The 56,449-nt window shown below is 60.5% G+C and carries 52 protein-coding genes and 1 pseudogene (2 of these 53 only partly in view); 28 read left to right on the forward strand and 25 right to left on the reverse strand.

Translation table 11 applies throughout. From position 1 onward, the window contains the following. Window positions 1-564 carry the 5' portion of a hypothetical protein gene (locus tag P3G59_RS17620; RefSeq protein ID WP_277758298.1) on the reverse strand. Its footprint begins 501 nt before the window's first position, so the window shows 564 of its 1,065 coding nt (coding positions 1-564); the start codon lies at window positions 562-564; its stop codon lies beyond the left edge, outside the window. Between the two features lie 113 nt (window positions 565-677). After that, complete coding sequence (locus tag P3G59_RS17625) at window positions 678-881, reverse strand: hypothetical protein (protein WP_064120858.1); 204 nt, start codon at window positions 879-881, stop codon at window positions 678-680. A 243-nt stretch (window positions 882-1,124) separates the two neighbouring features. On the opposite strand from P3G59_RS17625, the gene P3G59_RS17630 reads away from it, so the two are divergent. The 4 genes and pseudogenes from P3G59_RS17630 (at window position 1,125) to paoC (ending at window position 6,929) form a co-directional block, all read left to right on the forward strand. Next, the gene (locus P3G59_RS17630) at window positions 1,125-2,879 is read left to right on the forward strand and encodes an L-lactate permease (RefSeq protein WP_277758299.1); all 1,755 of its coding nucleotides are present in this window, start codon (window positions 1,125-1,127) and stop codon (window positions 2,877-2,879) included. 272 nt (window positions 2,880-3,151) lie between these two features. Continuing rightward, window positions 3,152-3,784 (forward strand): annotated as a pseudogene (gene paoA, locus P3G59_RS17635) (aldehyde dehydrogenase iron-sulfur subunit PaoA); the annotation flags it as partial. Next, window positions 3,781-4,737, forward strand: coding sequence for a xanthine dehydrogenase family protein subunit M (locus P3G59_RS17640; RefSeq protein ID WP_277758300.1), 957 nt, complete (start codon window positions 3,781-3,783; stop codon window positions 4,735-4,737). The pseudogene paoA and the gene P3G59_RS17640, both read left to right, overlap by 4 nt. Continuing rightward, window positions 4,734-6,929, forward strand: coding sequence for an aldehyde oxidoreductase molybdenum-binding subunit PaoC (gene paoC, locus P3G59_RS17645; protein WP_277758301.1), 2,196 nt, complete (start codon window positions 4,734-4,736; stop codon window positions 6,927-6,929). Before P3G59_RS17640 ends, paoC begins: the two co-directional genes overlap by 4 nt. A gap of 718 nt (window positions 6,930-7,647) precedes the next feature. Here the strand turns inward: paoC and P3G59_RS17650 are convergent. Next, window positions 7,648-8,124, reverse strand: coding sequence for a cupin domain-containing protein (locus tag P3G59_RS17650; RefSeq protein WP_277758302.1), 477 nt, complete (start codon window positions 8,122-8,124; stop codon window positions 7,648-7,650). A 177-nt stretch (window positions 8,125-8,301) separates the two neighbouring features. On the opposite strand from P3G59_RS17650, the gene P3G59_RS17655 reads away from it, so the two are divergent. Then, window positions 8,302-9,195 carry a LysR family transcriptional regulator gene (locus tag P3G59_RS17655; RefSeq protein ID WP_277758303.1) on the forward strand — a complete coding sequence of 298 codons (894 nt, stop codon included), beginning with the start codon at window positions 8,302-8,304 and terminating at the stop codon, window positions 9,193-9,195. 7 nt (window positions 9,196-9,202) lie between these two features. Here P3G59_RS17655 and P3G59_RS17660 read toward each other — a convergent pair whose 3' ends face one another. Both P3G59_RS17660 and P3G59_RS17665 read right to left on the reverse strand, forming a co-directional pair. Then, complete coding sequence (locus tag P3G59_RS17660; protein WP_277758304.1) at window positions 9,203-9,406, reverse strand: hypothetical protein; 204 nt, start codon at window positions 9,404-9,406, stop codon at window positions 9,203-9,205. 147 nt (window positions 9,407-9,553) lie between these two features. Then, window positions 9,554-10,498, reverse strand: coding sequence for an aldo/keto reductase (locus tag P3G59_RS17665; RefSeq protein WP_277758305.1), 945 nt, complete (start codon window positions 10,496-10,498; stop codon window positions 9,554-9,556). A 112-nt stretch (window positions 10,499-10,610) separates the two neighbouring features. On the opposite strand from P3G59_RS17665, the gene P3G59_RS17670 reads away from it, so the two are divergent. Both P3G59_RS17670 and P3G59_RS17675 read left to right on the forward strand, forming a co-directional pair. Continuing rightward, the gene (locus tag P3G59_RS17670) at window positions 10,611-11,381 is read left to right on the forward strand and encodes an alpha/beta fold hydrolase (RefSeq protein WP_277758306.1); all 771 of its coding nucleotides are present in this window, start codon (window positions 10,611-10,613) and stop codon (window positions 11,379-11,381) included. A 270-nt stretch (window positions 11,382-11,651) separates the two neighbouring features. Further along, on the forward strand, window positions 11,652-12,518 hold the full coding sequence (locus P3G59_RS17675) for a CAP domain-containing protein (RefSeq protein ID WP_277758307.1): 867 nt from the start codon (window positions 11,652-11,654) through the stop codon (window positions 12,516-12,518). Here the strand turns inward: P3G59_RS17675 and P3G59_RS17680 are convergent. The 3 genes from P3G59_RS17680 to P3G59_RS17690 form a co-directional block, all read right to left on the reverse strand. Next, on the reverse strand, window positions 12,488-13,429 hold the full coding sequence (locus tag P3G59_RS17680; protein ID WP_277758308.1) for a DHH family protein: 942 nt from the start codon (window positions 13,427-13,429) through the stop codon (window positions 12,488-12,490). The genes P3G59_RS17675 and P3G59_RS17680 overlap by 31 nt on opposite strands. A gap of 101 nt (window positions 13,430-13,530) precedes the next feature. Further along, window positions 13,531-14,814 (reverse strand): Zn-dependent hydrolase, encoded by a 1,284-nt coding sequence (locus tag P3G59_RS17685; RefSeq protein WP_277758309.1) that lies wholly within the window; start codon window positions 14,812-14,814, stop codon window positions 13,531-13,533. 135 nt (window positions 14,815-14,949) lie between these two features. Continuing rightward, window positions 14,950-16,434, reverse strand: coding sequence for an NCS1 family nucleobase:cation symporter-1 (locus P3G59_RS17690; RefSeq protein WP_277758310.1), 1,485 nt, complete (start codon window positions 16,432-16,434; stop codon window positions 14,950-14,952). A gap of 624 nt (window positions 16,435-17,058) precedes the next feature. Here P3G59_RS17690 and hydA point away from each other — a divergent pair. From hydA to preA, 3 genes are all read left to right on the forward strand, one after another. Further along, window positions 17,059-18,498 (forward strand): dihydropyrimidinase, encoded by a 1,440-nt coding sequence (gene hydA, locus P3G59_RS17695; protein ID WP_277758311.1) that lies wholly within the window; start codon window positions 17,059-17,061, stop codon window positions 18,496-18,498. A gap of 194 nt (window positions 18,499-18,692) precedes the next feature. Next, on the forward strand, window positions 18,693-20,060 hold the full coding sequence (locus P3G59_RS17700) for an NAD(P)-dependent oxidoreductase (protein ID WP_277762173.1): 1,368 nt from the start codon (window positions 18,693-18,695) through the stop codon (window positions 20,058-20,060). Beyond that, the gene (gene preA / locus P3G59_RS17705; RefSeq protein WP_277758312.1) at window positions 20,061-21,335 is read left to right on the forward strand and encodes an NAD-dependent dihydropyrimidine dehydrogenase subunit PreA; all 1,275 of its coding nucleotides are present in this window, start codon (window positions 20,061-20,063) and stop codon (window positions 21,333-21,335) included. It begins immediately after the preceding gene. A 310-nt stretch (window positions 21,336-21,645) separates the two neighbouring features. On the opposite strand, the gene P3G59_RS17710 is transcribed toward preA, so the two are convergent. Beyond that, window positions 21,646-22,266 (reverse strand): TetR/AcrR family transcriptional regulator, encoded by a 621-nt coding sequence (locus tag P3G59_RS17710; protein WP_007919317.1) that lies wholly within the window; start codon window positions 22,264-22,266, stop codon window positions 21,646-21,648. Between the two features lie 139 nt (window positions 22,267-22,405). On the opposite strand from P3G59_RS17710, the gene copC reads away from it, so the two are divergent. Continuing rightward, entirely contained in the window at window positions 22,406-22,768 is a 363-nt protein-coding gene (gene copC / locus P3G59_RS17715; protein ID WP_277758313.1) for a copper homeostasis periplasmic binding protein CopC, read from the forward strand. Window positions 22,769-22,771: 3 nt separating this feature from the next. Continuing rightward, window positions 22,772-23,629 (forward strand): copper homeostasis membrane protein CopD, encoded by an 858-nt coding sequence (gene copD / locus P3G59_RS17720; RefSeq protein WP_277758314.1) that lies wholly within the window; start codon window positions 22,772-22,774, stop codon window positions 23,627-23,629. A 78-nt stretch (window positions 23,630-23,707) separates the two neighbouring features. On the opposite strand, the gene P3G59_RS17725 is transcribed toward copD, so the two are convergent. Together P3G59_RS17725 and P3G59_RS17730 are read right to left on the reverse strand one after the other, a co-directional pair. Then, window positions 23,708-24,850 (reverse strand): HlyD family secretion protein, encoded by a 1,143-nt coding sequence (locus P3G59_RS17725; RefSeq protein WP_277758315.1) that lies wholly within the window; start codon window positions 24,848-24,850, stop codon window positions 23,708-23,710. Beyond that, window positions 24,847-26,502: an MFS transporter gene (locus P3G59_RS17730; protein WP_277758316.1), complete on the reverse strand. Its 1,656-nt coding sequence runs from the start codon at window positions 26,500-26,502 to the stop codon at window positions 24,847-24,849. The genes P3G59_RS17725 and P3G59_RS17730 overlap by 4 nt, the downstream gene beginning before the upstream one ends. Window positions 26,503-26,814: 312 nt before the next feature. Between P3G59_RS17730 and P3G59_RS17735 the strand changes: the two genes are divergently transcribed. From P3G59_RS17735 to P3G59_RS17760, 6 genes are all read left to right on the forward strand, one after another. After that, a complete protein-coding gene (locus tag P3G59_RS17735; RefSeq protein ID WP_277758317.1) occupies window positions 26,815-28,110 on the forward strand; it encodes an OprD family porin in 1,296 nt (431 codons plus the stop codon). Window positions 28,111-28,394: 284 nt separating this feature from the next. Beyond that, window positions 28,395-29,219 carry an NAD(P)-dependent oxidoreductase gene (locus tag P3G59_RS17740; protein WP_277758318.1) on the forward strand — a complete coding sequence of 275 codons (825 nt, stop codon included), beginning with the start codon at window positions 28,395-28,397 and terminating at the stop codon, window positions 29,217-29,219. Between the two features lie 30 nt (window positions 29,220-29,249). Further along, entirely contained in the window at window positions 29,250-30,143 is an 894-nt protein-coding gene (locus tag P3G59_RS17745) for an SMP-30/gluconolactonase/LRE family protein (RefSeq protein WP_277758319.1), read from the forward strand. A 65-nt stretch (window positions 30,144-30,208) separates the two neighbouring features. Further along, on the forward strand, window positions 30,209-31,180 hold the full coding sequence (locus P3G59_RS17750; protein ID WP_277758320.1) for a TRAP transporter substrate-binding protein: 972 nt from the start codon (window positions 30,209-30,211) through the stop codon (window positions 31,178-31,180). A gap of 80 nt (window positions 31,181-31,260) precedes the next feature. After that, window positions 31,261-31,788, forward strand: a complete 528-nt coding sequence (locus P3G59_RS17755; protein WP_277758321.1) for a TRAP transporter small permease — start codon at window positions 31,261-31,263, stop codon at window positions 31,786-31,788. Next, window positions 31,788-33,068: a TRAP transporter large permease gene (locus P3G59_RS17760; protein ID WP_277758322.1), complete on the forward strand. Its 1,281-nt coding sequence runs from the start codon at window positions 31,788-31,790 to the stop codon at window positions 33,066-33,068. The genes P3G59_RS17755 and P3G59_RS17760 overlap by 1 nt, the downstream gene beginning before the upstream one ends. A 102-nt stretch (window positions 33,069-33,170) precedes the next feature. Here P3G59_RS17760 and P3G59_RS17765 read toward each other — a convergent pair whose 3' ends face one another. The 3 genes from P3G59_RS17765 to P3G59_RS17775 form a co-directional block, all read right to left on the reverse strand. After that, the gene (locus tag P3G59_RS17765) at window positions 33,171-33,971 is read right to left on the reverse strand and encodes a sulfite exporter TauE/SafE family protein (protein WP_277758323.1); all 801 of its coding nucleotides are present in this window, start codon (window positions 33,969-33,971) and stop codon (window positions 33,171-33,173) included. Window positions 33,972-33,980: 9 nt separating this feature from the next. Next, complete coding sequence (locus P3G59_RS17770) at window positions 33,981-35,225, reverse strand: FAD/NAD(P)-binding oxidoreductase (protein ID WP_277758324.1); 1,245 nt, start codon at window positions 35,223-35,225, stop codon at window positions 33,981-33,983. A gap of 169 nt (window positions 35,226-35,394) precedes the next feature. Further along, complete coding sequence (locus P3G59_RS17775; protein ID WP_007965280.1) at window positions 35,395-35,736, reverse strand: metalloregulator ArsR/SmtB family transcription factor; 342 nt, start codon at window positions 35,734-35,736, stop codon at window positions 35,395-35,397. Between the two features lie 95 nt (window positions 35,737-35,831). Here P3G59_RS17775 and P3G59_RS17780 point away from each other — a divergent pair, with 95 nt between their 5' ends. Next, window positions 35,832-36,695: an MBL fold metallo-hydrolase gene (locus P3G59_RS17780; protein ID WP_277758325.1), complete on the forward strand. Its 864-nt coding sequence runs from the start codon at window positions 35,832-35,834 to the stop codon at window positions 36,693-36,695. Between the two features lie 103 nt (window positions 36,696-36,798). On the opposite strand, the gene bkdR is transcribed toward P3G59_RS17780, so the two are convergent. Then, window positions 36,799-37,287, reverse strand: coding sequence for a Bkd operon transcriptional regulator BkdR (bkdR, locus tag P3G59_RS17785; RefSeq protein ID WP_008059350.1), 489 nt, complete (start codon window positions 37,285-37,287; stop codon window positions 36,799-36,801). A gap of 185 nt (window positions 37,288-37,472) precedes the next feature. Here bkdR and P3G59_RS17790 point away from each other — a divergent pair, with 185 nt between their 5' ends. From P3G59_RS17790 to P3G59_RS17810, 5 genes are all read left to right on the forward strand, one after another. Further along, window positions 37,473-38,708, forward strand: a complete 1,236-nt coding sequence (locus tag P3G59_RS17790; RefSeq protein ID WP_003224001.1) for a 3-methyl-2-oxobutanoate dehydrogenase (2-methylpropanoyl-transferring) subunit alpha — start codon at window positions 37,473-37,475, stop codon at window positions 38,706-38,708. A 1-nt stretch (window position 38,709) separates the two neighbouring features. Further along, window positions 38,710-39,768 (forward strand): alpha-ketoacid dehydrogenase subunit beta, encoded by a 1,059-nt coding sequence (locus tag P3G59_RS17795; protein WP_277758326.1) that lies wholly within the window; start codon window positions 38,710-38,712, stop codon window positions 39,766-39,768. Then, window positions 39,769-41,037, forward strand: a complete 1,269-nt coding sequence (locus P3G59_RS17800) for a dihydrolipoamide acetyltransferase family protein (protein ID WP_277758327.1) — start codon at window positions 39,769-39,771, stop codon at window positions 41,035-41,037. A 7-nt stretch (window positions 41,038-41,044) separates the two neighbouring features. Next, window positions 41,045-42,418 (forward strand): dihydrolipoyl dehydrogenase, encoded by a 1,374-nt coding sequence (gene lpdA / locus P3G59_RS17805; RefSeq protein WP_277758328.1) that lies wholly within the window; start codon window positions 41,045-41,047, stop codon window positions 42,416-42,418. A gap of 232 nt (window positions 42,419-42,650) precedes the next feature. Continuing rightward, window positions 42,651-43,670: a branched-chain amino acid aminotransferase gene (locus P3G59_RS17810; RefSeq protein WP_277758329.1), complete on the forward strand. Its 1,020-nt coding sequence runs from the start codon at window positions 42,651-42,653 to the stop codon at window positions 43,668-43,670. A gap of 54 nt (window positions 43,671-43,724) precedes the next feature. On the opposite strand, the gene P3G59_RS17815 is transcribed toward P3G59_RS17810, so the two are convergent. After that, window positions 43,725-44,603 (reverse strand): LysR substrate-binding domain-containing protein, encoded by an 879-nt coding sequence (locus P3G59_RS17815; protein WP_277758330.1) that lies wholly within the window; start codon window positions 44,601-44,603, stop codon window positions 43,725-43,727. A gap of 105 nt (window positions 44,604-44,708) precedes the next feature. On the opposite strand from P3G59_RS17815, the gene P3G59_RS17820 reads away from it, so the two are divergent. Beyond that, window positions 44,709-45,317, forward strand: a complete 609-nt coding sequence (locus tag P3G59_RS17820; RefSeq protein WP_277758331.1) for a LysE family translocator — start codon at window positions 44,709-44,711, stop codon at window positions 45,315-45,317. Window positions 45,318-45,336: 19 nt separating this feature from the next. Here the strand turns inward: P3G59_RS17820 and P3G59_RS17825 are convergent, their stop codons facing one another. From P3G59_RS17825 to P3G59_RS17835, 3 genes are all read right to left on the reverse strand, one after another. Next, the gene (locus P3G59_RS17825; RefSeq protein WP_277758332.1) at window positions 45,337-46,158 is read right to left on the reverse strand and encodes a TIGR03915 family putative DNA repair protein; all 822 of its coding nucleotides are present in this window, start codon (window positions 46,156-46,158) and stop codon (window positions 45,337-45,339) included. Beyond that, a complete protein-coding gene (locus P3G59_RS17830) occupies window positions 46,155-47,375 on the reverse strand; it encodes a putative DNA modification/repair radical SAM protein (RefSeq protein WP_277758333.1) in 1,221 nt (406 codons plus the stop codon). The genes P3G59_RS17825 and P3G59_RS17830 overlap by 4 nt, the downstream gene beginning before the upstream one ends. 121 nt (window positions 47,376-47,496) lie before the next feature. Beyond that, complete coding sequence (locus P3G59_RS17835; RefSeq protein WP_277758334.1) at window positions 47,497-48,270, reverse strand: helix-turn-helix transcriptional regulator; 774 nt, start codon at window positions 48,268-48,270, stop codon at window positions 47,497-47,499. Window positions 48,271-48,349: 79 nt separating this feature from the next. Between P3G59_RS17835 and P3G59_RS17840 the strand changes: the two genes are divergently transcribed. Beyond that, entirely contained in the window at window positions 48,350-49,453 is a 1,104-nt protein-coding gene (locus P3G59_RS17840) for a cytochrome P450 (RefSeq protein ID WP_277758335.1), read from the forward strand. Between the two features lie 128 nt (window positions 49,454-49,581). Here P3G59_RS17840 and P3G59_RS17845 read toward each other — a convergent pair whose 3' ends face one another. Together P3G59_RS17845 and P3G59_RS17850 are read right to left on the reverse strand one after the other, a co-directional pair. Continuing rightward, window positions 49,582-50,901 (reverse strand): Nramp family divalent metal transporter, encoded by a 1,320-nt coding sequence (locus P3G59_RS17845; RefSeq protein ID WP_277758336.1) that lies wholly within the window; start codon window positions 50,899-50,901, stop codon window positions 49,582-49,584. 72 nt (window positions 50,902-50,973) lie between these two features. After that, window positions 50,974-51,510: a chalcone isomerase family protein gene (locus P3G59_RS17850; RefSeq protein WP_277758337.1), complete on the reverse strand. Its 537-nt coding sequence runs from the start codon at window positions 51,508-51,510 to the stop codon at window positions 50,974-50,976. A 147-nt stretch (window positions 51,511-51,657) separates the two neighbouring features. Between P3G59_RS17850 and P3G59_RS17855 the strand changes: the two genes are divergently transcribed. Further along, window positions 51,658-52,431, forward strand: coding sequence for a hypothetical protein (locus tag P3G59_RS17855; RefSeq protein ID WP_277762174.1), 774 nt, complete (start codon window positions 51,658-51,660; stop codon window positions 52,429-52,431). Between the two features lie 84 nt (window positions 52,432-52,515). Further along, window positions 52,516-53,073 (forward strand): hypothetical protein, encoded by a 558-nt coding sequence (locus P3G59_RS17860; protein WP_277758338.1) that lies wholly within the window; start codon window positions 52,516-52,518, stop codon window positions 53,071-53,073. Here the strand turns inward: P3G59_RS17860 and P3G59_RS17865 are convergent. The 4 genes from P3G59_RS17865 to P3G59_RS17880 all read right to left on the reverse strand — a co-directional run. Further along, window positions 53,063-53,779, reverse strand: coding sequence for a prolyl oligopeptidase family serine peptidase (locus tag P3G59_RS17865; protein ID WP_277758339.1), 717 nt, complete (start codon window positions 53,777-53,779; stop codon window positions 53,063-53,065). The genes P3G59_RS17860 and P3G59_RS17865 overlap by 11 nt on opposite strands. Window positions 53,780-53,961: 182 nt before the next feature. Then, window positions 53,962-55,074, reverse strand: coding sequence for a M14 family metallopeptidase (locus tag P3G59_RS17870; RefSeq protein WP_277758340.1), 1,113 nt, complete (start codon window positions 55,072-55,074; stop codon window positions 53,962-53,964). A 187-nt stretch (window positions 55,075-55,261) separates the two neighbouring features. After that, window positions 55,262-56,041, reverse strand: coding sequence for an ABC transporter substrate-binding protein (locus P3G59_RS17875; protein WP_016775210.1), 780 nt, complete (start codon window positions 56,039-56,041; stop codon window positions 55,262-55,264). A gap of 328 nt (window positions 56,042-56,369) precedes the next feature. After that, on the reverse strand, window positions 56,370-56,449 hold the 3' portion of the coding sequence (locus P3G59_RS17880) for a rhodanese-like domain-containing protein (protein WP_277758341.1). The gene runs 349 nt beyond the window's last position; only the last 80 of its 429 coding nucleotides appear in the window; its start codon lies beyond the right edge, outside the window — the gene reads right to left on this strand; it ends in the stop codon at window positions 56,370-56,372.

The raw sequence follows: 56,449 nt of genomic DNA on the forward strand, positions 1-56,449 counted from the left end.
CGGCAGCAGCGCTGGCGGCTTGGGAAAGATCGGGTTGCGCCCGGCACACGCCGCCAGCCCCTCGCGCTTCATCGGGATCGGCGTGCGCACGTCCTTGCCATCGATGCGCTGCACACGCTGCATCAGCGTCGAACACTGGCGGCCCTTGAGGTCGAAGGTCAGCTCGTATTCTGTATCGCGCTGAGGTTTGAAACTGAAACCCGCACCGCACACGGCATAACCGGTCTGGGTGTTGACCTTCAGGTACATTTCCTTGTCGGGCGGCAGTTTGATTTCCAGGTAGCTCTTGGCCTTTGCCGGGGGCGCCACACTCATGCCGACCCGGCGCGTGCTGTCGACGATGAACAGGTTGTTGAGCAAGCCGGTGGTCTGGCCATCGCAATGCTCTGCATCGTAGTAATCCACCGAAGCGTTATCGGTGCTGGCGACAAAACGCAGCTTGGCGGCATCAGGTTCGGCCGAATCCTGATAGGTGCCCAGTTGGGTGCATCCCGACAGCAGCAGGCCCGACAGAACGGCACTGATAACAACGGGTGTTCGGCGCAACAGCAAAGCCACAGACATGATCATCCTTGGGGAGAAGGGGCAAAAAAACGGCGATGCTACTGAATTGCCATCATTGCGTCCACTCCCCGCGTCTGCGCGACTGTTGTGCTAATCGGACGCGCAGAACTCAGTCAATCATCATCGCGATCACGGTAGTAGCGACGGCCATCGCGGCGATCATCGCGATCATCCCAGCGCCGGTCATGGTCGTAGTTGCGGCCATGATCGCGGTCGTAATGTCGACCATGGCGGTGGTCATCATCAAAATCCGCGACACAGCCACCGAGCATTACGGCGGCGGTCACGGTCAGCAACATCGTTGTAGCGCGCTTCATTCAATACTTCCCTAAAACCAAGGTCTTGACGACGGAATCGGCCACGCTGCCCGCACTTTCAGGACGCGGTGCGCGCAGCCGCAGATACGACCGGGCAAAACGCCGTTGATTCAGTGGCCACTATCGACCGTTTGTCGCCCTGCCCGCACAGCCCAAACGGCGGCGAAATGCCACCTATACTTCTTGCAACCAAGCCCCACGCAATGGATCTGCGCCCTCAATAACAACAAGCAGAGGTGCACCATGGTCTGGCAGCAAATCTACGACCCGTTCGGTAACCCGGTGATCTCCACGCTCATGGCCGCCGTGCCGGTGGTGGTGATGCTCGCGGCACTGGCGTTCTTCCACATCAAGGCGCACCTGGCGGCGCTGCTGGCGCTGGCGTCCGCCCTGCTGATTTCGATTTTCGCCTTCGGCATGCCAGCGAATATGGCCGGTTCGGCTGCATTATTCGGCGCGGCGAATGGCTTGCTGCCGATCGGCTGGATCGTCCTCAACATCATCTTTCTGCATCGCCTGACCACCGAGAACGGCTCGTTCAAAGTGCTGCAGGATTCCCTTGCGCGCATCACCGATGACCGTCGTTTGCAGTTGCTGCTGATCGCGTTCTGCTTCGGCGCGTTTTTCGAAGGCGCGGCGGGGTTCGGTACGCCGGTGGCGGTAACCGGGGCAATTCTGATCGGGCTGGGGTTTTCGCCGTTGGCCGCGTCGGGCCTGGCGTTGATCGCCAACACCGCGCCCGTGGCTTTCGGCGCATTGGGCACACCGATCATCACCCTGGCCAAAGTCACCGGGCTGGATGAAATGGAGCTGTCGATGATGGTCGGGCGGCAGTTACCGTTCTTCTCGGTGCTGGTGCCGTTCTGGCTGATCTGGGCGTTCGCCGGGTGGCGCAAGATGCTGGAGATCTGGCCGGCGATTCTGGTGGCCGGGGTGAGTTTCGCCGTGCCGCAGTTTCTGGTGTCTAACTACCACGGGCCGATGCTGGTGGATGTGATTGCCGCGCTGATTTCCATGGCTTGTCTGACGTTGTTTTTGAAGGTGTGGAAGCCGACGACCATTCACACTTCGGCGGCGCTTTCAGGGCGCGTCGACAACTCCCGGGTCGAAGAAGAAAAAGTCACTGCCAGCGCCGCGTTCAGTGATCAGGCGCGCCCGGCGGTGATGCGCGCGTGGATGCCGTGGATCATTCTCACGGTGTTCGTGTTTGCCTGGGGCACCCAAGGCTTCAAGAACATCTTCGATGTGCGCCCGGCGATCGATCCGGTCACGCACTCGGCCAAGCTCGACCCCACCGGCAAACCGCTGAATGAAGCCAATCCGATTTTTGCGCCTGCGGTGACCTTCACCACCCTGCACCTGCAAATCGAAAAAGTGCCGCCGGTGGTGGCTGCGCCGAAAGCCGAGGAAGCGGTGTACAAATTCACCTGGTTCACCGCCACCGGTAGCGGAATTCTGCTGGCGGCGATTGTCGGTGGCTTGCTGATGGGCTACTCGATTCCGCAACTGATCAAGCAATACCTGCGCACGTTGTGGGTCGTGCGGTTTTCGCTGATTACCATTGCGGCGATGCTCGCGCTGGGATTTCTCACGCGCTATTCAGGGCTCGACGCGACCATGGGTCTGGCGTTTGCGGCGACGGGGATTTTCTATCCGATGTTCGGCACGCTGCTCGGTTGGTTGGGTGTGGCATTGACCGGTTCCGATACTGCATCGAATGTGCTGTTTGGCGGTCTGCAGCGGGTCACATCGGAACAGCTCGGGATCAGCCCGATCCTGATGGCGGCGGCGAACAGTTCGGGCGGGGTGATGGGCAAAATGGTCGATGCGCAATCGATCGTGGTCGCCTCCACCGCGACCCGCTGGTATGGGCATGAGGGCGAGATTCTGCGCTACGTGTTCTTCCACTCGATTGTGCTGGCGATCCTGGTCGGCGGGCTGGTGACACTGCAGGCGTATGTGGCGCCGTTTACCTCAATGGTGGTGGGCGGGCATTGAGTGTCGCCCCCCTGTAGGAGCGAGCCTGCTCGCGATAGCGGTAGACCTGTGAACGAAGTGGCGACTGACACAGCGCTATCGCGAGCAGGCGAAGGCCTACAAGGGTTCAGCGCCTTATAGAAGATTGATGAGCTACCCTCATAACTCTATAGCGAAAATCCGCAAAAACCTTTTCCTCTTTCCGGCAGTCACTCCTTAACGAGACCGGCGATGACGCTGGCTGCCCGTTTGGGCCATTCGCAACCCTGCTGCCCTGATGAAGAAAGAAAAGGAATCGAACCATGACGATTTCCCGACGCGGATTTCTGATCCTAGGCGCCGTCACCGCGACGGCGTTCGCAATGCCGCCGTTTATCAGCCTCAAGGCCTACGCGGCCAACCTGGAGCAACCGGCCATGAGCAAAGTGACGATCAACGTCAACGGCAAGCCGCGTGAATTGGACGTCGACACCCGCACCACCCTGCTCGATGCCCTGCGCGAACACTTGCACCTGACCGGCAGTAAAAAAGGCTGCGACCACGGCCAGTGCGGCGCCTGCACGGTGATCGCCGATGGTCGACGCATCAACTCTTGCCTGACCCTCGCGGTAATGCACGAAGGCAGCGCGATCACCACCATCGAAGGCCTCGGCATGCCCGACAATCTGCATCCGATGCAAGCCGCGTTCATCAAGCACGACGGCTACCAGTGCGGCTATTGCACGCCCGGACAAATCTGTTCGGCAGTGGCGGTCATCAAAGAAATCCGCGACGGCATTCCCAGCCACGCCAGCGCCAGTTTGACCGAGCCACCGCAACTGATCGCCGCCGAGTTTAAGGAACGCATGAGCGGCAATATCTGCCGCTGCGGTGCCTACTCCAACATCATTGAAGCCATTACCGAAATCGCGGAGGTGCCGGCATGAGACCGTTCAATTACAGCCGCGCCGACTCCCCCGCCGCAGCCGCCGCACAAGCTGCGCAAGTTGAAGGCGCGCGGTTTATCGCTGGCGGTACCAACCTGCTCGATTTGATGAAACTCGACATCGAAACGCCGCGGCACTTGATCGACGTCAATCACCTCGGGCTGGATCAGATCGAGGCCACGCCTGAGGGCGGCTTGCGCATTGGCGCGCTGGTACGCAACACCGATCTGGCCGCCGACGCGCGCGTCAGAAAAGACTATGGCCTGCTCTCCCGCGCCCTGCTCGCCGGGGCGTCAGGCCAGTTGCGCAACATGGCGACCACCGCCGGCAACCTGCTGCAACGCACGCGCTGCCCGTACTTCTACGACACCAATCAAGCCTGCAACAAACGCCAACCCGGCAGCGGCTGCGCAGCGATTGCCGGGGTCAGTCGGCAACTGGGCATTATCGGTGTGAGCGACGCGTGCATTGCCACCCACCCCAGTGACATGGCGATTGCCATGCGTGCGCTCGATGCGCAGATTGAAACGGTGAAACCCGACGGCAGAACCCGCAGCATCGCCATGGCCGACTTTCATCAGTTGCCAGGCACCACGCCGAACATCGAAACCAGCCTGACGCCCGGCGAATTCATCACCGCCGTAACATTGCCCGCACCGCTCGGCGGCACCCACATTTATCACAAGGTGCGTGATCGCTCCTCCTATGCGTTCGCGCTGGTCTCGGTCGGTCTGATCCTGCAAAAGGACGGCAGTGCACGCATCGCCGTCGGCGGAATCGCGCCGAAACCATGGCGGGTCGAAGCCGCCGAAGCGCTGCTGCCCAAAGGCGTCAAAGCCGTCAGCGAACGCCTGCTCGACGGCGCCACGCCGACCCACGACAACCAATTCAAACTGACCCTGGTCGAGCGCACGCTCGGCTCGGTATTGGCGCAAGCGAGGGAAGAAGCATGAAATTCGACACGCCCGCCGCCACCAACCCGATCGACCAACTAAAAGTTATCGGCCAGCCCACCGACCGCGTCGAAGGCAAACTGAAAACCTGCGGCCAGGCGCCGTACGCCTACGAACAACATGAGGCGGTGGCCAATCAGGCTTATGGTTTTATGGTCGGTTCGGCCATTGCCAAGGGCCGCATTAGCAACATCGATCTGCAAGCAGCCAAAGCCGCGCCCGGCGTCCTGGCGATCGTTACCGCGGCCAACGCCGGCAAGCTCGGCAAGGGTAAATACAACGCCGCACATCTGCTGGCAGGGCCCGAGGTGCAGCACTATCACCAAGCCGTGGCATTGGTCGTTGCCGAGACCTTTGAACAGGCGCGCGCCGCTGCGCAAATGGTCAAGGTCGATTATGTCGCGGCCAAAGGCGAGTTCGATCTGGCCAGCGTGCGCGACAAAGGCGTCGAGCCGAAAGAGGAACTGCCCGACGTCAAACACGGCGATTTTGCTGCAGCGTTTACCGCCGCTCCGGTGCAGTTCGACCAGACCTACACCACCCCGGATCAGTCGCACGCGATGATGGAACCGCACACAACATTAGCCGCGTGGAAAGGCGATCAACTGACCTTGTGGACGTCCAACCAGATGATCGCCTGGAGCGTCGGCGACATCGCCACCACCCTCGGTCTTCCAAAAGAAAAAGTCCGGCTGATCTCGCCATACATTGGCGGTGGTTTTGGCGGCAAGTTGTTTATCCGCGCCGACGCAATCCTCGCCGCTCTCGGTGCGCGGATGGCTGGCAGACCGGTAAAAGTCGCCCTCGCCCGCCCGCAGATCGCCAACAACACCACCCATCGCCCGGCAACCATTCAGCGCATCCGCATGGGTGCGACGGCGGATGGCAAACTCACCGCCATCGCTCACGAAGGCTGGTCAGGCAACCTTGAGGACGGCAAGGTCGAGGTCGCGGCGCAACCGAGTCAGTTGCTCTACGCCGGCGAAAATCGTTTGGTCAGCATGCGTCTGGCGCCGCTGGATCTACCCGAAGGCAACGCCATGCGTGCTCCGGGTGAAACACCCGGGTTGATGGCGCTGGAAATCGCCATGGATGAAATGGCCGAGCAGCTCAAGCTTGATCCGATCCAGTTCCGCATCCTCAATGACACCCAGGTCGACCCGGTGAAAACCGAGCGGCCGTTCTCGCAGCGGCGTTTGATCGAATGCCTGCAAACCGGCGCCGATAAATTCGGCTGGGACCAGCGCAATGCCAAACCCGGTAGCCGCCGCGAGGGCCGCTGGCTGATCGGCATGGGCGTGGCGGCGGCGATTCGCAACAACCTGCTGGTCAAGTCGGGCGCACGGGTGCGGCTGGAGCGCGACGGCAAGGTCACGGTGGAAACCGACATGACCGACATCGGTACCGGCAGTTACACGATCATTGCGCAGACAGCGGCCGAGATGATGGGCGTCAGCATCGACGACGTAGTGGTGCGGCTGGGCGATTCCAGCTTCCCGGTATCAGCGGGCTCCGGTGGCCAGTTCGGCGCCAACTGCTCGACGGCCGGGGTGTATGCGGCCTGCATAAAGCTGCGCGAGGCAGTCACCACCAAACTGGGCATGGCCGGCGAAGCAGAGTTCGTCGACGGTCAAGTTCGAGCCGGCGGCAAAACCCTGCCCCTGCGCAATGCCGCGCATGACGGTGTCGTGCAAGCGGAGGACAGCATCGAGTTCGCCGACCTTGCCGAGCAGTATCAGCAATCGACATTTGGTGCGCACTTCGTTGAAGTCGCGGTGGATGCAGCGACTGGCGAAGTTCGCGTGCGGCGCATGCTCGCCGTGTGTGCAGCCGGACGAATTCTCAATCCGAAAACTGCACGCAGTCAGGTGATCGGAGCAATGACCATGGGGGTTGGCGCGGCGTTGATGGAGGAATTGGCGGTAGACAAAAAGCTTGGTTTCTTCGTCAACCATGATCTGGCGGGATACGAAGTGCCGGTGCATGCCGACATTCCGCATCAGGAGGTGATTTTCCTCGATGAGACCGACCCGATTTCTTCGCCGATGAAGGCCAAGGGTGTCGGTGAGCTGGGGATTTGCGGAGTCAGTGCGGCGCTGGCGAATGCGATTTACAACGCCACCGGGGCAAGGGTGCGCGAGTATCCGATTACGCTGGACAAGATCTTGTCGTCGTTGCCGGAGATGATCTGAAGTCGCCTGAAAAGCCCCTCACCCTAGCCCTCTCCCAAAGGGAGAGGGGACCGATTGGGGGATATTCAGGCGCTACACCGACTTGAACGTCCTGGTGTGAATCCATAATCGACAGAGCCATTTCAGGTCGATGTATGACGCAAGACACTTCGGTCGGCCCACTCTCCCTCCGGGAGAGGGCTGGGGTGAGGGAAATCAGGGAACTTCACCGACTTGAACGTCCTGGTGTGAATCCATAATCGACACAGCACCTTCAGGTCGATGTATGACGCAAGACACCTCGGTCGGCCCCCTCCCTCCGAGATGCTGGGGTGAGGGAAATCAGGGAATTTCACCGACCTGAAAGTGTTGCTGTGAATCCATAATCGACACAGCCATTACAGGTCGATGCATGACGCAAGACACCTCGGTCGGCCCCCTCTCCCTCCGGGAGATGGCTGGGGTGAGGGAAATCAGGGAATTTCACCGACCTGAAAGTGTTGCTGTGAATCCGTAATCGACACAGCCATTTCAGGTCGATGTATGACGCAAGACACTTCGGTCGGCCCACTCTCCCTCCGGGAGAGGGCTGGGGTGAGGGAAATCAGGGAACTTCACCGACTTGAACGTTCTGGTGTGAATCCATAATCGACACAGCCATTTCAGGTCGATGCATGACGCAAGACACCTCGGTCGGCCCCCTCTCCCCCCGGGAGAGGGCTGGGGTGAGGGAAAGGCTTCACTCGGTGGGCGAATACTGCTCGGCACTCACCTGCTCCATCCACTCCACCACCTTACCCTCCAGCACCTCAGCGATAGCGATATGCGTCATCGCCGTAGTCGGCGCCGCCCCATGCCAATGCTTGGCCCCCGGCGCAATCCACACCATATCGCCAGGGCGAATCTCACGAACCGGCTGCCCCCACTCCTGGACAAAACCGGAACCGGCCGTGACGATCAAGGTCTGTCCTAACGGATGCGTATGCCACGCGGTACGCGCACCCGGCTCAAACGTTACCGTCGCACCGCTGACCCGCGCCTCATCAGTGCCCTTGAACGGCGCATCGACACGGACCGTGCCAGTGAACCAGTCCGCCGGGCCCTTGGCTGAAGGTTGCGAGCCATTGGGCGTGACCATCACACTCGGGGTTTCATTGGCCTGCACCTCAGCTGCCAGCAGGGAAAGGGTCAACGCAGAAGCGGCAATCGGGTTCATGACTTTCTCCGAACAGATGAATGCAAGAGCTGCCGACGGCTGCGATCTTTTGATGTTTAAAGCAAGATCAAAAGATCGCAGCTTTCGGCAGCTCCTACGGGGTTGAGTCACTTTACCGGGGCGTACTCTTCAGATAATCGACTAGAATTCGAAAAAACTTATGCAGGAAACTCACCAATGCTGCGCGAAAATGCCACTGACCTGCTCGCCTTCCTCGCCGTGGCCCGCGAGCGCAGTTTCACCAAGGCCGCGGCCAAACTTGGCGTTTCGCAATCCGCGCTGAGCCATACCATCCGCGCCCTCGAAGCCCGTTTAGGCCTGCGCCTGCTGACCCGTACCACCCGCAGCGTTTCGCCCACCGAAGCCGGCGAACACCTGCTGCAAACCATCGGCCCGCGTTTCGAAGAAATCGAACTGGAACTGGCGGCACTGAGCAACCTGCGCGACACCCCGGCGGGCAAGATCCGCCTCAATGCCACCGATCATTCGCTGGATTGGCTGCTGCGCCCGGTGCTCAAAACCTTTCTGCCGCAGTACCCGGATATTGCCGTCGAGGTGAGCTGCGACTATGGTTTCGTCGACATTGCCGGTCAGGGTTTCGACGCTGGCGTACGTCTTGGCGAAGACGTCGCGCAAGGCATGATCGCCACCCGTATCGGCCCCGACATGCGCATGGCGGTGGTGGGTTCACCCGCCTATTTCGCCAAACGCCCCCCGCCGCAAACACCCCGCGACCTGACCGATCACGCCTGCAACAACCTGCGTCTGCCCACCAACGGCGGGTTGTACAGCTGGGAATTCGAGAAGGATGGCGAGAATCTGAAAGTGCGGGTCTCCGGGCAAGTCACCCTGAATGGCGTCTACCCGTTACTCGACGCGGCGCTGGACGGTTTCGGCCTCAGCTACATCCCGGAGAACATCGTCGCGCCGTATCTGGCCGACGGCCGTTTACTGCAAGTGCTGGAAGACTGGTGCCCGACGTTCGCCGGTTATCACCTCTACTATCCGAGCCGACGCCAGGCTGCACCGGCGTTTGCGTTGTTGCTGGAGGCGTTGCGTTATCGCGGTTGATGGCTTGTCATTTTTTATAACAACCCGCAGCGCCCCAAAACGCCTTGGCTAACGTCGCCGCCTCTTTCGTAGAATTCGCCGTCACGGTTGCAAATTGTCCACGCTGCGCTCCCATACACACATATTTTTCATTAAGCGCATAGGCCGCGCAGACAATGAGCACGAGGCAAACCCCGGTAAAACAGGCGAATCGACGGTTTTGCACATCCATGATGATTCTTCTTGGGCGGAGCAGGAGTCATCATGATTGCGTGCGAACAAAACCCTTCCAACTGTCAGATCTGACAGTCTTTAATACCCTTTTGAAATTAAAACGCTCAGTCCTCGACGCAAACAGAAGATCCCCGCGCCAACTCGCTCAACCTGCCAACGCAATCAACTGATGCCGCTGCGCATCGGTGAGCATCGGCCCGAACCCGGCCCTGGCGTTATCAGCCATGTAACGCGGATTACCCGTGCCCGGGATCACGCAAGTCACCGCCGAATGCGAGAGCAAAAACTTCAACGCCAGTTGCGGCCAGCTGTTGACCTGCACATCCGACACCCAGCCCGGCAGCGGTTTGCCTTTGAGTCGGGCAAGCAAACCGCCACCGCCAAATGGCCGATTGCAAATCACCGCCACCCCGCGCTCGCGGCACAGCGGCAGGATGCGTTTCTCCACGCCACGGTCATCGAGGGCGTAGTTGATTTGCAGAAAATCCAGGGGTTCGGCCTTCAGCACTGCTTCGACTTCCTCGTAGGCCGAGGGCGTGTAATGGGTGATGCCGATGTAACGGATGCGCCCCTGCTCTTTCCATTCACGCAGGGTCGGCAGATGGGTTTGCCAGTCGAGCAGGTTGTGGATCTGCATCAGGTCGATGCGTTCGGTACGCAGCAGGCTGAACGATTGCTCCATCTGCGCGATGCCTTCCTCGCGCCCGCGCGTCCACACCTTGGTTGCCAGAAATGCCGGCGACCGTGGTTCATGGATCGACAGCAGCTCACCGGTGGTTTCCTCTGCCCGGCCATACATCGGTGAACTGTCGACCAGCGTGCCGCCCTTGCTGAACAGTTCATCAAGCACCGCCGGCAATTGCCGGTAGGCCGGATCGCCGGGGGCGACGTCGAAACCGCGATAGGTGCCCAGGCCGACGATCGGCAGCGCCTCGGCGCTGGATGGGATGACGCGGGTCTGCATGGCGTGGCCTCCGGTGGTCGCGGGCGTGGTGGTTGTGGCCAACGCCCGATCAAAGGTGAAGACCGCCGAAACCCCGGCAGCCAGCGTGAGCAATCGGCGACGGGAGTAACCCTCAGTGTGGCTCATGCTGGTTCCCCTGCTGCGTGGATCTGTTGCCGGTTGTGTGTATGAGCGGCCCGGTTGCAGGGCTGGACTACACTGCGACAGCCAACTTTCACACACCGTTAAAAGTAGCCGAATGTCCCGAACCCTGATGTCACTCGTCGCATTGATCGTTGTCGTGTACCTGGTGCTGTGCACGGCGCTGTTCTTTTTTCAGCGCTCGCTGATCTATTTTCCCCAGCCCAATGCCATCAACTTCGCTGATTCACGGATGACCCTGTCGATGCCGGATGCACAGATTTCGGTGGTCACCCGCGAGCGCGTCGGGTCACGGGCGCTGATCTATTTCGGCGGCAATGCCGAGGACGTGTCGCGCAATCTGCCGGAGTTTGCCGAGGCGTTTCCTGATTACGCGGTGTATCTGCTCAACTACCGCGGCTTCGGTAGCAGCGGCGGCTCACCGTCGGAAGCGGCGATTGCCGAGGATGCGCTGGCGCTGTTCGATCAGGTCTACGCCAGTCATCCGCAGGTGGCCGTGGTCGGGCGCAGTCTCGGTTCCGGCGTGGCGGTGCGTCTGGCCAGTCAGCGACCCGTGCAACAGCTGATTCTGGTGACGCCTTACAACAGCCTGGAAGAAATCGCCGCGCGGCAGTATCCGTGGGTGCCGGTGCAGTGGTTGCTCAAGGACCGTTTCGAATCCGGCAAATACGCCGCGCATATCCGCGTGCCGACGTTGTTGCTCGCGGCCAGTGATGACGAAGTGATCCCCCGCGCCAGCACGCAGCGCTTGCTGGAGAACTTCCCGCAAGGCGTGGCGATGCTCAGGGTGGTGCCGGATTCGGGGCATAACTCAATTTCCGAGCGAGCGCAGTATTTGCAGTGGATGGGGGATGTGTTGAATCGCTGATGTTGTTTGCCATTGATTGTTGTGCTGTTGCTATTGGCCCCATCGCGAGCAGGCTCACGCCTACATTTGAAATGCGTTCCCCTGTAGGAGTGAGCCTGCTCGCGATGGCGTCATCCGGCGCAACATAGCGGCCTGCTTGCTCTCACCCTTCGTCGCCCCGCGATAAAAGCGCCGCCCCTTGAACCAAGTCCAAAAAGCCCAGTCCTACCCGCGCCGCATTCTGCGGTTCACTCAACTTTTGCGCTGTCCTTCTTCAGAGCTGCCCGTCTCATGCGCCACGCCGTTCGCTCGTCTCGCTTCGTTTCGCTGTGCCTGCTGATCCTTTCGCCGCTGTTCGCTGCAAACGCCCATGCCGGTGCGGAGCGACAACTGGTGGCCGCCATCAATGACTATCGCGCCCATCCGCAGCGCTGTGACCGGCGCCCGGCGCAGCGCCTGGCGCCGTTGGTGTTGAAGTCGAACCTGGCCTTGCCGATCGGTTACCGCTACGCCGGCGGCATGCGTGAAGCGTTGAAGGCGTCCGGCTATTCCGCCGTGACGGTACGCAGTATTCGTGTGGTCGGCGCCGAGGATGCCGAAGAGGCCTTCGACCTGCTGCAAAACGATCACTGTGCCGCGCTGCTGGAAGCGAGCTATGCCGATATCGGCGTCAGCCGTTCGCGCAATGAATGGCAAGTGGTGTTGGCGCAACCGGTGCTCGACAGCCATGTCGGCGACAATCGCAGCGTGGGCAAGGCGCTGCTCGCCGAGGTCAACGCCGCACGCGCCCGGCCACGAATGTGCGGACGCCAGCGATTCGCCGCCGCCCGATCGTTGAGCTGGAACGCCGCGCTGGCCGCCGCCGCGCAGGGGCACAGCAAAGCCATGGCCTACGGCAACTATTTCGCCCACCAGGATCCCGACGGCGACCTGCCCGCCGATCGCGCCCGTGCGGCGGGATATCGTGGCCGGCAAATCGGCGAAAACATTGCCGCCGGGCAAAGTTCGCCGGGCAGGGCCATGGCCGGATGGCTCGCCAGTCCCGGACATTGCGCCAACCTGATGAACCCGATGTTTACCCAGGTCGGTGCCGGGTTTGCCAGTGAGGCGCGCAGTGATGAAGGGGTTTACTGGACGATGGTGTTTGGCGCGCAGTGACTGGCCGTGTCGAGTCCCCGTTTCAGCCATTCCTTGCGCAGCATTGATGGCGACACAACGGCCACTCCGGCCTGCCAGTCGAGTGGCCATAAATGATTGAGCTTTTGTTGGCTGACATCGGAGGGGGCCAGCAAGCAGCTTTTACTGTCGCGAACGCTGATGACATTGAGCAGGCAGTCATCGCCCTGCTCCGCCATCCAGCGCTTGATGGTCAGGCGGTGGTTTTTTAGCAACGCGTCGGCGTCCCACAGCGTCATTTGCGCGAACACCTGGGGCAGATGGCTTTCGGGTTTCATCCGTTTCAAATCAGCCGCCAACGCTGCAGCGAGATTTGCTTCGATGCTCGCCTGACATTCAAGAAAATACTGTTGCGGCCAATCGACGCTCAGCTTTGCTCGGCAGGCGAGTTCGCCATACGCGGCGATATCGGCTGCGGTGGTCATTTGCCCGGTGAAATTCAGGGTGTTGTCGAGAATCGCTGTCGCCAGTAATGCAGCGCTTTGTACGCTGATCTGCATCAGCAAACCGCTCGCCTGCCAACGCTGAAATACCTGAGTGGCGGCAGCCCCGATCGGGCGAATATCGGCGGCTGGCCCAAGTCTCTGCGCCCAGTAACGCTCGTACCCCGGATGATGATCGATGACCTCTACCACTCGTTTCAGCACCACCAACGGGTCGAAGTGGTGATAGTCCGAGACATCGACCAGGACAAATTCATCGTCCGGCGTCGGCGGGTAATCGTCAAAAGCCGCGGCCCAGCCAAGCACACTTTTCGACACGCTGGCGTTGGGTTGCGCGCTGCTGATGGCACGGGCGGGAATGCCTTGCAGGTTGAGCAATTCTGCATAGGCGATACAGCAGGCGTAGGCGTCAATGTCCAGATAGGACGCGCCGGAGGTGATGATTTTCATGGGCCGGCAACATCGCACAGGTGTGTGACGTTTGGGTGACAGAAAAAGATCGCCGCCTCGTTTCACTCGACAGCGCCTGCAAGGCGGCGATCTTTTGATCTTCAAGCCGCGCGCTGTGCTCCCGCCACCATCGCCGAAGCTGCCAGCATCGCGCGCAACAACACTGCACACCCGGCTGCCAGATCGTCCGGCGCGGCGTTCTCGATTTCGTTATGACTGATGCCGCCCTCGCACGGCACAAAAATCATCCCGGCCGGGCCGAGTTCGGCGAGGAAAATCGCGTCATGCCCGGCGCCGCTGACGATGTCCATATTCGACAAACCAAGCCCTTTCGCCGCGCCGCGCACCGCTTCCACACAACCTTTTTCGAAGTACAACGGCGGGAAGTCGGCTGTCGGGGTCAGTTCATAGGTCAGTCCGTGTTCTTCACAGGTGGCCTCGATGACTTGCTTCACCTCGGCAATCATCGAGTCCAGACGCGCCGGTTCCAGATGACGGAAGTCGAGGGTCATGCGCACTTCCCCGGGGATGACGTTGCGCGAACCGGGATAGGCCTGCAGGCAGCCGACGGTGCCGCAGGCATGCGGCTGGTGGCCAAGGGCGGCGCGGTTGACGGCGCCGACGATCACTGAGGCGCCGACCAACGCGTCTTTACGCAGGTGCATCGGCGTCGGGCCGGCATGCGCTTCGACGCCGCGCAGCTTGAGGTCAAACCACTTCTGCCCCAACGCACCGAGCACCACGCCGATGGTTTTCTGTTCGTCTTCGAGGATCGGGCCTTGCTCGATGTGTGCTTCGAAATACGCACCGACTTTATGCCCGCTGACTTTGCGCGGGCCAGCGTAGCCAATGGCGTTGAGCGCGTCACCGACGGTGACGCCGTCGGCATCGACTTTGGCGAGGGTTTCTTCGAGGGTGAATTTCTCGGCAAACACGCCAGACCCCATCATGCACGGGGCGAACCGCGAGCCCTCTTCGTTGGTCCAGACCACCACTTCCAGCGGCGCTTCGGTTTCCACTTTGAGGTCGTTGAGGGTACGCAGGACTTCGACGCCGGCCAGTACGCCAAAACAGCCGTCGAACTTGCCGCCGGTGGGTTGCGTATCGATGTGGCTGCCGGTCATCACCGGCGGCAGGTCGGGATTGCGCCCGGGGCGACGGGCGAAGATGTTACCGACGGCATCGACCGTGACGCTGCACCCCGCGTCCTTGCACCATTGCACGAAGAGGTCGCGGGCCTGGCGGTCGAGGTCGGTCAGGGCCAGGCGACAGACCCCGCCCTTGACCGTGGCGCCGAGCCTGGCCAACTCCATGAGCGAGGCCCACAAGCGGTCGCGGTTGATGTGCTGATGGGTCGATTGCAGAACGTCTACGGCTGCGTTCATGGGGATCTCCTCAGGCTGCTTTTCTTATGGATATTGCTGTGGTGTCTGGTAGATCGCATTCGCGAGCAGGCTCGCTCCCACAGGGGAAATGCATTCCAAATGTGGGAGCGAGCCTGCTCGCGAAGAGGCCATCCGCTACACCGCTGATTTCACGACAGAAGGCTGCGCACGCATCACGCACACCCCGTAATAAATCAATCCGCCCAACGCCGAGCCGGTGAACCAGCCATAGCTGTAGAACCAGCTGAACGCATCGCTGCCCAGCGACAGCAAGGTCAGCACCACCGGCACGCCAAAGGCGAGAAACCCGGCCCAATTCCACGCCGGATAGACGTCGTCGCGGTACAACCCGGCCAGGTCCAGTTGCTGTTTCTTGATCAGGAAATAGTCCACCACCATGATCCCGGCAATCGGCCCGAGCAGGCTCGAATAGCCCAGCAGCCAATTGGAATACACGGTTTCCAGACTGACATCGGAAACGATCAAACCGAGCTTTTTCAGCAGCTCATGGCCCATCAGCGCCAGCCCGACAAACCCGGTCAGCAACACCGCCTTGGTGCGGTTGATTACCTTGGGTGCGATGTTCTGGAAGTCGTTGGTCGGCGAGACAATGTTTGCAGCGGTGTTGGTCGACAGCGTGGCGATGATGATCAGTGCCATGGCCACCGCGACCCACACCGGGCTCTGGATATGACCGATCAGGCTGACCGGATCGGAGACGGTGACGCCGACCAGTTTCACAGACGCCGCAGTCATGATCACGCCCAGCGAGGCGAACAGAAACATGGTCAGCGGCAAGCCGAAAATCTGCCCGAGGATCTGATCTTTCTGGCTCTTGGCGTAACGGCTGAAGTCGGGAATGTTCAGCGACAACGTGGCCCAGAAACCGACCATCGCCGTCAGCCCGGCGGCGAAGTAACTGACCACGCTGGCGCCTTCCGGACGTTTGGCTGGAATTGCCAGCAGCTCGGTCATCGACACATTGGGCATCGCCCACACAAGCAAGCCAATGCCGACGGCCACCAGCAACGGCGCGGACAGGGTTTCCAGCCACTTGATCGACTCGGCACCGCGAATCACCACCCACAGATTCAGCGCCCAGAAGATCATGAAACCGATCACCTCTCCCGTACCGCCGAGGGATTTCCAGCCATCGAAAATCGAGCCGAGAAACAGGTGAATCGCCAGGCCGCCAAACATCGTCTGGATACCGAACCAGCCACACGCGACCAACGCCCGAATCAGACACGGCACGTTGGAACCGAGAATGCCGAACGAGGAGCGCAGCAACACCGGAAACGGAATGCCGTACTTGGTGCCGGGAAAGGCGTTAAGCGTGAGTGGAATCAGCACGATGAGGTTGGCGAACAGAATCGCCAGCAGCGCTTCACCGACGGTCAAGCCAAAGTACGCGGTGAGTACGCCGCCGAGGGTGTAGGTCGGCACGCAGATCGACATGCCGACCCACAGCGCGGTGATGTGCCATTTGTTCCAGGTTCGTTCGCGCACCTTGGTCGGTGCCATGTCGTGGTTGTAACGGGGACTGTCGAGGACGTCGCTGCCGGCTTCAAGCTCGAACAAGCCGTCGCGCTCGGTCACTTGCGATCTGATCTGTTGCATGGCCGCTCCACTGTTCTTCTGATTATTTTTTTGCTCATCAGGCGGCTGCACCCGAGGGTGCGAACCGGACGATGGCCGGAGGAACTGACAACTTTCGTGCACCGGCCACGGTGTCAGCGGCGGCATCAATAAACGTGCCGGGTGCCCCGCTTGCGCATCGGGCTGTGCATCTGACGCTTTGCAACTTTCTGATATTCATCAGTTTTAATTATTCACCGGATGAGTTCGCGAAGACTTGTCCGGGTGCTCAGGCTAAACACTTGGCAAGTTGTCCGAACAGACAGGACTCAATCTGGTGCACTGCATTTATTTTCATCGTGAGCGAGCAACCGCAGCTCAACTTCAAGCGGCTGATTTCACATAGGAAATCTTGCTCATATTTCCATCCTGTCAAGTGCGTCAAAATGGTGAACGGCCTCACCATTTTGGTGATTAACGGTTTTTATCGTTATTTTTCATACACTTAAAAAAGCAATAAGCTTATAAAAAATAATCTTGATCTATTGTAAATCTGCGACTAGCTTCTATTCCTGACAGCGCTGACAGGAATACAACCTGCTGTGCCGTACTTCAATAAAACATCTAGAACCGGCACAAGTCGGTCATGCCTGCGAGGAACTCGGAATGTCTCTGTTGATCCGTGGCGCCACCGTTGTTACCCATGATGAAAGTTATCGCGCCGACGTCTATTGCGCCGACGGCGTGATCAAAGCCATTGGTGAAAACCTTGATGTTCCCGCCGCTGCCGAAGTACTCGACGGCAGCGGCCAATACCTGATGCCCGGCGGCATCGATCCGCACACGCACATGCAACTACCGTTCATGGGCACCGTGGCCAGTGAAGACTTCTACAGTGGCACGGCCGCCGGTCTGGCCGGCGGCACCACGTCGATCATCGATTTTGTGATTCCCAATCCGCAGCAGTCACTGATGGAAGCGTTTCATCAATGGCGTGGCTGGGCCGAGAAATCCGCCTCCGACTATGGCTTCCACGTTGCAATCACCTGGTGGAGCGAGCAGGTGCGTGAGGAAATGGCCGAGCTGGTCAGCCATCACGGGATCAACAGCTTCAAGCATTTCATGGCGTACAAGAATGCGATCATGGCCGCCGACGACACGCTGGTGGCGAGCTTCGAACGATGCCTGGAACTCGGCGCGGTGCCGACCGTGCACGCGGAAAACGGCGAACTGGTGTATCACCTGCAACGCAAGTTGATGGCCCAGGGCATCACCGGGCCGGAGGCGCATCCGTTGTCACGACCTTCTCAGGTTGAAGGTGAGGCGGCGAGCCGGGCGATTCGTATCGCCGAAACCATTGGCACACCGTTGTACCTTGTGCACGTTTCGACCAAAGAGGCCCTCGACGAAATCACCTACGCACGCAGCAAGGGTCAACCGGTGTACGGCGAAGTGCTTGCCGGGCATTTGCTGCTCGACGACAGCGTCTATCAGCACCCGGACTGGCAGACCGCCGCCGGTTACGTGATGAGCCCGCCGTTCCGTCCGCGGGGTCATCAAGAGGCGCTGTGGCATGGGCTGCAAAATGGCAATCTGCACACCACCGCCACCGACCATTGCTGCTTCTGTGCCGAACAAAAAGCCGCCGGGCGCGATGACTTCAGCAAGATTCCCAACGGCACAGCGGGTATCGAAGATCGCATGGCGGTGCTTTGGGATGAGGGGGTCAACTCCGGGCGTTTATCGATGCAGGATTTCGTCGCCCTTACCTCTACCAACACCGCGAAGATCTTCAACCTCTACCCGCGCAAAGGCGCGATTCGCGTCGGTGCCGACGCCGACCTGGTGCTGTGGGATCCGCAAGGTACCCGCACCATCTCCGCCAAGACTCACCATCAGCAGGTGGACTTCAACATCTTCGAAGGCAAGACCGTGCGCGGCGTGCCCAGCCATACCGTCAGCCAGGGCCGCCTGGTCTGGGCCGACGGCGACCTGCGCGCCGAGCGCGGGGCCGGGCGGTATATCGAACGGCCGGCGTATCCGGCGGTGTTTGATTTGCTGAGCAAGCGGGCTGAGTTGCACAAGCCCATTGCTGTGAAACGCTGAAATCCAGGCCTTCGGCCTTCGCGAGCAGGCTCGCTCCCACATTTGCAATGCATACCTTTGTAGGAGCTGCCGAAGGCTGCGATCTTTTGATCTTGATCTTAAAAAACAAAATCAAAAGATCGCAGCCTTCGGCAGCTCCTACACGGGGATTTGGCCAATGCCCGATAGAGGCAGTTACCGTGAGGCACAAAACCGTGATCGAGACCCTGAACCATCTCCCCCACCCGCACGAAAGCGCGGCCGCCCTCGCCGGGCATTTCACCGATCTGGCGCCGCCGCTCAATCACCGCCAGGCGCATCTGGAAGCCTCGCGCTGCCTGTATTGCTACGACGCGCCGTGCGTCAATGCGTGCCCTAGCGAGATCGATATCCCCTCTTTCATCCGCAATATTCACCAGGACAACGTGCCCGGCGCCGCGCAGAAAATCCTCTCGGCCAACATCCTCGGCGGCAGTTGTGCCCGAGTCTGCCCGACCGAAATCCTCTGCCAGCAAGCCTGCGTGCGCAACAACGCCCACGAATGCGCGCCAGTGTTGATCGGCCTGCTGCAACGCTACGCCGTCGACAACGCACATTTCAGCGAGCACCCGTTCCAGCGCGCCGCCGCCACTGGCAAACGCATCGCCGTGGTCGGTGCCGGACCGGCCGGGTTATCCTGCGCCCACCGCAGCGCCATGCACGGTCACGACGTGGTGATTTTCGAAGCGCGGGAGAAGGCTGGCGGTCTCAACGAATACGGGATCGCCAAGTACAAACTGGTCGACGACTACGCGCAGAAGGAGCTGGATTTCCTTCTGCAAATCGGCGGCATCGAGATTCGTCATGGGCAAAAGCTGGGTGAGAATCTGACCCTCAGTGAACTGCATCAACAGTTCGACGCGGTGTTCCTCGGCCTCGGGCTCAATGCCAGCAAGCAACTCGGCTTGCCTCACGAAGATGCCCCGGGCCTGCTCGCCGCCACCGACTACATCCGCGAACTGCGTCAGGCCGAAGACCTGACTGAACTGCCGTTGGCCGAACGCTGCATCGTCCTCGGTGCCGGCAACACGGCAATCGACATGGCGGTGCAAATGGCTCGTCTCGGTGCTCATGATGTGAATCTTGTGTATCGCCGTGGCGCCGCGGACATGGGCGCCACCGGTCATGAACAAGACATCGCCAAAGCCAATCAGGTGCGCCTGCTGACCTGGGCGCAACCGGAAGAAGTGCTGCTCGACGATCAGGGTCATGTGCGCGGCATGCGCTTCGCTCGCACCGACCTGGTCGACGGTCGCCTGCAAACCACCGGCGAAACCTTCGAACTGGCGGCCGATGCGATCTTCAAAGCCATCGGCCAGGCCTTCGACGGCAGCGCCCTCGCCGACCCGTTGGCCCGCGAACTCAAGCGTCAGGGCGAACGCATTTACGTCGATGAAAATCTGCGCACCAGCATCCCCGGCGTGTATGCCGGCGGCGACTGCACCAGCCTCGATCAGGACCTCACCGTGCAAGCGGTGCAGCACGGCAAACGCGCCGCCGAGGCAATCAACGCTCAACTGATGCTCAACGTGGAGGCTGCGTAAATGGCCGATCTGTCGATTGTCTTCGCTGGCATCAAAGCGCCGAATCCGTTCTGGCTGGCTTCCGCGCCACCGACCGACAAGGCTTACAACGTGGTCCGTGCCTTTGAAGCGGGCTGGGGTGGCGTGGTCTGGAAAACCCTCGGCGAGGACCCGGCGGCGGTCAACGTGTCGTCGCGTTACTCGGCGCATTACGGCAACAACCGTGAAGTGCTCGGCATCAACAATATCGAGTTGATCACCGACCGTTCGCTGGAGATCAACCTGCGCGAAATCACTCAGGTGAAGAAGGACTGGCCGGATCGCGCGCTGATCGTTTCGCTGATGGTGCCGTGCGTCGAGGAATCGTGGAAACACATTCTGCCGCTGGTGGAGGCCACGGGCGCTGATGGCATCGAGCTGAATTTCGGCTGTCCTCACGGCATGCCTGAACGTGGCATGGGCGCGGCGGTCGGTCAGGTGCCGGAGTACGTCGAGCAAGTCACGCGCTGGTGCAAGACTTACTGCTCGCTGCCGGTGATCGTCAAACTGACGCCGAACATCACTGACATCCGTGTCGCCGCTCGCGCGGCTCATCGTGGTGGCGCCGATGCGGTGTCGTTGATCAATACGATCAACTCGATCACCAGCGTCGATCTGGAACACATGGTCGCCCTGCCCACCGTCGGCAGCAAAAGCACGCACGGTGGCTACTGCGGCTCGGCGGTGAAGCCGATCGCGCTGAACATGGTCGCCGAGATTGCCCGCGACCCCCAGACCCAGGGATTGCCGATCTGTGGCATTGGCGGCATTGGCAGTTGGCGTGATGCGGCGGAATTCATGGCGCTGGGCAGCGGCGCGGTGCAGGTGTGCACGGCGGCGATGCTGCATGGGTTTCGCATTGTCGAGGAGATGAAGGACGGTCTGTCGCGGTGGATGGACAGTCAGGGCTACGCCAGCATCGCCGAGTTTTCCGGGCGTGCGGTGGGCAACACCACGGACTGGAAGTACCTCGACATCAACTATCAGGTGATCGCGAAAATTGACCAGGAGGCATGCATTGGTTGCGGACGTTGCCACATTGCTTGCGAGGACACGTCACACCAGGCGATCAGCAGTCTCAAACAGGCGGACGGGACGCATAAATATGAAGTGATCGATGACGAGTGTGTGGGTTGTAATCTGTGCCAGATCACTTGTCCGGTGGCGGACTGCATCGAGATGGTGCCGATGGAGACTGGGAAGCCGTTTCTGGACTGGAATCATGATCCGCGCAATCCGTATCACGTTGCGGTCTGAATAGGGGGCTGATCCTGAACGGCCCTCACCCTAACCCTCTCCCAAAGGGAGAGGGGACTGATTGGGGAATATTTCAGAAATCCACCGACCTGAACGATTTGCTTTGAATCCGCAATCGATACATGCACAGGCGCGAACTGCCTTGAATCCATAATCGATACATGCACAGGCAAGAGCTGCTTTGAATCCATAATCGACTGGATCTTTCAGGTCGATGTACCTCGCAAGACACCTCGGTCGGCCCCCTCTCCCTCTGGGAGAGGGCTGGGCGGGCGGCGTTCCGATGAGGGTTAGCTTTTGATCCTGCACTTCAGGGTTCCAGGCCGATCCCACGCAATATCACACTGGTCACCGTCTGCACCGCCCGCTCAAACTGCATGTCCGACAACGGCTGATGTTCATTCAGAATATTCACCTGATGATCAAAGTCGGCATAGTGCTGCGTCGACGCCCAGATCATGTACAGCAGGCTCGACGGCTCCACCGGCAAAATCCGCTTGTCCTCGACCCACTGGCGAATCTTCGCTTCCTTCATCTTCGCCCAGTCATACAGACTGACATCCAGCGCCTCGCCCAACGTCGGCGCGCCGTGGATGATTTCGTTGGCCCAGACTTTCGAACCGTAAGGACGGCTGCGCGAATGGTTCATCTTGGCGCGGATGTAACTGCTCAACACCACGCGCGGGTCGTCGAACATCTCGAAGCACAGCGCGTCCTGTTTCCACACTTCCAGCAGGTCGAACAGCACCGCGCTGTACAGCTCGCTCTTGGTGCTGAAGTAGTAATGCAGGTTGGAACGCGGCAGTTGCACTTCAGCCGCGATGTCGGCCATGGCCGTACCGCCAAAACCTTTTTCGGCGAAGACTTTTTCCGCCGCCAGGAGGATTTTCTCGACGTTGTTGCGACGAATCTCGATCTTGTGATTGCCCATGAGGGCTCCCTGACAACAGCGTTGTCCAAGACTAGCATCCGCTCTGGTGCGCGGGCGACCGCTGCAAACAAAACTTCGTACAGCCGTGCGCGGATGGCTAAACTGACGGTTCTTTGATCCTGCCTCAGAGGTATTTGCGATGCTGTTCAAGAACGTCCTGACGACCACTGCCCTGCTCGCTTCGCTGTTCGCCGCATCTTCCGTATTCGCCCACGCCCACCTGAAAAGCCAGACCCCGGCGGCCGACAGCAGCGTCGCCGCCCCGGCCGATTTGCGCCTGACCTTTTCCGAAGGTGTCGAAGCCAAGTTAACCAAAGTCACCGTGACACACGATGGCGCACCGGTCGCGCTCAACCCCCTGAGCACCGAGAGCGACAAGAAAACCCTGATCGTCACTCCCGTCGCTCCACTGACGGCCGGCGAATACAAAGTCGAATGGCGTGCAGTGTCGGTCGACACGCACAACAGCGAAGGCGCTTATCAGTTCAAGGTGAGCCAGTAATTCATGAGTGAAGCGCTGGTGCTGTGCCGCTTTGTGCATTTCATCGTGGTGTTGATGCTGTTCGGGGCCTGGCTGTTCAGGCCGTTGCTGCTCAAGGATGAAGCGCTGCAAGTGGATCGGCACCTGGCGCGACTGGCGCGTTGGCTGGCGGCTGTGGCGCTGCTCAGCGGGATTGCCTGGGCGCTGTTGATCACCGCGAGCATGGCCGGTTCGGCAGTGGCGGCGTTTGATCCGGACACCGTTGCGCTGGTGTTGGGCAATACTTTTTTTGGTCAGGTCTGGCGCTGGCATCTGCTGATCAATGCCGCGCTGTTGGCGTTGCTGTTCACCCCTTGGCGTTCAGGTATGCCGTTGCGGCTGGGCTTGAGCGGCTTGCTGCTGGCGACGCTGGCACCGGTCGGGCATGGCGCGATGCTCGATGGTGTGAGTGGGCAACTGCTGATTCTCAACCAGATCGTTCATCTGACCTGCGTGGCGGCGTGGCTTGGCGGTTTGTTGTTGCTGGTGATGATTCTGCGTCAGCCGAGTGAGCCGATGCACAAGGTTTTGCGGCGCTTCAGCGGCATCGGTTATGCGCTGGTCACGGGGCTGCTGATCACCGGTTTGATCAATGTGCGCGTGCTGACCGGCCAGTGGTGGCCGACACCGTTGTTCAGCGGGTTTGCATTGATTCTGCTGATCAAGGCACTGCTGGTTTTTGCCATGCTCGGGCTGGCGCTGTTCAACCGCTTGCGGATTGATGATTGCGAACAGCGGATGACCACGCTCAGACGCAGCGTGATGCTGGAGTGGTTGCTGGGCATTGGCGCCGTCGCCGCCGTCTCGCTACTCGGCACCCTGCCGCCAATGATCACAACCTGAAAATCAAAAGATCGCAGCCTTCGGCAGCTCCTACAGAGTACCCATGTAGGAGCTGCCGAAGGCTGCGATCTTTTGATCTTAATGCGGTTGGGTATCGCCGGCGGCGGTATCGATGCTGACGACTACCGACATCCCCGGCCGCAACCGTTCCTCTTCCTGCTGATCGGGATCAATGGTGATCCGCACCGGCACCCGCTGGGCGATTTTCACAAAGTTGCCGGTGGCGTTATCCGCTTGCAGCAAAGCAAATTCAGACCCGGTCCCCGGCGATATATGCTGCACATGCCCGGTGAATTTGCGGTGGTTCAACGCATCGACAGTGAAGCGCACCGGTTGCCCGACGCGCACGTTGTCCATCTGGGTCTCCTTCATGTTGGCGATCACCCATTTCTGGTTCGGCACCAACGCCATCAACTGCGCTCCGGAGTTGACGTAGGCGCCGAGACGCACGCCGATCTGCCCCAGTTGACCGTCACGCGGGGCGACGATCCGCGTATTCGACAAATCGATCCGTGCCAGTTGCACGGCCGCTTCGGCGCTGGTCACCGCCGCTTCCAGCGAGCCGCGATTGACGATCACCGTTTGCAGGTCCTGGCGAGCGATCTCCAGATTGGCTTTGGCCTGCGCCACCGCCGCAACACTTTGCGCATTGGCGGCCAGCGCCACGTCCATCTCACGCTTGGACACCGAACCGTCACCCACCAACTCTTTGTTGCGGCGCAGATCCGCTTCACTTTTGCGTAACTGCGCTTCGCTGTCGGCGACCACTGCCTGACGCAATTTAATCGTCGCTTCGGCGCTGTTGCGTTGCTGCACCACATTGGCCAGCGCGGCTTTCTGCACGGCCAGTTGGGCGAGTGACTGGTCGAGACGTTGCTGATAGATGCGGTCGTCAAGGCGAACCAGCAAATCCCCGGCCTTCACGTACTGGAAATCCTGCACCGGCACCTCATAGACATAACCGGCGAGCTGCGGACCGATGATCGTCACCTGCCCGCGCACCGAAGCGTTTTCGGTGGTTTCGACCGCGCTGCTGAACGGCGGCAATTGCCACGCATACAAGACGATCAGCACGCCAACGATGGCTATCGCGGCAAATCCCAGCGAGGAGATGACCCGCACCCGCAGCGAGCGTGGCTCGGTGTTTGGCGATGACGGCGGCGCCACCCCTTCAGGCGTGGCGGCGATGGCATTGGTGGTTGTGGTGGTCGGTTCGGTCATGAAGAAGTGGCACCGCTCGAAGGTGTGGATGGCGCAGGGGCGACGGCTTTGGTGGTGCTCATCAGCCACAGCGCACGAATGGAAAGCCAGATCATGGTCAGCACCGCAATCACGGCGATCAGCATGAACACATCGTTATAGGCCAGCACGTTGGCCTCACGGGTGGCGGCGTTGGACAGACTGCGAATACCCGCAAGGTTGCGCAGACTCGGATCGGCCAGCAACGAGCCGTACGCCGAGCCACCGCTCTGTACGCGCGCAGCCACCAACGGGTCAGACAGCGTCAGGTGCTCAACGATGTGACTGGAATGAAATTTTTCCCGGACGATCTGGAAGGTGCCCAGCAGTGCCGCACCCAGCAGGCCACCGAGGTTGTTGCAGATCCCGAACAGCACGGAAAAGCTCACCAGATTGCGCGGATTGGTCAACACGTTGCGCGTACCGAAGACCATGGTCGGGCCGAGGAAAAACGTGCTGCCGAAAGCCAGCAGGAACTGACTGAAATAGAGGTTTTCCGGGCGGGTCAGGTTATTGGAAAAGCTGTCCATCACCGACCCGGTGGCCATCAGTCCGAGCGAGATGATCAACGGCATCAGCAGGTGTTTGGGGTCGATCGTCAGTGCGCTGGTCAACAGCCCCGCGACACTGCCGATCAGCATCACCACGTACAGGCTGTGCAACTGCTCATAGCCCATATTCAGGTTCTGCATGAAGCCGACAGCGCCGGTGGACTGCTCCGAGGTGACCATACGAATCAGGGTCACCGCCAGCGCCAGGCGGATCATCGTCCCGCTGCCGAGCCAACGGGTCATCAGCATCGGGTTGCTGCGATTATGTTCGATGGCCAGCCCCATCATGATCAGGGCGATCGACGAAGCCAGGGCGACGCCAATCCAGTCCGCCTCCAGCCACCAGTCGATCCGCCCGAGCGACAACACCGCGCACAACAACGCCACACCGGTGGCGAGAATGGCGAAGGTCAGGAAGTCGAGTTTTTCGAAGGTTTTGAAACGGTCGCCCGGCGGCAACTTGAGCATCAATACGCAGCCCAGCGACAGCAGCGCCATGCCCAATTCAAACAGATACAAACCACGCCATTCGGCGATCTGCAGCAAGTCTTCGGAGAACAACCGCGCCAGCGGCAAGGCCAGTTGTGAGGTGCCGAGGCCGAGCACCAGCGCCTTCATCCGCCACTTCGCCGGGAACGCCTGGATCATGTAATACAGACCCAGAGAACTCAGCGCCGCGCCGACCATGCCGTGCGCCGCCCGCACCGCCACCGCCGAATTCAGATCGTTGACGAACAAGTGGCCGAAGGTCACCAGCGCATACAACACCAGGAACACCTCGGTGAATGCGCGCAAACCGAACTGCTGACGAAACTTCACCAGCAGCAGGTTCATCGACACGTTGGTCATCACATACGCCGCCGGCAGCCAGGCCATCTCCGCAGTGGTCGCACCAAGTGCGCCTTGCAGATAAGGCAGGTTGGCGACCACCAGCGAGTTGCCCAGACCACCGGTCAACGCCACCAGCAAGCCGACCAGCGCATAGGCCAGCCGCTTGGGGTTGGAGTGCAACGGCGTCGAGGGGGAACCGGGCAGGCTGGGCTTCTCGTGGGGCTGCCAGTTGCGCGGGGCGTATTGATCCATTGAAAGGCCTTGTGCGGAAGGTGGGTGAAGTTTGCCGCAAATTCACCGGCAACACACATCCCATGGACAACACAAATCCCTGTAGGAGCTGTCGAGTGAAACGAGGCTGCGATCTTTTGATCTGGATTTTTTAAAAGCAAGATCAAAAGATCGCAGCGTGCCGCAGCTCCTACAGGGTAATCAGCGTCGACGTGCAGTCATCGTATAACTTGCTGTTGACATTCCCGGAAAACCTAGGAAATATCCGCAACCATGTTGTACGACGACGTATGACAGATAATAAAAACAACAAACCTAACAGGGAGCGTCACAGTGAGCACACTCGTCTGCAGTTCCGTCCGCCCTTCCCGCCTTGCCACGCTTCGCCCGCGTACCACCCTCGGCCTGATCGGCTGCAGCAGCCTGGCCTTCGCCTTGCCGATGAGCGCTGATGCCGAAGGCTTTCTCGACGACAGCAAAGCCACGCTGAACCTGCGCAATGCCTACTTCAACCGCAACTTCACCAACCCCGATCACCCGCAGAGCAAGGCTGAGGAGTGGACGCAGAACTTCATCCTCGACGCCAAGTCCGGCTTCACTCAGGGCACCGTCGGTTTCGGCCTCGATGTGTTGGGGATGTATTCGCAAAAGCTCGATGGCGGCAAAGGCTCGGGCGGCACGCAATTGTTGCCGATCCACGATGACGGACGCCCGGCCGACAACTTCGGCCGCCTCGGCGTGGCGTTGAAGGCCAAGGTGTCGAAGACTGAATTGAAGGTCGGCGAGTGGATGCCGGTGCTGCCGATCCTGCGCTCCGACGACGGCCGCTCGCTGCCGCAGACCTTTCGCGGCGGCCAGATCACGTCCACCGAAATCAATGGCCTGACCGTCTACGGCGGCCAGTTCCGCGGCAACAGCCCGCGCAACGATGCGAGCATGGAAGACATGTCAATGAACGGCCGCGGCGCGTTCACTTCCGATCGCTTCAACTTCGGCGGCGGTGAATACACCTTCAACGACAAGCGCACGCTGGTGGGCGTGTGGTACGCCGAACTCAGCGACATCTACCAGCAGCAGTATTTCAACCTCAGCCACAGCCAGCCTGTGGGTGACTGGACGCTGGGCGCCAACCTCGGTTTCTTCACCGGCAAGGAAGACGGCAGTGCCCAGGCCGGCGACCTCGACAACAAGACTGCGTTCGCCCTGCTTTCGGCCAAGTACGGTGGCAACACGTTTTATGTCGGTCTGCAAAAACTCAGCGGCGACGATGCGTGGATGCGGGTCAACGGCACCAGCGGCGGCACCCTCGCCAACGACAGTTACAACGCCAGCTACGACAACGCCAAAGAGCGCTCCTGGCAGGTGCGTCACGACTACAATTTCGTCGCCCTCGGCATCCCCGGCCTGACGATGATGAACCGGTACATCAGTGGCGACAACGTGCACACCGGGACGATCACCGACGGCAAGGAATGGGGCCGCGAGTCGGAACTGGCCTACACGGTCCAGAGCGGCCCGCTGAAGAACCTCAACGTGAAATGGCGTAACGCGACGATGCGCCGGGACTTCAGCACCAACGAGTTTGACGAAAACCGGATCTTTATCAGTTATCCGATTTCGTTGTTGTAAAGCCAAGTCGCCACACCGAGTTTCCCTGTGGGAGCGAGCCTGCTCGCGAAGGCGGCGTGTCAGTCGACATCACTTCGAAATGACATACCGCTTTCGCGAGCAGGCTCGCTCCCACAAGGGGATTGCATTGCAACCAAGGAATCGTGGTGATCGAAAAGTGAATTAGCCCCTTCCGTCATTTACACCAAAAGTCGCGTTGACAAGTTCCGGAAACCCTACCGATACTTCAGCGCAGTCATACGACAACCTACAACAAACCTAATAACAACGTGTAAGGGATTGCCATGACGTCTACCACCACTCCCCGCGCCCCGTTCAACCGTCTGCTGCTGACCGGCGCTGCCGGTGGCCTGGGCAAAGTACTGCGCGAACGGATGCGCCCTTATGCCAATGTCCTGCGTTTGTCGGACATCGCCGCCCTCGCCCCGGCCATCGATGACCGCGAAGAAATCGTTCCCTGCGATCTGGCTGACAAACACGCCGTGCATCAACTGGTCGAAGGCGTCGACGCGATCCTGCATTTTGGCGGCGTCTCCGTGGAGCGGCCATTCGAAGAAATCCTCGGTGCCAACATCTGCGGTGTGTTCCACATCTACGAAGCGGCGCGCCGCCATGGCGTCAAACGAGTGATCTTCGCCAGTTCCAACCATGTCATCGGTTTCTACAAACAGGACGAGCCGCTCGATGCCAGCTCTGCGCGCCGCCCTGATGGCTACTACGGCTTGTCGAAGTCCTACGGCGAAGACATGGCCAGTTTCTATTTCGATCGCTACGGCATCGAGACCGTCAGCATCCGCATCGGCTCCTCATTCCCCGAGCCGCAAAACCGTCGAATGATGCACACCTGGCTGAGCTTCGACGACCTCACGCAACTGCTCGAACACGCGCTGTACACGCCGAACGTCGGCCACACCGTGGTCTATGGCATGTCCGACAACAAGGACGTCTGGTGGGACAACAAATTCGCCAGCCACCTCGGTTTTGCCGCGAAGGACAGCTCTGAGGTGTTCCGCGAAAAGGTCGAAGCACAGCCGATGCCGGCCGCCGATGACCCGGCGCGGATCTATCAGGGCGGCGCATTTGTCGCCGCCGGACCGTTCGGCGACTGAGCACGCCTACAACGACACAAAGGAATGAGTATGCAAGCCGAATTGATCGTCGATGCCCGCAACGCCGTGGGCGAAAGCCCGGTCTGGGTGGCAGAGGAAAACGCGCTGTACTGGGTGGACATTCCCAACGGCGGCCTGCAACGCTGGAGCGCTGGTTCCGGCCATGTCGATGCCTGGAAAACCCCGGAAATGCTCGCCTGCATCGCCCGCCACAACCGTGGCGGCTGGGTGGCCGGTATGGAAAGCGGATTCTTCCAGCTGCAGCCGCACAGCGACGGCAGCCTCGACAGCGAATTGCTCGCCAGCGTTGCACACAGCCGCGAAGACATGCGCCTCAACGATGGCCGCTGCGACCGTCAGGGCCGCTTCTGGGCCGGCAGCATGGTGCTGAACATGGGATTGAATGCGCCCGAAGGCAGGCTCTATCGCTACGGCGCAGGGCAGTCTGGCGTGATCGAAGCGCAGCTCGATGGTTTCATCGTGCCCAACGGCCTCGGCTTCAGCCCCGACGGCAAAACCATGTACCTATCTGATTCGCACCCTGACGTGCAATTGATCTGGGCGTTCGATTACGACACTGACACCGGCACGCCGTCGAACCGACGCGTTTTCGTCGACATGAATCACTTCCCCGGCCGTCCCGATGGCGCCGCCGTGGATGCCGAAGGTTTCTACTGGATCTGCGCCAACGACGCCGGCCTCATCCACCGCTTCGCGCCGGACGGTCGACTCGACTTCTCACTGGCCGTGCCGGTGAAAAAACCGACGATGTGTGCCTTTGGCGGCAGCCGGATGGACACCCTCTTCGTGACCTCGATTCGTCCCGGCGACGACCACGATCCGCAATCCCTGGCCGGTGGCGTGTTCGCCCTGAACCTCAACGTCAAAGGCTTGCCGGAACCGCTGTTCGACGATTCGCAGTAACACCCGCCTCTGCTGCACCGCTGTGCCTTGAACACAACAATAACAAGACTGGAGACACCCCCCCCATGGACTTCAAACGCACGTTGCTCGCCGTCGCTTTACCGTTCGCCTTCACCCTCGCCGGCAGCGCCCAGGCGCTGGAAATCAAGTTCGCCGACATTCACCCCGCCGGTTATCCGACCGTGGTCGCTGAAGAAAGCATGGGCAAAGCCCTGACCAAGGAAACCAACGGCGACCTCACCTTCAAATACTTCCCGGGCGGTGTGCTCGGCTCGGAAAAAGAAGTCATCGAGCAAGCGCAGGTCGGCGCGATCCAGATGACCCGCGTCAGCCTCGGCATCGTCGGGCCGGTGGTGCCGGATGTGAACGTGTTCAACATGCCGTTCATCTTCCGCGACCAGGCGCACATGCGCGCAGTCATCGATGGCGAAGTCGGCGATGCGATTCTCGACCGCATCACCCAATCCGAATTCGGTCTGGTGGCTTTGGCCTGGATGGACGGCGGCACGCGCAACATCTACACCAAGAAACCGGTGCGCAAACTCGAAGACCTCAAGGGCATGAAAATCCGCGTGCAGGGCAACCCGATGTTCATCGAAACCATCAACGCCATGGGCGGCAACGGCATTGCGATGGACACCGGTGAAATCTTCAGCGCCCTGCAAACCGGCGTCATCGACGGCGCGGAAAACAATCCGCCAACGCTGCTCGAACACAACCACTTCCAGAACGCCAAGTACTACAGCCTGACCGGACACCTGATCCTGCCCGAGCCGATCGTGATGTCGAAAATCACCTGGGAAAAACTCACCCCTGACCAGCAGACCCTGGTGAAGAAAGCCGCCAAAGCTGCCCAGCTTGAAGAGCGCGCACTGTGGGATGCGAAATCCGCCAGCAGCGAAGAAAAGCTCAAAGCCGCCGGCGTCGAGTTCATCACCGTCGACAAGAAACCCTTCTACGAGGCCACTGCCTCGGTTCGCGAGAAATACGGCGCGCCTTACGCCGACCTGATCAAGCGTATCGAAGCGGTGCAGTAACCCTCCCAGCCCTCAAATGAAAGGCCCGGCAGCGCTGGCGTCCAACGACGTCTGCGGCTGCCCGGTTACGGTGGAACCCGATGAAGAATTCGCTGCTGCGCCTCAACGATAAGCTGTACATGACCTGCATCTGGGTCGCCGGCCTGTCGGTACTGGCCATCGCCCTGATCATTCCCTGGGGCGTGTTCGCCCGTTACGCCCTCGGCACCGGTTCGAGCTGGCCGGAGCCCACCGCGATCCTGCTGATGATGGTCTTCACCTTCATCGGCGCCGCGGCCAGTTATCGCGCCGGCGCGCACATGGCCGTGGCGATGGTCACCGACCGCTTGCCACCCAACCTGCGCAAAACCATGAGCATCGTTTCGCAACTGCTGATGGCGACCATTTGCCTGTTCATGACCATTTGGGGCGCCAAGCTGTGCGCCTCGACCTGGAACCAGTTCATGAGCGCCCTGCCCACCTTGCGCGTGGGCATTACCTACATGCCGATCCCGATTGGCGGCGCGCTGACGCTGGTCTTTGTGCTGGAAAAACTCTTGCTCGGCGACCAAAGCAATCGCCGGGTTGTGAGCTTCGACCTGGTTGAAGAAAACGAAGGGGCTGCCTGATGGACGCATTGATTCTGCTGGGCAGTTTTATCGCACTGATCCTGATCGGCATGCCGGTCGCCTACGCCCTCGGGCTGTCGGCGTTGATTGGCGCGTGGTGGATCGACATTCCGTTTCAGGCCTTGATGATTCAAGTGGCGGGCGGGGTCAACAAGTTCTCGCTGCTGGCGATTCCGTTCTTCGTGCTGGCCGGGGCGATCATGGCCGAGGGCGGCATGTCGCGGCGGCTGGTGGCGTTTGCCGGTGTACTGGTAGGTTTCGTCCGTGGCGGTCTGTCGCTGGTCAACATCATGGCCTCGACATTCTTCGGCGCGATCTCCGGATCGTCGGTGGCCGACACCGCTTCGGTGGGCTCCGTGCTGATTCCGGAAATGGAACGCAAAGGCTATCCGCGCGACTTCTCCACGGCGGTGACCGTCAGCGGTTCGGTGCAGGCCTTGCTGACACCACCGAGCCACAACTCGGTGCTCTATTCGCTGGCGGCCGGCGGCACGGTGTCGATTGCTTCACTGTTCATGGCCGGCGTGGTCCCGGGCCTGTTGATGAGCGCGTGCCTGATGGTGCTGTGCCTGATCTTCGCGCGTAAACGCGACTACCCGAAAGGCGAAGTCATTCCGCTGCGTGAGGCGCTGAAAATCTGCGGCGAAGCGCTGTGGGGATTGATGGCGATGGTGATCATTCTCGGCGGGATTCTCTCGGGGATCTTCACCGCCACAGAATCGGCGGCGATCGCCGTGCTCTGGGCGTTCTTCGTCACCATGTTCATCTACCGCGACTACAAGTGGAGCGAACTGCCGAAGCTGATGCACCGTACGGTGCGGACGATTTCGATCGTGATGATCCTGATCGGCTTCGCTGCGAGCTTCGGCTACATCATGACCCTGATGCAGATCCCGGCGAAGATCACCACGCTGTTCCTGACCCTGTCGGACAACCGCTACGTGATCCTGATGTGCATCAACGTCATGCTGCTGTTGCTCGGCACGGTGATGGACATGGCGCCGCTGATCCTGATCCTCACGCCGATCCTGATGCCGGTGATTCTCGGCATCGGCGTGGATCCGGTGCAGTTCGGCATGATCATGCTGGTGAACCTGGGGATCGGACTGATCACGCCGCCGGTGGGTGCGGTGCTGTTTGTCGGTTCGGCGGTGGGCAAAGTCAGTATCGAGAGCACCGTGAAGGCGCTGCTGCCGTTTTACGCGGTGCTGTTCCTGGTGTTGATGCTGGTGACCTACATTCCGGCGATTTCGCTGTGGTTGCCGCACCTGGTGTTGTAACGCCCTGAAAGATCGCAGCCTCGTTTCACTCGACAGCTCCTACAGGCGAATGCGATCCCTGTAGGAGCTGCCGAAGGCTGCGATCTTTTGATCTGCCAACACTCAGGCGCGAACCAGCATGTATCCCGCCACCACCAGACACACACTGGCAAAACCCACCTGCAACGCCCGCGCCGGCACCCGCGCGCACAGCTTGCGGCCAATGATCATGCCGACAACGCTGGCCACGATAAACGCCGCGCCCTGCCCGTCAATCCGTACACCGGCGTGAAACGAGCCGATTACGCCGATCGCCGAAATCAGACTGATCACCATCAACGACGTGGCGACAATCCCGCGCATCTGTACATCGGTCAGTTGCTTGAACGCCGGCACGATCAAAAACCCGCCGCCGACACCGAGCAATCCGGACACCACGCCGGTAATTGCCCCCAGTGCCGCCAACGTAGCGGTGCATTTGGCGGTCCAGTCAAAGCGCCCGGTTTGTTCATTGAGCATGCAATTCTTCTGCCCCCAACTGGCGTGACCGTGATCGCTCGGCCCTTCCTGCTGGCGCTCGCGGCGCAGCATGCGCCAGGCCACCATGACCATCAGCAGACTGAACAGGATCATCAGGATTTTCTCCGGCAACTGATGCGCGAAGTAAATCCCCAACGGCGAAAACACTGCGCCCAACGCCGCAATCAACAACGCCGCACGATAGCGCACCAGGCCATGACGCAGACCGTCGATGGCACCGACCGCCGCCGCACTGCCCACCGCAAACAGCGCCACTGGCGCCGCCTGCGTCATCGTCCAGCCAAGCCCGAGCACCAGCGCCGGCACCGCAAGAATCCCGCCGCCGGCCCCGGTCAAGCCGAGGACCAACCCCATCACCACGCCAAACAGACTTGCCAGCAACATAGGGTTTTCTCAGTCAACCTTGGACAGACCAGTCAGCCACTCGCGGCCCTTGAGCATGCCGTTCCAGTAAAACCACGGCAGCAGCTTCGCCTTGAGAAACCACGCCGAACGCCGCGCCACAGTCGGGTCCAGTGGAAAAGTCGGCAGCAACTTACCGGCATAACCGAACTCGGCGAGGATCACCTTGCCCTTCTCCACCGTCAGCGGGCAGGAGCCGTAGCCGTCGTACTTCAGCGGCAGCGGTTGCTGCTTGCGCAGGGCCAACAGGTTTTCCGCGACCACGACCACTTGCTTGCGCACCGCTGCAGCGGTTTTTGCGTTGCTGGTGCCGCAGATATCACCGAGTCCGAACACTTCGGGATAACGCGGATGTTGCAGGCTGTGCGGGTTGACTTCGCACCAGCCGGCAGCGTCGGCCAACGGGCTCTGGGCGATGAAGTCAGGCGCAACCTGCGGCGGCACGACGTGCAGCAGATCGAAGGTTTTCGCCTCACGGCGGACGTTGCCGTCAGCGTCCTTGATCTCGAACCATGCGGTTTTCGCCGGGCCGTCGACCTTGACCAGATTCGAATTGAACGCCAGCTGCGCGTTGTACTTTTCGATGTACTTCATCAGTGGCGGGACGAACGTCGCCACACCGAACAGCGCGGCGCCGGCCAGATTGAATTCGACATTGATGCTGTTCAGCACGCCGCTTTTGCGCCAGTGATCGCAGGACAAGTACAGCGCTTTTTGCGGGGCGCCGGCGCACTTGATCGGCATCGCCGGTTGGGTAAACAGTGCTTTGCCGCCGCGTAGTTTCTGCACCTGATCCCAGGTGTATTGCGCATGCTGGTAGCTGTAGTTAGAGGTCACACCGTGCTGGCCGAGGCTTTCCTGCAGGCCTTCGATCTTCTCCCAGGCCAGACGCAGGCCGGGACAGACGATCAGGTTTTGATAGCTGACCGTACGTTGATCATTGAGGGTGAGTTGGCGTTTTTCCGGGTCGATTGCGCTGACTGCCGCTTGCAGCCAATTCGCTTGCTTGGGCATGACCTTGTTCATGGGTCTTGCCGTAGCTTTCACGTCATAAGCGCCACCGCCGACCAGCGTCCACGCCGGTTGGTAATAGTGTTGGGCGCTGGGTTCGATCACGGTGATTTTCAGCGCAGGATCACGCTTGAGCAGACTGGCGACAAAACCGATACCGGCCGTACCGCCGCCGATGACCACGATGTCTGCACTGATGGATGTGCCCCAGTGTTGATCGTTCATTGCTTGTTCCTTTTGCTGCACGCAAGGATTGTTCGGGCCAAACCACAAATCCCAATGTGGGAGCGAGCCTGCTCGCGAAGGCGGCGTATCAGTCGATGCAAGTATTGCCTGACCTAGCGCTTTCGCGAGCAGGCTCGCTCCCACATTGAACCAGTGTCATGGCTGGCATTTATTGATGGCCCAGACTTTTCAGCACGGCTCCGCAATACAATCCGGAGAGGGTTTTCATCACCTGAATGACTTCCGGACTGGCGAGCCCATAAAAAATGTACTTGCCCTCACGACGGGTCGCGACCAGGCCTTCATCACGCAGGATGCCCAGTTGCTGGGACAGCGTCGGCTGGCGCACACCGGTCATTTTTTCCAGTTCGCCGACATTGCGTTCGCCCTGGGTCAGTTGACACAGGATCAGCAGGCGATCCTCATTGGCCAGAGCCTTGAGCAAGGCGCAGGCCTTGGAGGCCGAAGCGCGCAGTTGGGCGACTTCACATTCGGTCAGACTGGATTGCATTTGCACGATGCCTTCAAGGTCACTTAAGCTGCGAACATTATGTTTTTAGATAAAGTGTTGCAACTGCCTTTTCCACTTTGCACAGGTTCCTGTCCATGCCCGCGCTGATTGAAGCTTTCCTCGACCCCGCCTCCTCGACCTACAGCTATGTGGTCTATGAAGCCGACGGCGGGCAATGCGCGATCGTCGACCCAGTACTCGATTACGACGGCGCGGCCGGGCGCACCTGCACCGCACAAGCCGACAAAATCATCGCCTTCGTTCGCGCACACAGCCTGCAGGTACAGTGGCTGCTGGAAACCCACGCCCACGCCGATCACCTGTCCGCCGCGCCGTATCTGCGCCGGGAGCTGGGCGGCAAAATCGCCATTGGCCAATCGATCAGCAAAGTGCAGAACGTGTTCAAGGCACTGTTCAATCTGGAGCCGGAGTTCTGCGTTGATGGCTCGCAGTTCGATCACCTGTTTGCGCCGAACGAGTCCTTCAGGATCGGCAATCTCAAAGCCACTGCCCTGCATGTGCCCGGGCATACACCGGCTGACATGGCTTACCTGATCGACGGCGAACAGATACTGGTAGGCGACACGCTGTTCATGCCCGATGTCGGAACCGCGCGTTGCGACTTCCCCGGCGGCAACGCCCATCAGTTGTTCAACTCGATTCACAAGCTACTGGCCTTCCCCGCCAGCGTGAAACTCTACGTTTGCCACGATTACCCGCCCGAGGGCCGCGAGTCGCAGTGCCAGACCACGGTCGGCGAACAGCGCAAAGGCAATATTCATGTGCATGACGGGATTGATGAGGCGGCGTTCGTCGAGATGCGCACCCAGCGTGATGCCGGGCTGGGCATGCCGACGCTGTTGCTGCCGGCGATTCAGGTCAATGTGAGAGCGGGGAATTTGCCGGCAGCCGAGGATAACGGCGTGGTTTACCTGAAGATCCCGATCAACAAGCTTTAACGTCAAAAGATCGCAGCCTGCGGCAGCTCCTACGTTGATCGTTCCCCACGCTCTGCGTGGGAATGCTGCCGGGGACGCTCCGCGTTCCGTTTCGATCAGCGGGTCAGGTACCTAGCGTCAAGCCATTCGCCGGCAGCGGCAATGCAGTTTTGTATCTCACCTGCTTGAGCGCAAAACTCGACCGGATATTCGCCACCCCCGGCACTTTGGTCAGAAAGTCCATCATGAAGCGCTCCAGCGACTGAATCGTCGGCACCAGCACCCGGATCAGATAATCCGGGTCACCGGCCATCAAATAGCATTCCATCACCTCCGGGCGATCGGAAATCGCCTCCTCGAAATGCTGCAGCGCTTCCTCGACCTGCTTCTCCAGGCTGACATGGATGAACACGTTCACGTGCAGCCCCAGCAGGTCGGCATCCAGCAGCGTCACCTGCTCGCGAATAAGGCCTAATTCTTCCATCGCCTTGACCCGGTTGAAGCACGGCGTTGGCGACAGGTTCACCGAGCGTGCGAGGTCGGCGTTGGTGATGCGCGCGTTCTCTTGAAGGCTGTTGAGAATGCCAATGTCGGTACGGTCCAGTTTGCGCATGAGACAAAACCACCTGTTTTTTATGTTTATGCAGAATTTCTATCTGCAAATGGTCTCCAGCGCAACGAAACAGAGATAAATATTCTTCTTGCCCGGGCCTATGATTGTTGTAGGACAAGATTTCTTCTACCGAAGAATGACTGCCAGCTCACTACAAGAAATTCACAAGATCGAGCGTAGAAGCCATGACCCAAGCGTATGAACCGCTGCGTCTGCACGTCCCTGAACCCTCGGGCCGTCCAGGCTGCAAAACCGATTTTTCCTACCTGCATCTGACCGATGCCGGTACGGTGCGCAAACCTTCCATCGACGTTGAACCTGCCGACACCGCCGACCTGGCGCGTGGGCTGATTCGCGTACTCGACGATCAGGGCAATGCCCTTGGCCCATGGGCCGAGAACGTGCCGGTCGAGATCCTCCGCAAGGGCATGCGCGCCATGCTCAAGACGCGCATCTACGACAACCGCATGGTGGTCGCCCAGCGTCAGAAAAAAATGTCGTTTTACATGCAAAGCCTTGGCGAAGAAGCCATCGGCAGCGCCCAGGCTCTGGCCTTGAACATCGACGACATGTGCTTTCCGACCTACCGCCAGCAAAGCATCCTGATGGCCCGCGAAGTGCCGCTGGTCGACCTGATCTGCCAACTGTTGTCCAACGAGCGCGATCCGCTCAAGGGCCGGCAGTTGCCGATCATGTACTCGGTCAAGGACGCGGGTTTCTTCACCATCTCCGGCAACCTCGCGACCCAGTTCATTCAGGCGGTCGGCTGGGGCATGGCTTCAGCGATCAAAGGCGACACCAAAATCGCCTCGGCGTGGATCGGTGACGGCGCTACCGCCGAATCGGACTTCCACACCGCCCTCACCTTCGCCCACGTTTATCGTGCGCCGGTGATCCTCAACGTCGTGAATAACCAATGGGCGATTTCGACCTTCCAGGCCATCGCCGGTGGTGAAGCCACCACCTTCGCCGGACGCGGCGTCGGTTGCGGCATCGCCTCGCTGCGCGTTGACGGCAACGACTTCTACGCGGTTTATGCCGCTTCTGCCTGGGCCGCTGAACGCGCCCGGCGCAACCTCGGCCCGACCATGATCGAGTGGGTCACCTACCGCGCCGGTCCGCACTCGACCTCGGACGATCCGTCGAAATATCGCCCCGCCGATGACTGGAGCCACTTCCCGCTGGGCGACCCGATCGCACGCCTGAAGCAGCACCTGATCAAGGTCGGCCACTGGTCGGAAGAAGAGCACGCCGCCGTCAGCGCCGAACTTGAAGCCGAAGTGATTGCTGCGCAGAAACAGGCCGAACAGTACGGCACCCTCGCTGGCGGGCAGATTCCAAGCGCCGCGACCATGTTCGAAGACGTCTACAAAGAGATGCCGGAGCACTTGAAGCGCCAGCGTCAGCAGTTGGGGATCTGACATGAACGACCACAACAACAATATTCAGTTGGAAACCGCCATGACCACGACCACCATGACCATGATCCAGGCCCTGCGCTCGGCCATGGATGTGATGCTTGAGCGTGATGACAATGTCGTGGTGTTCGGTCAGGACGTCGGCTACTTCGGCGGCGTGTTCCGTTGCACCGAAGGCCTGCAGACCAAGTACGGCACCTCGCGGGTATTCGACGCACCGATCTCGGAAAGCGGCATTGTCGGCGTTGCCGTGGGTATGGGCGCTTACGGCCTGCGTCCGGTCGCTGAAATTCAGTTTGCCGACTACGTCTACCCGGCCTCTGACCAGATCATTTCCGAAGCGGCGCGCCTGCGTTATCGCTCGACCGGCGAGTTCACCGCGCCGATGACCCTGCGCATGCCTTGCGGCGGCGGCATCTACGGCGGCCAGACCCATAGCCAGAGCATCGAGGCGATGTTCACTCAGGTTTGCGGACTGCGCACGGTCATGCCGTCCAACCCGTATGACGCCAAAGGCTTACTGATCGCCTCCATCGAAAACGATGACCCGGTGATCTTCCTTGAGCCGAAACGCCTGTACAACGGCCCGTTCGACGGCCACCACGACCGTCCGGTAACACCGTGGTCGAAACACCCGCAAGCCCAGGTTCCGGACGGTTACTACACCGTGCCGCTGGACGTTGCCGCGATCACCCGTCCGGGCAAGGACGTGACGGTGCTGACCTACGGCACCACGGTTTACGTGTCGCAAGTCGCAGCCGAAGAATCCGGCGTCGATGCCGAAGTCATCGACCTGCGCAGCCTGTGGCCGCTGGACCTGGAAACCATCGTCAAATCGGTGAAGAAAACCGGTCGTTGCGTGGTGGTTCACGAAGCCACCCGTACCTGCGGTTTCGGCGCCGAACTGGTGTCGCTGGTGCAAGAGCATTGCTTCCATCACCTGGAAGCGCCGATCGAACGCGTCACCGGTTGGGACACCCCCTACCCGCACGCGCAAGAGTGGGCGTATTTCCCTGGGCCGTCCCGAGTGGGCGCGGCGTTGAAACGGGTCATGGAGGTCTGAATGGGCACGCACGTTATCAAGATGCCGGACATCGGCGAAGGCATCGCAGAAGTAGAACTGTCGCAATGGCACGTCAAGGTTGGCGATCTGGTCGTTGAAGATCAGGTGCTGGCGGATGTGATGACCGACAAGGCGATGGTCGATATTCCATCGCCGGTCCACGGCAAAGTGATTGCGCTCGGTGGTCAGCCGGGGGAAGTGATGGCGGTTGGCAGTGTGCTGATCAGCATTGAAGTCGAGGGGGCTGGCAACCTCAAGGAATCGGCTGCTCCCGCTCCTGTAAAAGCAGCACCGGCGGCGCCGAAAGTTGAAACCGTGGTGGAAAGCAAACCTGCTGCGGCCCCGCGTCCGGCTGCGGTTTGTCAGGGCCCGATGGTTGCCCGTGAAGCAGACGAGCGCCCTCTCGCCTCTCCGGCCGTGCGCAAACATGCGCTGGATCTGGGCATAGCGTTGCGTCTGGTACGCGGTTCCGGCCCGGCCGGTCGTGTATTGCACGAAGACCTCGAAGCGTATCTGGCGCAAGGTCAGTCGAACGCCTCGGCGCCGGGTGCCGCTGCTTACGCCCAGCGTAACGACGAAGAACAGATTCAAGTGATCGGCATGCGCCGCAAGATTGCCCAGCGTATGCAGGACGCCACTCAGCGTGCCGCTCACTTCAGCTACGTCGAAGAAATCGACGTCACCGCGATTGAAGAACTGCGCGCCCATCTCAATGAAAAACACGGCGCCAGCCGTGGCAAGTTGACCTTGCTGCCGTTCCTCGTTCGCGCATTGGTTGTCGCCCTGCGCGACTTCCCGCAGATGAACGCCCGTTACGATGACGAAGCCCAGGTCATCACCCGTCTCGGCGCGGTGCATGTCGGCGTCGCCACGCAAAGCGATGTCGGCCTGATGGTGCCGGTGGTGCGTCACGCCGAGGCGCGCAGCCTGTGGGACAGCGCCTCGGAAATCTCGCGTCTGGCCAACGCCGCACGCAATGGCAAGGCCAGCCGCGATGAGCTGTCCGGCTCGACCATCACCCTGACCAGCCTTGGTGCGCTGGGCGGCATCGTCAGCACGCCAGTGTTGAACCTGCCGGAAGTGGCGATCGTCGGCGTCAACAAAATCGTCGAACGGCCGATGGTCGTCAAAGGCCAGGTGGTGATCCGCAAGATGATGAACCTCTCCAGTTCCTTCGATCACCGCGTGGTCGACGGCATGGACGCGGCGCTCTTCATCCAGGCCATTCGCGGCTTGATCGAACAACCTGCCACTTTGTTTGTGGAGTAAGGCTCGCATGCAATCTTTGAACACTACGCTGCTGATCATCGGCGGCGGCCCCGGCGGTTATGTCACGGCGATCCGCGCCGGGCAATTGGGCATCCCGACGATTCTGGTCGAAGGCCAATCGCTGGGCGGCACCTGCCTGAACATCGGCTGCATCCCGTCGAAAGCGCTGATTCACGTGGCCGAGCAGTTTCACCAGACCCAGCATCACAACCAGCATTCGGCGCTGGGCATCAGCGTTGCGGCGCCGACCCTCGACATCAGCAAAAGCGTCGAGTGGAAGGACGGCATCGTCGATCGCCTGACCACCGGCGTGGCTGCGCTGCTGAAGAAGAACAAGGTTCAAGTCATCAACGGCTGGGCCAAAGTCATCGACGGCAAGACTGTTGACGTCGGCGACACGCGCATCCAGTGCGAACACTTGGTGCTCGCTACCGGCTCGACCAGCGTTAACTTGCCGATCTTGCCGATTGGCGGGCCGATCATCTCCTCCACCGAAGCACTGGCACCGACATCCGTGCCGAAACGTCTGGTGGTGGTGGGCGGTGGTTACATCGGTCTGGAGCTGGGCATCGCTTATCGCAAGCTCGGCGCCGACGTCAGTGTCGTCGAGGCGCAGGATCGCATCCTGCCCGCCTACGATGCGGAACTGACGCAACCGGTGCATGACGCGCTGAAGCAACTGGGCGTGAAGCTGTATCTGAAGCACAGCGTGCTGGGTTTCGATGGCACCTTGCAGGTGCGAGATCCCGAAGGTGAAACCCTCAACCTGGAAACCGATCAGGTGCTGGTCGCCGTCGGTCGCAAACCGAATACCCAGGGCTGGAACCTTGAAGCGCTGAATCTGGACATGAACGGTTCGGCGATCAAGATCGACAGCCGCTGCCAGACCAGCATGCGCAACGTCTACGCCATTGGCGATCTGAGCGGCGAGCCGATGCTGGCCCACCGCGCCATGGCCCAAGGCGAAATGGTTGCCGAGTTGATCAGCGGCAAGACCCGCGAATTCAACCCGACCGCCATCGCTGCCGTGTGCTTCACCGACCCGGAACTGGTGGTCGTCGGCAAGACCCCGGACGAGGCCAAGGCTGCCGGGCTGGACTGCATCGTTGCGAGTTTCCCGTTCGCCGCCAATGGCCGGGCGATGACGCTGGAATCGAAAAGCGGCTTCGTGCGCGTGGTCGCTCGTCGGGATAACCATGTGATTGTCGGCTGGCAAGCGGTGGGCGTCGGAGTTTCCGAGTTGTCGACAGCGTTCGCGCAAAGCCTGGAAATGGGCGCGCGGCTGGAAGACATCGGCGGCACCATTCATGCGCATCCGACCCTGGGTGAAGCGGTGCAGGAAGCGGCGCTGCGTGCTTTGGGGCATGCGTTGCACCTGTAAGTGGTGGTAGCAACACCGGCCCCTTCGCGAGCAGGCTCGCTCCCACATTTGGAATGCATTTCCCTGTGGGAGCGAGCCTGCTCGCGAATTCTTGAGGTCTACACGAATTATCTGCCTGTCTTCCGATAGTCCGGGCTGCGAAACCGCTCAAGAATGAAGTATTGTTGTGCCCATCCAAAAAACGTCAGAAGCCTTGAACCGTTTCGACGGTTGTTCAGTGATAGAGGGTGTCATGGGTAACGAAAGCATCAATTGGGACAAGCTGGGTTTTGACTACATCAAGACCGACAAACGCTATCTGTCGTACTTTCGCGATGGCGAGTGGGACAAAGGCACCCTGACCGAAGATAACGTGCTGCACATCAGCGAAGGCTCGACTGCCCTTCACTATGGCCAGCAATGCTTCGAAGGCATGAAGGCCTATCGTTGCAAGGACGGCTCGATCAACCTGTTCCGCCCGGACCAGAACGCCCTGCGCATGCAGCGCAGCTGCGCACGTCTGCTGATGCCGACGGTCGACACCGAGCAGTTCATCGAAGCCTGTAAAGAAGTGGTTCGTGCCAACGAGCGCTTCATTCCGCCATACGGCACCGGCGGCGCGCTGTACCTGCGTCCGTTCGTGATCGGCGTGGGTGACAACATCGGCGTGCGCACGGCTCCCGAGTTCATCTTCTCGATCTTCTGCATTCCGGTCGGTGCCTATTTCAAGGGCGGCCTGACCCCGCACAACTTCCAGATCTCCAGCTACGACCGCGCTGCCCCACAAGGCACCGGCGCAGCCAAGGTCGGCGGCAACTACGCCGCCAGCCTGATGCCGGGCTCGAAAGCGAAGAAAGCCAACTTCGCCGACGCGATCTACCTGGACCCGATGACCCACACCAAAATCGAAGAAGTCGGTTCGGCCAACTTCTTCGGGATCACCCACGACAACAAGTTCGTCACCCCGAACTCGCCGTCCGTGCTGCCAGGCATCACCCGCCTGTCGCTGATCGAACTGGCGAAATCGCGTCTGGGCCTGGAAGTGGTTGAAGGCGACGTGCTGATCGACAAGCTGTCGGACTTCAAGGAAGCCGGCGCCTGCGGCACTGCTGCGGTGATCACCCCGATCGGTGGCATCAGCTACAACGACCATCTGCACGTGTTCCACAGCGAAACCGAAGTCGGCCCGGTGACCCAAAAGCTCTACAAAGAGCTGACTGGCGTGCAGACCGGCGACATCGAAGCGCCAGCGGGCTGGATCGTCAAGGTTTGATCTGACGGCCGTTGATGCACAAAAGCCCCCATCGAGTGATCGATGGGGGCTTTTTCATGGCCGCTGTTTGTGCAACCACTCGATGAACACGCTGGCAGGCGCCGACGTCTGTGGCGCCACAGCGTAGTAATAGCGCGGCAGTGGCATGCGCAAGTCAGGCAACGGGCAGATCAACCGACTGCTCGACAAATGCGTGCCCAGCAACGTGGTCGGACACAGCGCCAGCCCCTCGCCCGCCACCGCTGCTTCCAGCACCCGGTGCATGTAATCGAATTGCCGGATCACCTGCGTGGTACTTTGACTCTGCCCGAAGTGCATGGCCCAGTGGTGCCAGTCTTCGCGACGCGCCCTGACGGTCAGCAAGGTATGCGCGCTGAGGCCTGCAAGGCTCGTCAGCGGCAGCCGTTCAATCAATCCAGGCGCCGCGACCAGGACCAATTCATCCTCGAACAACGCGTGCGCCTCGAGCGTCGGCGCCCAGTCGTCGCGTCCACGACGGATGACAATGTCGAAATCATCGCGGGCCGGATCCGGCGATTGCGTTTGCGTGATGACCTGGGCGTCGATATGCGGATGCTGCGCGGCGAAGTCCGCCAATCGAGGCGTCAGCCATAGCTGTGCGAAGGACGGCCGAACATTGATGTTGATCGTCGGTCGCGCCGCCTGCTGTTTCAACTCGGCAGCGGCGTCGGCAATCTGCGCCAGACCGGCGCTGACTTGCTGATAAAAACGCTGACCGGCCGGCGTCAACAGCAACTGCCTGATACGCCGCTCAAACAACAGAACACCCAAGTGCTCTTCGAGCAATTTGACGTGGCGGCTGACCGCACTGTGGCTGACATGCAGTTCTTCGGCCGCCAGGCTAAAGCTCTGGTGACGCGCGGCCACAACGAAGGCACGAACCGCGTTAAGCGGAGGGAGTGGTTTTTTCATGCGTCTAATTTAGTCACATGTCCGTTGCATTTAAAGCGTTTGTCAGCGCTTTTTCGTCACGCCAATCTGCCTGCACGCAGACACGCGATTCGACGGAGCAACACCATGCACAGCTACGGACTCTTTGTCTTGTTCGCCACCCTGACCATTTTAAGCCCCGGTCCCGGTGTGATCCTGACGCTTTCCAATGCCGTGCGCCTGGGCTGGACCGGCGCTGTACCGGGGATTCTGGGGATCGCCTCGGGGGCTTTCGTGGTTGCTGCCGTCAGTGCCACCAGCGTCGGCCTGATCCTCAGCACCTCGGCGATGGCCTTCAGCGTGCTGAAATACGCTGGGGCTGCCTACCTGATGTACCTCGGTTTCAAGAGTTGGCGTTCGGACCGTTTCCGCACCCTGCAAGCGGTTCGCCCTTCACGTGCGGGCTACCGTTTCCTGGAAGCAGCGTCTTTGCAGTTTCTCAATCCCAAAGCCATCTTCTTCTTTCTGGCGGTGTTCCCGCAGTTCATCGACACGGAACAGGCCTTTTACCCGCAGTTCTTCAAACTGGTGACGTCTTACGCGGTACTGGTGATTGTGGTGCATGGCAGCTACGCCCTGCTTGCCAATGCCGCCAAAGGTTGGCTGTCGAGCCCGAAAGGATCGTGGCTGACGGCAAAAATCTCGGGCGTGACGTTTGCCGGTTTCGGTGTCCTGATGGCTTCGGCAACTCGCTGAGCTGACGACTGCACCCAGACTATTTCAATGCGATGCGCTTGCCCGCACGCGAGGCGATTCCGCTCGCCTGACCATTCTGCTGCTTGCCCATCCGCGCTTGAGTGATCAATCCGGGAATCAGCTCACCTTCCGGCAGGTTCTTCCAGAACCGCGCCGGCAAATGCCCCTGCATGACCTTCGGGTTCAACCGCGCCGGGTTGAAGATGTGGCTGTAATAGGTCAGCCACAGATCACCATGAGGATCGTCGACGTTCTGTGCCAGTTGCTGCCATTCCTGCGGGCATTGGCGCTGATGAATCAGTTGCTCGCCATCGTAGTAGACCCCGTCACGCGGGGTGGCGATCAACCAGCGATGGCGGCCCATCCGCCCGATGAAATGCTCGCTGGCACTGTGCAGGATGTCGTGGGCCGGCTCGTGCCACGCCACGTACTGCGGACCCGCGCTGGCTGACGGGCGTTCGATGAAACGTACAAACGCGTGCAGATGGTGGGCTTCCCGATGCACTTGTTTGATCCGTCGTTGCAGTTCGCTGCCGAGTTTGTCCCCGGCCATCATCGCGGTACGGTCGCCGTGGCTAACGCGCCACAACACCTCATACAAGAGGCTCCAGCGTTGATCGCCGCGATAGCGCGAGGCTTGTTCCAGCGTGTCGAGCAGTGCACGCGGAATACGCGCCTGAAACGGCCCCTGCCCTTCTGGCACCGGATCATCATTGGCAAACAGGTCACCCACGCCTTGCGCAGCCCAGCTCACCAGACTTGGATCGACTTCATGGCTCAGCAGCCAGCGCGCCTGATGGCGCCAGGTGTCGAACAGATCGTCGCAATCGAGATTGATCATCCCCACAGCCCCATCTGCTGCGGCATCGGCCGGTCGCGCAATTGCTGATAGAGCAAATGGCTGGTGACCTCGGCCTGCTGCGGGTGGTAGTCGCTGGTGATGATGAATGGCTTGGCCTTGGCCAGCACGCAACGCATGCGCGCGACATCTTCGTAACGAATGCGCCGCTGGCGGCGCAGCTCCAACAATCGCTCGGTGGTGCGCAAACCGATGCCGGGAATACGCGCGATCAAGGAGGCTTCGGCACGGTTCAGATCCAGCGGGAACACCTCACGATTCTGCAACGCCCAAGCCAGTTTCGGGTCGATGTCCAGCGCCAGATTACCCGGCCCTTTGAGCAACTCGTCGGCGCTGTAGCCGTAACTGCGCAGGAGAAAATCGGCCTGATACAAACGATGCTCGCGCATCAGCGGCGGCGCGGCCAGTGGCACGCTTTTCGGGCTGTCGGGGATCGGGCTGAAGGCCGAGTAATAAACCCGACGCAGGCGGAAATTGCCGTACAAGGCCTGGGCGCTGTGGAGAATGGTGCTGTCGTCGGTGTCGTCGGCGCCGACAATCAATTGCGTGCTCTGCCCGGCCGGGGCAAATTTCGCCGAGCGCGGTTCGTTCAAAACGGTCTGCACGCCGGTGTAGATGGTGTTCATCGCCTGCTTGATCGATGTGATGTCTTTCTCCGGCGCCAGCACTTGCAGGCTGGCATCGGTCGGCAGTTCGATGTTGACGCTCAGGCGATCGGCGTAGCGCCCCGCCTCCTCGATCAATGCCGGATCGGCTTCGGGAATGGTCTTGAGATGGATGTAACCGCGAAACTCATGCTCTTCGCGCAGCAGCTTCGCCACCCGCACCAGTTGCTCCATGGTGTAGTCCGCCGAGCGGATGATGCCGGAGCTGAGAAACAGCCCGCTGACGCAGTTGCGCCGGTAGAAATCCATGGTCAGCGCCACGACTTCTTCGGGGGTGAAACGGGCACGCGGGACATCGCTGGAGCGGCGGTTGACGCAGTACTGGCAATCATAAAGGCAGAAGTTGGTCAGCAGAATCTTCAGCAACGACACGCAGCGCCCGTCCGGCGTGTAGCTGTGGCAGATGCCCATGCCGTCGGTCGAACCCAGCCCGCTCTTGCCTTCGGAGCTGCGCTTGGGCGCGCCGCTGCTCGCGCAGGAGGCGTCGTACTTGGCGGCGTCGGCGAGGATGCTCAGCTTGTCGATGATTTGCATGGCGCGAACTCTATACTGTTTGCATATACAGTATAGAGTCGACAGCGGTGATACAAGGTGGCAGATGCGCCCCTCGTCGGTCAGAAGCGCAAAATCAAAAGATCGCAGCCTTCGGCAGCTCTTACCGGTATTCGGTACGGTCGGAATTTATCGGGTGGGCACGCATTGGCGCAGGCTGCGATTTTTTGATCTGCCCGTCTACCGGCCATTCAACGCCAAACCGCGCACCGATCTCCTTGCGCCCCAGCGCCGTCAACGCCAGTGCCCGACTATCCAGATCCTGTGTCACCCACTTGCGCTTCAACGCCGTTTGCAACAGCGCCGCGCCCAGCGAGCCGCCGAGATGCGGCCGGCGCATGCTCCAGTCCAGGCACGGGCAGGCAAACTTGCGGCGCAGAGTCGTCAAGTCCTGCACTTCGATGTTCAGCCCGAGGAACATCGCCGCGCCACTGTCGCTCAAGCGATACGCCTGCTCGTCGGTTTGCACCAGCCAACCGGCCTCGAGCAAACGGTCGTGCAGTAACACCGCCAGCGTTCCGGCCATGTGGTCATAGCAGGTGCGCGCGAATTGCAGGCGATCCGGGGTGTGCGCCTTGAACGTCGGCGCCGCATTCTGGCCAATCACCATCAGCGCCTCCAGCGCTTGCGCGACCCGCTGATCAGCGAGGCTGTAATAACGATGGCGGCCCTGCACATGCAGGCGCACCAGGGCCAGATCCTTGAGTTTCGCCAGGTGCACACTGGCGGTGGAGGCGCTGACCTCGGCGATCGTCGCCAACTCGGTGCTGGTGCGGGCGTGGCCGTCCATCAGCGAGCAGAGGATTTTCGTCCGCGCCGGCTCGGCGATGGCGGCGGCCACCTGCGATACGCCGATGTCTTGATGTTCTGCGTGCATAGTTCGCTCCCGGACGAATCATCGTCGTTGCGCAGTGGAGATAGTAGCAACACTTTCCCCGTCGACAAGGATGCAAACCATGAACCCGATCAGCGCCGCAACGCATGTCGATCCTTATCCCTACTACGCCGAACTGCGCGCAGGAGGTGGACTGTCGTTTCATCCGGATCTGAAACTGTGGGTCGCCAGTAGCGCCCGGGCGGTGTGTGCGGTGTTGGCCCACGCCGACTGCCGGGTGCGTCCGGCACGGGAGCCAGTGCCCAAGGCGATTGCCGCAAGCATGGCCGGCAAAGTCTTTGGCCAGTTGATGCGCATGAATGACGGTGAGCGCCAGCGCTGCCCGCGTTCTGCGATTGAGCCTGAGTTGGCCGCGCTCGACCTTGATGCCGTCGACAGACTGGTCGCCGCGCGGCTGATCACAGCGGACGCCGACGGTGTGTACAAGGCAATGTTTCGTGGCCCGGTGTGCGTGGTCGCGGCGCTTTTGGGATTCACCCCGGCGCAGGCGCGGGTGGTCAGTGAACTGACGGCGGACTTCGTTGCCTGTCTGTCGCCGTTGAGCAATGACCTGCAATTGGCCGCGGCAAATGTAGCGGCCGAACAACTGCGCGGCAACTTCATCGAACTGCTCGCCGAACCCGCCAGCGACTTGCTCAGCGCAATCCAGCAGCGCTTTGTCGGCGATGAGGAAACCCTGATCGCCAACCTGATCGGCCTCTGCTCGCAGACGTTCGAAGCCTGCGCCGGACTGATCGGCAATACGCTGTTGGCGCTACGTCGTCAGCCGGCACTGCGCGGCGAATCCATCGACGCACTGCTCAGCGAAGTGCAGCGCTTCGACCCGCCCGTGCAGAACACCCGGCGCTTTGTCGCCACGCCGTGCGAGATTGCCGGTGTACGTGTCGAAGCAGGCGATGTGATTCTGCTTTTGTTGGCCGCGGCCAATCGTGATCCGGCGCTTAACGAACGGCCGGAGGAGTTTCTGCTGAATCGCGAGAACCGCCGCAGTTTCAGTTTCGGCAGTGGTCGGCATCAGTGTCCGGGGCAAGCGTTGGCGCTGAGTATTGCCGGGGCTACGGTCCGGGAAATACTCGCAAACGGCATCGATCTGAATCACCTGAACTGGCACTACCGGCCTTCGCTCAATGGGCGCGTTCCAATGTTTAGCGATGTCGGCGCCTGAAACTCCGCATTCGCGAGCAGGCTCGCTCCCACAAGGTTACGAGGTGTACACACTGTTGAAATCACCTTGGAAACTGTGGGAGCGAGCCTGCTCGCGAAGAGGCCAGCCCAATCACTGCAAAATATGGCTCAAACCGCCCACTGCAAAATCAGCCAGCTATTAGCGCCACTGATCACCACGAACAACCCCCAGGCCAGCACCCGGGTTGGCCAGCGATTCACAAACGGCCCCATCAGTTGCTCGTCGTTGGTCATGCGGATCAATGGGAACAAGGCAAATGGCAATTGCAGACTCAACACCACCTGACTCAACACCAGCAACTTGCCGATCGCGTTATCGCCCATCAGCCACACGCCGATAAACGCCGGAATCAACGCCAGTCCGCGAGTAATCAAGCGCCGCTGCCAGCAGGGGATACGCAGGTTCAGATAACCCTCCATGATCACCTGCCCGGCGATGGTGCCGGTGAAGGTCGAGCTCTGCCCCGACGCCAGTAGCGCGACGCCGAACAGCACACTGGCCAGCGCGCCGCCCACCAGCGGGTCAAGCAAGTGGTAGGCGTCCTGAATGTCCACCACGTCAGTGTGCCCGGACTGGTGGAACGCTGCCGCCGCAAGAATCAGGATCGCCGCGTTGACCAGTAACGCCAGCGCCAGCGAACCGATGGTGTCGATGCGTGCCAGCTTCACCGCATCCTGCTTGCTTGCCAGATCCTTGCCGATCATCCGCGTCTGCACGATCGAGGTGTGCAGATAGAGGTTATGCGGCATCACCGTAGCGCCGAGAATACCGATCGCCAGGTACAGCGGCGCCGCCTCGCCAATCGCCGCCAGCGACGGTTTGAAACCCTGGGCGACGTCCGGCCAGTACGGTTTGATCAGCAGCAGTTCAACGAAGAAACACACGCCGATGGTCGCGACCAGCACCAACATGATCGCTTCCAGCCTGCGAAAGCCGCGATTCTGCAGGGCCAGCACCAGCAAGGTGTCGAACGCCGTCAAGGCAATGCCGAAGGTCAGCGAACAACCGAGCAGCAAGTGAAAGGCCAGTGCACAACCGAGCACTTCGGCCAGATCGGTGGCGATGATCGAGATTTCTGCCAGCACCCACTGCAGCCGTGCAGTTGGCGTGCTGTAGCGCTCGCGGGACAATTGCGCCAAATCGCGCCCGGTGGCGATGCCCAGCCGCGAACACAGACATTGCACGACCATGCCGGCCAGACTCGCCAACAACACCACAAACAACAGGCTGTAGCCAAAGCGCGATCCGGCCTCGATGGCGGTGGCCCAGTTGCCCGGATCCATGTAACCGATAGACACCAGCAACCCGGGGCCGGCGAAACGCAGCACGCGTTTGAAGAACGAGGCATTGGGATCTACCGCGACACTGCCGGCCACTTCCGGCGGGCAAAACGGCGCGGTGGCGATTTTGGGCAAGCTGAATTTCACGCACACATCCAGAAACAAGTCGGAAAGACGCAGCTTAGACGTTTCAGCCGAAGCCTTGAAGATCAAAAAAATCTATCGACTCACCCCCAACAACTGCTCGCGCAATTCCGGACTGCGCGTACGCGGATCCAGCCAGATATTGAAGAAGGCCCGGGCAAACAGCGGGTCATCGATCTCATGCTGCAATTGCTGGCCGACAAAAAACCGCGCGCCCTGCCCCGGCAGATACACCCCGGTAATCCGCGTGCCGGCCTGCACATCGACGAACGATTGCTGCATCTGTGTCTGCCACCCGGCCAGTTGCGCGGGGCTGACACTGTTACCCGCCATGCGTTTGATTTCGTCGACGCTGGCCTTGACCAGGTCGTCGCGGGAAATGGTCCGGCGGTAAATCAACTCCAGCGCAAACGGCTGGCCCTCGGCCAAGGGGCGCGCGGCACTCCACAATCGCGCGTTGTAGACATCGAAACCCAATACGCTGAAATCGCCGGTGCCGATGATTTGCGCGCCGGGCACGGCGTCCTGCCAGTTGGCCCATGTCGGCGTCAGCAACAGCGCCCACAAGCCGATACCGCAACATCCCCGTAACAGCCTGGGTGTTCTGTTCATCGCGATATCGACTCCGGCAAATCCTGATCATCAGAGCATAGTCGGGTATTGCGCCCGGTACTTTGTATACAAAAACTGCGCACATAGGCAGCAATCGCCCGTCGACAATGCTAACGTGGCTTACCCTCAACGGATGGAGACATGTGCGTGCTGATCCTCAAACTGCTGCTGATTCCCGGTTTTCTGCTGCTGATTTCCCTGGCGGGCAAGCGCTGGGGGCCGAGCGTGGCCGGGTGGCTGTCGGGATTGCCGGTGGTGGTCGGGCCGATTCTGTTTTTCCTCGCCATCGAGCAGGGCCCGGCGTTTGCCGCGCAGTCGGCGGTGGCCGCGTTATCAGCGATGTTCGCGATGATTGCGTTCTGCATCACCTACGCGCAGGTGGCGCAACGGGCGAACTGGCCGTTGGCGTTGGCGGCATCGCTGTCGGTGTGGGCCGTCATCGCCTGGGTGTTGTCGCTGATCCCGGCGTCACTGCCGTTTTCCGTGGCCGCGGCGGCGGCTGCGTTGTTGGCTTCGCCGTACCTGTTTCCCACAGTGCAACCGGTGCTCAGCAGCCCGGCGCCAAAGTCGGACAAACTGATCTGGCGGATGATCGCCGGCGCCGCGTTGACCCTGGTGGTGACGATGCTTGCCAGCACCGTCGGTGAGCGCTGGAGCGGTTTGCTCGCGGTATTCCCGGTACTCGGCAGTGTCATGGCGGTGTTCTCGCAACAGACCCGCGGCCCGGCGTTTACCGCCGCATTGTTACGGGCGACGGCGACCGGCATGTATTCGTTTTCGGCGTTCTGTCTGGTCTCGGCACTGACCTTGCCGAGCATGGGCCTGAGCGGATTTGCCGTAGGCGTTGCGGTGTCAGTGGCCATGCTCGGTGTCACCAAACGCCTGCTGGCCCGTCCGCTGGCGAAAGCGCAGGCGCAGTAACCGGTCAGACGATTCGCGCTGGAACGCCCGCCCCCCTCCGTGGGATGATCGCCCGCCTCGCGCGACCATCCACCGGAGATTCACATGTCATTGTTGAGCAAAAAAGCCGTCGTCCTGCTGGTGGCGGCCCTCGCCGGTTTCGGCGCCCTCCACGCGCAAGCGGCCAAGAAAAATGCCGGCACCGAGAAAGTCTCGATGCTCGAGGGCAAGTTCACTTTTGTGCTGCCTAAAGGTTTCGTCGCCAACCCGCTGCCGACCAGCCCGAGCGGGACCACGGGCACGATGTACACCAACGAGACGACGAAAACCGTGGTCATTACTGCGCAAAACCAGATTCCCGAAGGTCAGCACGTCAAGGACAACGACGGCCAGTTCCTCGATGGCAGCGTGGCGAGTTTCATCGAAGACCAGCGCAAGGCGCTGCCGGACTTCAACAAACTCAGCGAAAAGAGCCTGACCCAAAAAGGCACTGGCCTTGGCCTGCGTCAGGTCGACAGCACCGCCACCCAGGGCGGCGGCCAGACCCTCAACACCACGCTGATGGCCGGCTCCGGCACGAAAATGGCGCTGGTGCAGGTGATCTCCCGCGCCAGCGACAAGAAAGGTCACGATGCCCTGGTGAAAACCATCCTCAAGGATTGAGCTGCTGCAACCAGCCATTCAAATCGCGCAGCTCGGCCGCACTGATACTGTGGCCGACGCCGGGATAGGCGTGAAACTGCGGTTGGTAACCGAGTTTCTGTAGTTGCGCGTTGGCCTCGGTGCCGTCGTGGTACGGCACGCGATCATCCGCCGTGCCGTGGCCGATGAAGATGTTCAGCGGCAACGGCTGCTGCTCGCCCTTGAGTTCAGCCTTCAACACTGGCAACAAGCGCCCGCTCAACGCGGCGATCCCGCCGACCGCCACTGGCGGCCGCAGCCCGACCTCGTAGGTCATCATCGCGCCCTGGCTGAAGCCGATCAGGTACACCTTGCTCGGCGTGGTGTGATATTTCTGCGCCGCTTGCGCGATAAAGTCGCGCAGCTTCTGGCCACTTATCTTCAGATCATCGGTCTCGCCGTTGTAGGCACCTTCGCCCTTCTTGCGAAACCACTGGAAACGCCCTTCACCCAATGACAACGGCGCCTGCACAGACAGGTAGTTGTATTGCGCCGGGAGCTGAAATTTCATGCCGATCAGATCGGCTTCGTTACTGCCGTAGCCGTGCAGAAAAATCACCAGCGGACGCGCCTCGGCGTCGGCGTGCACCTGCTCGATGTACTTGAGCGGCAGATCGGATTGCAGCGTGGTTTGCGCCTGCACGGCGCTGGACGCCAACAGGGTCAACAGAGCAAACACCTTCAACATAGAGCCTTCCTTTCACAGAGTGTCGGGTTCGTGGGGGAGCCTAACATCCTCGGCCAAGGATCCAAATTCGGTGTGATTGCCAATGGCCCCTTCGCGAGCAGGCTCGCTCCCACAGGGGAATGCATGTCCAAGGTGGGAGCGAGCCTGCTCGCGAAAGGGCCGGTGAATCCAGTGAAGATCCGTCAGTCGTTGGTTAATTTCCCTGTACGAAACGCCACCCGCCCCGCCACTTTCGCCTGCCAGATGCCAGGTTCGGTGTAGCGCCCGCGATCCAGCGCAAACAGCACGCCACTGGTGCCGGCGCGCACGGTGGTCACGCGATCCTGCAACGGATCCACCACCTCGAACAACGCATCGCCCTGCTCCACCCACTCACCGGCATTGCGCAGGAAACTCACCACGCCATGGTGCGGCGCGAACAGGTATTCGGTGCCCTCGAACGGCAGGCCTTCGCAGCACTCGCTTGGCGCCGCCGGCCATTCGCCGCTGATGAAACCCTGCTCGGCGAGAAAACCCAGAATCGCCTCACAATTGGCCTGCGCCTGATCGACCCGGGTGTCGCCCATGCTGCCCAGCTCCAGCGTGGTTGCCAGGTTCGCCGCCGGAATGGCGGCATTCGGGAACGCTCGCGCCAGACGCAACCACGGCGTCGAGCAGGATTCATCGAACGAACTGCCACCGGAATCTTCACACAGCAATGCCACGCCGGCCTTCAGGCGTGCCGCCAGCGATTGCCACTGCGGCCAGTGCTGCGGCAGCGCGTACAAATGAATCGCCGCATCGAAATCACAATGCAAATCGAGGGTGATGTCGGCGTCGCAAGCATGGCGCAGCAGCAAGCGATGCAACGCTTCCAGTTGCGAGGCCGGTGCCGGCAGCTTATCGAACACTTGGCCCATCGCTTGGCGGATCAGCGCGACGTTGGCCTCGGCATCCGCGCCCAGACGCTCACCGATCAACGCCCCGACCGGTGCGCTGAGTTCGACGAAGGCACGGTTGAAGTTCTTGCCGCTGCCGAGTTCGAAGCGACCCATGTGCGCGCCTTGCACGTGTTGATCGAGGCCGATCGGGTTGGCCACCGGCACCAGTTCGATCACGCCCTGCAAACGGCCTTGCCGTTCGAGTTGGTTCAGACGTTGCTTGAGTTCCCACGCAGTGCGCATGCCCGGCAGCTCATCGGCGTGCAGGCTGGCCTGGATGTACACCTTGCGGGTGCCCGCGCCATAGCGGAACACACTGAGCGAGCGCTCGCTGCCCAAGTGGCTCCAGGGCAGAACATGGTCGATGCGTTGCATGGGAAAACTCCGATGTTTCTGTAGGAGCTGCCGAAGGCTGCGATCTTTTGATCTTGTTTTTTACAAGCAAAGTCAAAAGATCGCAGCCTTCGGCAGCTCCTACAGGGGAAATGTGTGAAGCAGGATAAATCATGGGCGCAAAAAAAGTGGCCACCGCGCAAGCGGGGCCACTTTTTTCTACGGCGTATTAATGGCCGTACACATCAAAGTCGAAGTACTTGTCCTGGACTTTCTTGTACTCGCCATTGGCGCGGATTTCGGTGATGGCTTTGTTGAATTGCTCGGCCAGCGCGGTATCGCCCTTGCGCACCGCAATGCCGGCGCCACCGCCGAAGTACTTGGCGTCTTCGTAGGTCGGGCCAACGAATTCAAAACCTTTACCGGCGTCGGTTTTCAGGAAACCGTCGCTCAGGTTAACCGAGTCGGCCAGCATCGCGTCGATACGCCCGGAGACCATGTCCAGGTTGGCTTCCTGTTGCGAGCCGTAACGCACCAGGTCGATCCCGGCCGGCACCAGCACTTCGGTGGCGTAACGATCGTGGGTACTGGCACGCAGCACGCCGACTTTCTTGCCCTTGAGTTCGGTCAGCGGGTCTTTGACACCGGAGCCTTCCTTCATCACGAAGCGCGCCGGGGTGTGGTAGTACTTGATGGTGAAATCGACGTTCTTCTTGCGATCGTCGGTGATGGTCATCGACGACAGGATCGCGTCGATCTTCTTCACTTTCAGCGCCGGGATCAGGCCATCGAATTCCTGCTCGACCCAAGTGCATTTGACTTTCATCTGCGCGCACAGCGCATCGCCGATGTCGACGTCGAAACCGGTCAGTTTGCCGTCAGGGGTTTTCATCGAGAATGGCGGGTAACCGGCTTCGATACCGATGCGGATCGGCTTGGCGTCTTCGGCCACAGCGGTCAGGGACAACATCGACAGTGCCAGGGCACCGAACATCACTAGCTTCTTCATTTATAACTCCTGTGTGCGGAGGCTTTTATTGGCAGCTTTCGATTCAGCGTTCGGTCATGGCCTTATAGCAGCAAAAACCGAAGTGGCCGGCAGTCTATGGCGGCGCGCACAGGGTAAATTGTGTTTAAGCGACAAATACTTATGAAAGATCGGCGCAGCCGTTGACCGGGGTCAACAGGTGCGCCGTCGTGGTGCAAAGGCTGTAGGACAAGCCCTCAATCGGTACAGATTTCCCCGTGTAGGAGCTGCCGAAGGCTGCGATCTTTTGATTCTGTTTTTTAGATTCAAGATCAAAAGATCGCAGCCTGCGGCAGCTCCTACAATGGGATCAGCATTCGCAGCCGATGGCGGTTTTGGCGGCTTGCTCAACGCTCAGTTGAAAGCCTTCATCCAGCCATCCGGTAACCC

Origin of the sequence: Pseudomonas sp. A34-9 (assembly GCF_029543085.1) — a bacterium.
Lineage (GTDB): Bacteria > Pseudomonadota > Gammaproteobacteria > Pseudomonadales > Pseudomonadaceae > Aquipseudomonas.

What these genes read in the sequence shown, in the direction of transcription:
- P3G59_RS17755 (WP_277758321.1), top strand. Translation starts at nt 31,261, where the DNA reads ATGAAGAATTCGCTGCTGCGCCTCAACGATAAGCTGTACATGACCTGC.
- P3G59_RS17670 (WP_277758306.1), top strand. Translation starts at nt 10,611, where the DNA reads ATGTCCCGAACCCTGATGTCACTCGTCGCATTGATCGTTGTCGTGTAC.
- P3G59_RS17815 (WP_277758330.1), bottom strand. Translation starts at nt 44,603, where the DNA reads ATGAAAAAACCACTCCCTCCGCTTAACGCGGTTCGTGCCTTCGTTGTG.
- P3G59_RS17800 (WP_277758327.1), top strand. Translation starts at nt 39,769, where the DNA reads ATGGGCACGCACGTTATCAAGATGCCGGACATCGGCGAAGGCATCGCA.
- copD (WP_277758314.1), top strand. Translation starts at nt 22,772, where the DNA reads ATGAGTGAAGCGCTGGTGCTGTGCCGCTTTGTGCATTTCATCGTGGTG.
- lpdA (WP_277758328.1), top strand. Translation starts at nt 41,045, where the DNA reads ATGCAATCTTTGAACACTACGCTGCTGATCATCGGCGGCGGCCCCGGC.
- hydA (WP_277758311.1), top strand. Translation starts at nt 17,059, where the DNA reads ATGTCTCTGTTGATCCGTGGCGCCACCGTTGTTACCCATGATGAAAGT.
- P3G59_RS17860 (WP_277758338.1), top strand. Translation starts at nt 52,516, where the DNA reads ATGTCATTGTTGAGCAAAAAAGCCGTCGTCCTGCTGGTGGCGGCCCTC.
- P3G59_RS17825 (WP_277758332.1), bottom strand. Translation starts at nt 46,158, where the DNA reads ATGATCAATCTCGATTGCGACGATCTGTTCGACACCTGGCGCCATCAG.
- P3G59_RS17770 (WP_277758324.1), bottom strand. Translation starts at nt 35,225, where the DNA reads ATGAACGATCAACACTGGGGCACATCCATCAGTGCAGACATCGTGGTC.
- P3G59_RS17870 (WP_277758340.1), bottom strand. Translation starts at nt 55,074, where the DNA reads ATGCAACGCATCGACCATGTTCTGCCCTGGAGCCACTTGGGCAGCGAG.
- P3G59_RS17640 (WP_277758300.1), top strand. Translation starts at nt 3,781, where the DNA reads ATGAGACCGTTCAATTACAGCCGCGCCGACTCCCCCGCCGCAGCCGCC.
- P3G59_RS17820 (WP_277758331.1), top strand. Translation starts at nt 44,709, where the DNA reads ATGCACAGCTACGGACTCTTTGTCTTGTTCGCCACCCTGACCATTTTA.
- P3G59_RS17630 (WP_277758299.1), top strand. Translation starts at nt 1,125, where the DNA reads ATGGTCTGGCAGCAAATCTACGACCCGTTCGGTAACCCGGTGATCTCC.
- P3G59_RS17740 (WP_277758318.1), top strand. Translation starts at nt 28,395, where the DNA reads ATGACGTCTACCACCACTCCCCGCGCCCCGTTCAACCGTCTGCTGCTG.
- P3G59_RS17850 (WP_277758337.1), bottom strand. Translation starts at nt 51,510, where the DNA reads ATGAACAGAACACCCAGGCTGTTACGGGGATGTTGCGGTATCGGCTTG.
- P3G59_RS17625 (WP_064120858.1), bottom strand. Translation starts at nt 881, where the DNA reads ATGAAGCGCGCTACAACGATGTTGCTGACCGTGACCGCCGCCGTAATG.
- P3G59_RS17760 (WP_277758322.1), top strand. Translation starts at nt 31,788, where the DNA reads ATGGACGCATTGATTCTGCTGGGCAGTTTTATCGCACTGATCCTGATC.
- paoC (WP_277758301.1), top strand. Translation starts at nt 4,734, where the DNA reads ATGAAATTCGACACGCCCGCCGCCACCAACCCGATCGACCAACTAAAA.
- P3G59_RS17725 (WP_277758315.1), bottom strand. Translation starts at nt 24,850, where the DNA reads ATGACCGAACCGACCACCACAACCACCAATGCCATCGCCGCCACGCCT.
- P3G59_RS17810 (WP_277758329.1), top strand. Translation starts at nt 42,651, where the DNA reads ATGGGTAACGAAAGCATCAATTGGGACAAGCTGGGTTTTGACTACATC.
- P3G59_RS17665 (WP_277758305.1), bottom strand. Translation starts at nt 10,498, where the DNA reads ATGAGCCACACTGAGGGTTACTCCCGTCGCCGATTGCTCACGCTGGCT.
- P3G59_RS17685 (WP_277758309.1), bottom strand. Translation starts at nt 14,814, where the DNA reads ATGAACGCAGCCGTAGACGTTCTGCAATCGACCCATCAGCACATCAAC.
- P3G59_RS17730 (WP_277758316.1), bottom strand. Translation starts at nt 26,502, where the DNA reads ATGGATCAATACGCCCCGCGCAACTGGCAGCCCCACGAGAAGCCCAGC.
- P3G59_RS17775 (WP_007965280.1), bottom strand. Translation starts at nt 35,736, where the DNA reads ATGCAATCCAGTCTGACCGAATGTGAAGTCGCCCAACTGCGCGCTTCG.
- preA (WP_277758312.1), top strand. Translation starts at nt 20,061, where the DNA reads ATGGCCGATCTGTCGATTGTCTTCGCTGGCATCAAAGCGCCGAATCCG.
- P3G59_RS17710 (WP_007919317.1), bottom strand. Translation starts at nt 22,266, where the DNA reads ATGGGCAATCACAAGATCGAGATTCGTCGCAACAACGTCGAGAAAATC.
- P3G59_RS17650 (WP_277758302.1), bottom strand. Translation starts at nt 8,124, where the DNA reads ATGAACCCGATTGCCGCTTCTGCGTTGACCCTTTCCCTGCTGGCAGCT.
- P3G59_RS17840 (WP_277758335.1), top strand. Translation starts at nt 48,350, where the DNA reads ATGAACCCGATCAGCGCCGCAACGCATGTCGATCCTTATCCCTACTAC.
- P3G59_RS17875 (WP_016775210.1), bottom strand. Translation starts at nt 56,041, where the DNA reads ATGAAGAAGCTAGTGATGTTCGGTGCCCTGGCACTGTCGATGTTGTCC.
- P3G59_RS17660 (WP_277758304.1), bottom strand. Translation starts at nt 9,406, where the DNA reads ATGGATGTGCAAAACCGTCGATTCGCCTGTTTTACCGGGGTTTGCCTC.
- copC (WP_277758313.1), top strand. Translation starts at nt 22,406, where the DNA reads ATGCTGTTCAAGAACGTCCTGACGACCACTGCCCTGCTCGCTTCGCTG.
- P3G59_RS17795 (WP_277758326.1), top strand. Translation starts at nt 38,710, where the DNA reads ATGAACGACCACAACAACAATATTCAGTTGGAAACCGCCATGACCACG.
- P3G59_RS17835 (WP_277758334.1), bottom strand. Translation starts at nt 48,270, where the DNA reads ATGCACGCAGAACATCAAGACATCGGCGTATCGCAGGTGGCCGCCGCC.
- P3G59_RS17750 (WP_277758320.1), top strand. Translation starts at nt 30,209, where the DNA reads ATGGACTTCAAACGCACGTTGCTCGCCGTCGCTTTACCGTTCGCCTTC.
- P3G59_RS17675 (WP_277758307.1), top strand. Translation starts at nt 11,652, where the DNA reads ATGCGCCACGCCGTTCGCTCGTCTCGCTTCGTTTCGCTGTGCCTGCTG.
- P3G59_RS17765 (WP_277758323.1), bottom strand. Translation starts at nt 33,971, where the DNA reads ATGTTGCTGGCAAGTCTGTTTGGCGTGGTGATGGGGTTGGTCCTCGGC.
- P3G59_RS17745 (WP_277758319.1), top strand. Translation starts at nt 29,250, where the DNA reads ATGCAAGCCGAATTGATCGTCGATGCCCGCAACGCCGTGGGCGAAAGC.
- P3G59_RS17830 (WP_277758333.1), bottom strand. Translation starts at nt 47,375, where the DNA reads ATGCAAATCATCGACAAGCTGAGCATCCTCGCCGACGCCGCCAAGTAC.
- P3G59_RS17655 (WP_277758303.1), top strand. Translation starts at nt 8,302, where the DNA reads ATGCTGCGCGAAAATGCCACTGACCTGCTCGCCTTCCTCGCCGTGGCC.
- P3G59_RS17780 (WP_277758325.1), top strand. Translation starts at nt 35,832, where the DNA reads ATGCCCGCGCTGATTGAAGCTTTCCTCGACCCCGCCTCCTCGACCTAC.
- P3G59_RS17865 (WP_277758339.1), bottom strand. Translation starts at nt 53,779, where the DNA reads ATGTTGAAGGTGTTTGCTCTGTTGACCCTGTTGGCGTCCAGCGCCGTG.
- P3G59_RS17680 (WP_277758308.1), bottom strand. Translation starts at nt 13,429, where the DNA reads ATGAAAATCATCACCTCCGGCGCGTCCTATCTGGACATTGACGCCTAC.
- P3G59_RS17790 (WP_003224001.1), top strand. Translation starts at nt 37,473, where the DNA reads ATGACCCAAGCGTATGAACCGCTGCGTCTGCACGTCCCTGAACCCTCG.
- bkdR (WP_008059350.1), bottom strand. Translation starts at nt 37,287, where the DNA reads ATGCGCAAACTGGACCGTACCGACATTGGCATTCTCAACAGCCTTCAA.
- P3G59_RS17690 (WP_277758310.1), bottom strand. Translation starts at nt 16,434, where the DNA reads ATGCAACAGATCAGATCGCAAGTGACCGAGCGCGACGGCTTGTTCGAG.